Here is a 57,671-nt window from a genome sequence, read left to right on the forward strand (position 1 = left end):
GTATAGCGTAACCACAGATAGCTGACTGCCCAATCAAGAATGCAGGAGCACCAATTCCAATAGCAACCATACGAATAGTTTGAGAGGTTGTCATAAATACTTTACGCCCATATACAGCATTATATTCTTTATAGTAGGTTGTGAAAGATTATTAGAAGGCAAACGGTCAGTTCGCACACGTAGTTACCGAACTACTCCGATTCAGTTTCAAACACGAGACTAAATAACGAAATCGTGCTACTATCTACTGCTACTATTCTCGCGAATAATACTGGTACCGTCATTCAGGCCGACTGGAACTCCCACGGAGGAAACCGCGTTGTTCACCGTGGGATGGATTTTATTCGTAGTACTCTTCGCGTTCAACAACCTCGCCAAAAGCCACGTTTTCTTTCACGTCAGTGATCTCTATGGTCACGCGTTCCCCTTTCTCGGTCTCAGGAACGATGACGACGTATCCCCGTTCAACGCGGGCGATACCATCGCCTTGCTCTCCAATACTTTCGATATCCACGGTTCGCGTGTCACCTTCCCCAACAGGGGGTCCTGAGAACCCTCGCTCCTGTGTCTCTCGTTTCTGTGTCTGTTCTCTTTGCTGTGTCTGCCGCTCTTTCGTCTGTCTCTGTTCAGTGTCGGCTGATGCTGTCGTCTCGGTCGCAAGCAGCGCAACGCGATACACTTCGCCATCTTGAACGTCTCCGATTGCGACCTCACGCTCTGGAACTTCAATAACGAACGAATCGTGTTGTTCTGTCACTTCAGCACTGAAGACGCTTCGTAAATCGTCGGGAATCTCCATCAATATACCTCCTTCTCAAAGAGATGTTCCGACACCACCTTGAGTCCACCGGTGATTCTGTCGTGAAAACGGAGCGAGACGCTTTGCGAACTTAGTCTCCGCGGAGCACAAGCGGACCCATAGCAGACGTTCGCTTCGCGATCGTCGCCAAGCGGAGAATGTACGAGACGAACAGCAAAAATGGGAGTACACAGATCGTGTAGGCGGCACAGATCACCCATAGCCGGATATCAATTCCGAGGAGAAAGCCGGTGAACGTATGCGCATCGACGAGCATCACCATTCCACCGGCGACGACGAGTGCTGGCACTGCGAGATACAAAATCCCCTGTGAGAGCTTGACGAGCGACCACTGAAAGTAGAGCGTCTTGATATACTCTCGAGCGGGTCCGTACATCGTAAGCGCCGTTAGCATGCTCATCCCTGCATCGTGCTGCTCGCTCGTGAGGCTCTCCTCGTACTCGTCCAACAGCCAGCGGAGATCGTACATCTTCCGATCGTAGTTGTAGTTCAACGCCGCGTTCATGACGGCAAAGGTTCCGAACTCGGCGCCCTCCAGATCCTCTGTCGCAACCTGTGCGTTCTCGAGGAGGTCGTCGACATACTCCTCAGTCTGTGCTCGGAGATCCTCATCATCGGTGTGTTGAACCGCGTCCTCGAACGCGCGGGCCCGGTCGCTGGTCGCGTCGATCAGTTCCTTGAGGAACACGGCGGGGTTTGCAGGGCTCGGAAAGTCGAGCAAATCGTCGGTATTCTTGTAGAAATCCATCGCGAGGTCCATCCGTCGGCGCTGGCTGCCGAGTGGTCCAATCTCTTGAGAGAGGACCAGCTGGTTGATCGAGACGACGAGCGTGGTCCCAGTGATGAGCGCCCCGATCAACGCTTGAAACGACATCTTGACCCAATCCGTCGTCAACAGCACCCGCTGTGTTGATGGGAGACTCGACACACCCCAGAGCATCAACGCGAAGAAAACACCGGCAGCCAGCACGCCAGTGAGCAGCCACCGATTCATATTGAGTAGTACCCAGAGCTTGTAGCGGTTCTCGGCGGCCCGCTCCCGCATTGTATTGCCGGATGATAGATCCCTCATCGTATGACTCGTGGGTCAGTCTTCGAGCGACCGCTCGAAGATCAGAAACTTCGTCCCGCCGCCGTCGTACGAGACGGTCTCGACGAGTCGCCATCCATCGGCACCCAGTTCGTTGAGTCGCGGTTCGGGATTTGTCGATTCACGCTTCGTCAACTCTGTCGGTGGCTCGATGACTTTGTACTCCCAAGCCGTGGATGATGTACGACCCATTATCTAACAGATCCGTTCGGCCACGGGTCACTCTTTTCCCTGCACCTGATAGTACTACTTCGGTGATAGCTCTGAAGCGCACGTTTGGCTGGTGGTACTCGACTGATCACCAACTCCAAAATTCGACACACAGATCTGTTGAGTTTTTATTTTCAGATATCTGTTCACTGAAATCATTGCGCGTCAGTCTGTGGGTTGGACACGACCTAGTACGTCGAGGTGATGGGCCAAAACGGTGAGTTCACCGGCCTCGAGTTCGTTGTATCGTCGCTCGAGCCATCGTCGTCGCGCGTTTGGATCGAGTTGGTCTGCGGGATAGTCTGCGAGCGCGTCATCGATCGTCTCGAGTAGGTGTCGAATCACAGTCCGTTCGTCCCTGGCAACGGCCGCAGTACGATCGTGCGGCCGGAGAACCCAGTCTGAGCCGCCGACGGCGCACACCTCGAGCGGCCGTTTCTCGGCTTCGAGGGCTCCGACTAGCTCCCTGCCGGCTCGACTTCCACCTGGTTCGTCGCGAATGTCGTCCATATGGCGATGGTAGTATCGCTCGAGTCGGCCGTCGAAGGAGTCTGGTGGAGTGAATCCGGTTGCACCGTCGAATGTCAGTGGTGCATAGACGAGGCCATCGAGTTTGAGCACCGAGGAAACCCACGAGAGTGCCCGGTCGAGATTGACGAGGTCGAAAACGGCTGCGCCGATCACGACATCGACCGCCGTGCAGTCGTTGCGGGTAGCGAAGGCGTCGCCCGTCTCGAGGACCACCTCGAGTTCGGCCCCGTCGCTTGCATCGTCTGCCACCCCGCCCCGCCCTTCCGAACGAGCGACGAGCCCGGTCTGCGTTCGATTGACTGTGTATCCAGCATCGGCAAGCCACGTCGGCAGGCGTTCGCGGGCGTGGTCGATGGAGTCCTCGTCGAGATCAATTATTTCGTACTGAACAGCCGAAGGCAAGACAGTCCGTTCCGCGAGCCGAGCGACCATCGACCCGATTCCGCCGCCGATTTCGACAATTCGAATCGGCCCTTTGTGTGTTTCTTCGAGGTCAGCGAGACCGTCAGCAAACGCTCGAAAGACGCGATCGTTCAGCGCGCGATCGTCGACCGGCCGTTTCGCCTCGAGATATGCCTGAAACGTCGTCATGCATGGTCTCCGTCGATCTGTTCGCTCTCCGGCTTCGCTCTCGTCTCCACTCGCGTTCCAGCGTGGCGGTTTCGTCGTTGCTTCTCGGCTTGCTCGAGCAGAAACGTCCGAACGCGGGTCATCGTCTCCTCCCAGGTCGGATGTGCGGCGGCCGTCTCGAGGGCGTTTTCTCCCAGCGCCGCGAGTTCGTCCCGGTCGGTTCCGAGGCGTTCGATGACGGTTGCGATGGCATCCGGGTTCGCTGGATCCACGACAAAGCCGTTCCGTTCGTCGTCGACGAACTCGCGTGCGCCGCCGACGGCGCTTGCGACCGGGACGACGCCGTACTCCATCGCTTCGAGGTAGACCATTCCGAACCCCTCGTACGTCGATGGCACCGCGAGGATGTGACTTCGCTCGAGGAGTGACTCGAGCGCAGCGTCGGTGACCTCGCCGGCGAACGCGACGCGATCGTCCATTTCACAGTCATCCGCGAACGCGACGGTCGAGTCAGCATATGCTGGATCGGCCGTGAGGCTCCCGGCTACGGTAAGTTCCCATTCGCAGTCGACCTGTTCGAGTGCCTCGAGCAGTGTCAGCACGCCCTTTCGCGGGATCACGTTTCCAAGGAACGTGATTCGAAGCGGGTCGGCCGTTCGCGCACGCGTTGTGACTGTCTCGGTGTCGATGGCGGCCCCTTCGACCCGTCCGCCAGGCGGTGCGACGAGCGTCGGGCGGTCGGCGAGTGTAACTGTCCGGTCACGCGTATCTCGGCTCGTGCAGATTGTGGCGTCGACACTCTCGAGATAGCGGCGTTCAATGGCCGTTTCAACGAACTGCCACGGGCGGAGCTGACCGCCAGGGTGGCCCGATCGAAGCAGGTGGACGAGCGAGACGATCGCCTCGGGTTGCTCAAGTCGGTCGTTGTGCCGCCACAGTGATGGGTGACAGAGTTCGTCCTGGAGGAGGACGTCGAACGGCCGATCGAGGCGCTTGCGGACCGATTGCGAGACCCCATCAAGCAGGTGTCGCCGATACGACCGCCAGGGGAGCGCGATTATCTCGACGTCGTCGCCACGGCGCTCGAGGTGGGAGACGAGGCGTCTATCGTACCGAAAGCCACCAGAGGTCTCCTCGAGGCTGCCGTAGACGACGAGTCCAACGTGCATGTCCGTTCTGAGTTTACTCGGCTCGGGATTTGTTCCCGGAGAGATCACGCTCGTGGCCCACGCGAGCGATGTCGTCCTCGTCCATCGCGATCCGGATGCTGGTCGCGGTCTCCGTCGAGAGCTGACCGTCCTCGAGCAGGCGGTCGGCGACGATACGTGTGAAGTGCTCGAGACTTGGATTCAACCCCTCGAAAGCGGGACAGTCGTTGAGCGTTTGGTCACGATACGCCTCGACGGCGGTGTCGACGGCAGCCGACAGATCGTCGATATCGACGACGTACCCGTACTCGTCGAGTTCGGGTGCACTGACTGTCACCTCGAGCGTGTAGTGGTGAGAGTGGAGGTCGCCTTCGGGACCGGGATCGGGCACCGTGAGAAAGTGCTGTGCGACGAATGATCGCGAAACAGAAACGTCATACATGAACGCACGTACCAGCGTTCGGATTATAAACGATGGGGCTCACAGAGGTGGTCTGATACGGTCTGCTGAAGTCATTTCCGGTGCGACCACGAGCCATCCTGCGGTCGCGCCGGCAAATCGGTACAGCAGACCGTATGAAGGCTTTGTCGAAATCCCATTTTTCGGGACTCTACAGCTATAGTAGCCACTGCAAGTCAATGCGCACCTGATCGCACGACAGCTGTGCGGTCGGTGTGCAAACAGTTTCAGTTGTTAATATAGTCCACTCGATCCGGCAACCGTGTGTGCAAACTGAACAGCGGGGAAAATTTATCAGTATATATTGTCAAGTAATGATAATCACAATGAATCGACGTCGATTTTTTCTCTCTTCAGGTGTGATTGGGATCACTGGTGTTGCGGGATGTCTTGACGAAGATGTGTGCGATAAAACATCGAATCACCTCTACGTAGAAAACTATCTATCCGAACCACAAACGGTCAGGGTTCGTGTTTATCGGTTGAAAGAGCGTATGTTTGCCGACACCGAGTGGGAGCGAACATTCTCTGAAACGATTGAACTGCCCGGAGAGAGACGCTCGACGATAGAGCAGATATACGATACACATGGGACATATCGTACTGAAGCTGAACACGAAGAACGGTTGGAGCAGAATCGCTCAGAAGTGGATGACTGCGAAGATCAGGTAGTCACGATTGGTATCGGGGACGGCGCACATTCTATTATGAACGGGCGCCCAGACGAACTTCTTCCCGAGGCTGAATCTGATTCTGACGACTCTCGGTAACCAGTCTTCTACAGAAAAAGCAGGCCGAGTGCCTCGGGGCTTGACCCCGAGGCGGTTCACCTGTACTGACCGCAGAAGGCTCTGAACCTGGCACCATCTGAGAGTGGGCTTGTCCGTGAACTCCGTCTTGAACAGAGCCGGTCTTGACCATCAGTCATAGGTCAGGAGCACTTGCACCGCCTCCGACGGCCGCTCATCGAGCAGGCGGTAGGCCTCGCTCGCCTGTTCGACCGGAATTCGGTGAGTGAGCAGTGCCTCGAGGTCGAGTTGCTCGAGCCGGCGCCAGGCAATCTCGTGGCGGCGCTCGCGCGTAAAGCGCCCGCGGTGGCGGGGTGCAATCGTACTCACCTGACTCGCGCGAACGTCGATCCGGTCGCGGTGGAAGCGACCACCGAGATCGAGTGAGACGGGTTTGCGACCGTACCAGGAGCCGACGATCACCCGGCCGGCGTAGCTTGTCATCGAGATTGCGTCGTCCAGCGCGTCCGGACAGCCCGTGAGTTCGTAGGTCAGGTCCGCTCGATCGTCCATGATCGTCTCGAGCGCTGCTGCGGGTTCATCGTCTGTCGGCGCGATCGAACGATCGGCACCGAGCTGTTCTGCGAGTCGGCGACGATTCTGATGCTGATCGACGGTGACGAGCGTCTCCAAGGGCGTCCGGGCGAGCAGTCCCGTTGTCAGCAGGCCGACGACGCCTTGACCGAGGACCACTGCGCGCTCGCCGAGCAGCGGTTCGCCGTCGAGCAAGAACGTGACGGCTGTTTCCATGTTCGCGAGCAACGCAGCGTTCGACGTCGAGATACTGTCGGGAACTGGGACGAGATCAGCAGGTGTGGCGAGGAAGTGGCTCTCGTGGGGGTTGTACGCGAAGACTCGACGATCGAGCCACTCCGAGGAGACGTCCGCTCCAACGCTTTTTACGTGACCGACGGCGGCGTAGCCGTAGGCAATCGGATAGGAGAGGTCGCCATCGAGGGCGTCGATGGACTCGTCGGCTGTTAGCTCGGTCGGCGCTTCGTCGCGGTAGAGCAGGCCTTCGGTCCCGCTACTGATCGCTGAGACTGCTGTCTCGACCAGCACCTCGTCGGGACCGGGTTCGGGGATGGGGCTGCGCTCGACAGTGACGGACCGTGGGCCGGTGAACATGACCGTCCGTGCGGTCATCGATTTCCGCCTCTCGTCGGCTGTCTCCTCGTCCACGGCTGTCGGTCGTACCAGATCACGTGTCTGATCAATCGAACTGTAGATACTTGGGTATTGTGCGGCTTTCGACGGGCTGTCGGCGGGTTTCGTGCTCGCGTTCACCGGGGCACTCGAGTCGTGACCACGAGCCAGTCCCACAGGAAATTACACAGAAACGGCACCGCGACGACAGTTGTAAGCAGGATCGACTGTCCCGCGGTCGTGATCGGCACCAGCGCGAACCAGATCGAGAAGAGAACGAACCCAGATAGTGGCCCACGAACCCTGCTCGGGGGGAGGTCTCGTACTGGACGACCCCGCCGCCGTCGCCGCCAGAGACTCCCGACGTAGAGGTATCTGGCAGCTCCGACAGCCAGAAAGGCGACCGAGGCGGCCCCCATCGAGACCACGACGACCGAGCCGATGAGCGTCGTGAGACCGTCGAGTTCGACATCAAGACGAGCCCCCAGGTCGGTTACCGTCCCCATCTTCCGGGCGACTGCTCCGTCGACGGCGTCGAGCAGTCCAGCTGCCGCAAAAAGGAGTGCGGGCATCCACGCGATGAGGCCGGCGTCGGCTCCTGGCACCGAAACGGTCCCTGCGGTGGATCCCGATTCGGCTGTTCCAACCGCGAGAACGCCGACGAACGTCGCAAGCGCCGCCCCCCGAGTGAGCGTGATCCACGAGGCGAACGTGAGTGGGTCGGCTCCCGTGCTCTGGGTCGTCCGCTGAAGGGCGATGCCGGTTACGAGTAGCACGACGGCCAGCGCGACGACAACCCAGCCGACAAACTCGACTGTTCGGGCAGGTTGCCACGCGACTGCGATGCTACCGGCACCGAGGGCGGTCAACAGGACGAGTCCTGTCGCTGCCTCGAGCCACCGACTGACCGCAGTCACGACCGGTGGCAGATCCGGCTGTGCTCGAGGCTCGAGGTCGCCGTCGGCGGAACGATGGTCAGGACTCACGGCTGTAGAGCACCAGAAGGACGACGATCAACGACAGCTGTACGACTTTATCAATCGCCTCGAGCGGCCCAACGTCCCCACTGCCTGTCGGTTGGGCGATCACGTACCAGGCGACGATTTGTGCGCCGACGAACGGGACGCCGATCAGATAGAGCAGTTGGCGACGAATCCCGAGCAAAAAGAGCACGAGTGCGCCGGCAAACCCAGCGCCGGCGAGGACGAACGCGACCGCGAGTGGGTCGGGTAGAAACGCGATCCCGAGACCGAGATGAATTACGCCGGTCACGACGACGAAACCCACTGCGAGCCACTCGAGGCCCGTCAGGTTCACACTCGAGACACGGGAACTGATTGCCATCGGACAGTGGTTCGGGGGCGTGGGAAAAATCGTTTCGGGTGACGGATCTCTCTCGAGGCAGAGAGATCCGAAACCTCACTTGCGCGTCTTGGTGATCGACCGCTGGATGTGACTTCGTAGTGCATCCGTTGCGAGCGAACCGGTGATATGCCCTTTCTCCAGAACGCCCAGATCACCCCCTTCGTAAGCTGGTCGTTGTGTTTCGAACTCGATTAAGCGGTCGTAGCGAGCGAGCAGCGGGTCACAGTCGTCCGCATCGTTGCGGACAAAGGCGTCCCCGAAATCGAGGATGGTGCGAAGTGCCTCCGGATTCGTTCGTGCCGACTCAGCCGCCAGTTTCCGATAGACCGACGAGACGAACAGTTCTCCGAGTCGCGCCCCGGCAAATATCGGGACGTACCGATCGACACCCGCACAGTGGGCGCGGTGGAGATTGACGGCCCAGCCGCCAAGACTGATACCGGCTGCAAGGACCGCAGGGCAGCCCATCTCTCGCGATCGTTCGGCCAGCCCCTCCATGAGCGCAGCCGACGTGGCGAGCATTCCAACGAAGTTCTCGAGATCCCCCATCGCTCGTATGTACTCCCTGTTCGAGCGGTCGTGAAACGGCGCTCGGAGAACGATCAGGTTGATATCTTGGTCGAAGTTCGTCCCGAAGAGGCGCTGAAACGAGTTCGAACTGAACCGTCCGAAGTCAAACGGCTGCTCGCCGCTTCCGTGGTGATACAGCAGGGTCGGTGCGTCCCGCCCTCGCCACTGGGTGACGAGATACGCTGCGTGGAACTCTCCGACTGGAGTCGATGCAGAGACTTCCTGGACGTGTCCAGGTCGAATGTCTTCGATATCGATCGCAGTACCACTGACGACGTCACCGATCGGAGCGCTAGAGAGCGACCGCGAAAAGAACCTGGAATTTCGCAGGAGCAACCCACTCATCGAAATCGTCGCAACGTCGATCAGTTCGTGTCTGTTCATCGGCTTTCGAGACCACGTTCCTCGTCGGTGCTCTGACCCAGCGTACGGTTCACCGGATACTTCTTGGCTCCGGCCGTACCAAGCAGTACGAACGCGACGAGTGGCAAGACTGCTGTGACGATTCCCTGTGTCGGATTCTCGAGTCGATCTCCGAAGGCTCTCGTCACCATCATTGCGCCGACGAACACGAGCCCGGCGGCGATTTGAACCGTTCGATCCGCACCGCCGGCGTTCTTCTCCACGCTGATCACTCCGTCCGTTCCTCTCCGCGGGAGAGCAGCCACCAGAGCGTTACGAACATCACGACGAATACAGCGGCCCCTTGGAGGAACGTGGTACGTCGTGATTTCGAGTGCTCAGTTGACTCGTCCCGATCCGCTGTTTGGTCAGACGGTTCGTCCGTCGAGCGCTCGGATTTGGGCAGGAATTTCACGTTCGACGTGTGGTTCGTCGCGGGGAAAAGTAAGTCTGTGAGTTATTTCTCTGACACCGTGAGCAAATCGCTTTCTCGAGCTGACGCCGTAGCTCGGTGGATACGCGTGAGAGTAGTACGTTCGGCGTGATCAGTAGCCGCGGGAGGACCAGACCGCGCCACTTCTGGATCTCTCTTGTCTTTCGACCGGTACGATTGTGTCATGCGGTTCTCGATTGGTCAAGTGTTTCCAGAAACGAGATCAGTAGTTCGTTGATTACCGTCGGATTATCGTGGTTTGCAATGTGTCCTGCATCTGGTACCGTTGTGTACGCGCTATTGGGGAGTCGTTCGTCCCACGCTTTCGCTTTCTTTCGGAGCAGGAAATATTCGTGTTCACCGACCACGACCAATTGCGGGCACTCGGGTAGTTCGGGGATCCCTTCTTTCAGATCTTCGAGGAGCCTGCGCTCGAGGGGGACCATGTTCCCCTTCCCAGTACGTGCACTCGCCCGTCTCGCGTACTCTTGGGCGTCGGGAGTGTGAGCGACAAACCGACCAAACACGTCGTACAGCACTTGTTCGGGCATGAGCTTCAGTCCCCTCACGTGCACCCCCATCAGTTTGATCGTCCGTTCAGAAAACCCCTCGTGCAGTGGGAAGCCCCCGACGTGAACAAGGGCTCGAACACGGTCGGGGTGGTGGTACGCAATGTACTGGTTCAACAGGCTTCCCATCGACTGGCCGACCAGAACGGCGTGGTCGATCCCTTCGTCGTCCAGTACGTCGAGCAGTTTCCGAGCGGCGACGTCGAATCGCACCGGCTCACTCGTTTCGGCAGCGTCGCCACAGCCGGGAAGATCCCACGAGAGGACCCGATACGACTCGGACAGCGTAGAGACCTGTCCCCGCCACGTCTCGCGGTTGAGTGCGAACCCGTGAGTGAACACTACTGCGGTCGCGTTTTTGGGCCCGCTTGTTTCGTAATAAATGCCCCCGGACTCACGCTCGGTCGTGGACTCAGCGCTTGCTTTCGAGCGCAGGTGTCGAAGAGCGAGTGCGAGCGCTCCGGCCCCAACTGCAGGAGCGACGAGGCCGCCCCACTTCATGGACAGCTCTCCTTTTCTGTCGGGATATGGCGGTGTGTCGGGGTCGTAGTACGGGGCCAACTGGTCGATTGCGTCCGTTTCATCACCCGCCTGATCGATGAGAGAACGCAACCCGTCGAACAGATATCTCATTTCCTCTCGGCCATCTCGAGCGTGTCCTTCGACCGAAATCTTCGCGTACTCGTTTCGCATGAGCCGTCCGATGGCCCAGACGCAAACCGGCTCCGGGACGTACTCGAAGGCCCTGACGACTGGCGGACTGGGGGCATACCCTGCCCTGCGTAACCCACGCAGCGCTTCTTTCGTCGCACGGACCGACAGCACCAGCAAATCTCTGGTTTCGCCCAGCCGTTTCATACTGGTATCTGCGGCATACAGCGCGGGAACGAGGCCGGACATGAGCAACGCAACGTGGTACTTCAACCACTCCTCTATGTCCGTCCGGATATCGACGTCGTACCCTCGCATGTCCGAAAGCACCGCCGCCACTTCTCGAGTCCGGGGACGAATCGTTCCATCGACCTCTCCGATCGGGATGGTGTATTGGTTGGCCTCGCCGACCGGGAGCACGCGCATGACGTGTCCGTCTCGTTTCCCGCCAGGGTACGGAAACCCCAACATCACACGCTCGTTGCCGAGCGCCTGAACCATTTCGTCGGACCCGTTGACGTTGTTCCCCATGAAGAGAAACGTCGGGACGTGCTCGTTTTCCGCCAACGTGTCCAGAATCTGTACGGCTTGATGCTCTCCCATGACGACCAGAACGAGATCATAGTCGTCGTCGGGTTCGAACGACTCTACCACGGGAACGTGAGCGACTTCCTCCCCATGGGCCCCTTCTTCCTGAATAACGATTCCGTGTTCTCTTAAATCCGCCAGCCGTTGGCCCCTAGCGAGCAGCGAGACGTCGTGTCCCGCCTCGTGGAGTCGTGCTGCTTTCAGACTCCCTAGCGGCCCTGCACCGAATACCAGAATCTTCATTTCGATCGACCCCAACCGTCGCAGTTCCGTCGATTGACCCAGTCTATGTGGGATTTTCGTTGGCGAACTCGACGAGCCCGGAGTTCGGTTGTGGAGCCCATGGTACACGTAGCGTATCAGGTTTGAAATAGGAGTGGGTCGGCTCTCTAGGCACGGGAGGCAAGTACCAAATGAGGAGTTGGTCTCTCGATCAGACGTTCTGTCGGGGCAGTTCGGCCAGTGCTCGTCGCTGGCTGAGACGTTTCGGATACCACTATCACCGTGAGCGGTCGAATGGTGCGTTAGATGGACGGACATCTCCGAGGGAACGCTGAGATGAACGGTGTCCCTCACCCGATGTTTTACAGTTTTAGACGTGAACCGGCTAGATAGCTGACTATCATAGCCGTGAAGACGGGTATGACAGTCCAAAAGTTGTGAATCCTGATGTGGAAATACCTCACATACGTCACAGCAATTGCACTCACAATCCACGGTGTCATTCACTTTCTCGGGATTGGAGTCTACTTCGAGCTACTCGAGATGGCTGACCTCCCGTACAAAACCACCCTGCTCGGCGGTGCCGTTGACGTAGGCGATACCGGAATACGGGTCTTTGCCGTGTTGACCGCCGTGGCCGGCGTTGGGTTCGTCGCTTCGGCTGTCGCGCTGGTAATTGGCTGGCGCTACTGGCGAGAAATGCTGCTCGCAGTTACCGTGTTTTCACTGGTCCTCACGACGCTTGATTGGACTGTCGCCTCCGCGGGCGCTCTGGCGAATCTGGCGATTCTGGCTGGCCTTTTCGTGATGCAACGGTTGTGAACACCTGTTTCGAACGAGAGTGAGCGAGACCTCAGACACGCCATATTGGTCTAGTAATCTGCTGACCCGGTTCCGGAGGCGGTGAGCAATCGACGGTGAGTCGTTGTCACTCGTTGTGGTCTACTCGAGTTCAACTCGAGTTCATATTATTCTGTTTCATGAGTTCCCCTGTAGGGATCTTAGCATTTCTTCCCGCAACTGGGGGTTTATTGATTTCCTCACTGATTCTGTAATTGTGCCAACCATTACGCTAACGATACTGGCGATGGCACGCGTCAAGATCGGTAGCTGCGGACGTGCGCGCGTGTCTCCGTACGCGAGAGTGGCTGGAGCTGCCACCGTAATAGGCCGCAGTCTCAGGGGGTGGCTTGTCACAGAGCCCACTCGAGTAAGAGAAGATGTCGTCGCGCTGCCCACGGGCAACGTGAGAGCCGTTCCGGAGAAGCATCCATGAACGCGGATTTGCAAGCGTTTACTCGCTCACATCAGGTTGCGCTCTTTTTCGTCCTCACGATCGCGTTTTCGTGGACGATGTACGGTGTTGAATTCGTCGTTGGTCCCCCACCGATCGCGCTCGGTGTGTTCGGTCCGTTACTCGCTGCGGCATTCCTTACGTGGGTCACCGGCGGAAACCTTCGTCAGTGGGTAGGACAGCTGTTCATCTGGCGGGTCAACGGCCGCTGGTACCTGTTCGTACTGGTTGGATTTCCTATTATCTTCGTCGGCGGATCGACGGCCATATACGTCGCTCTGACCGGCGAAACCATTGCTCCAGGAGTCCTCCCGGAGCGAGTTTGGATTGCTCTTTTCTTCCTCGTATTTCAAATCTTGACTGCGGGCCTCGGGGAAGAACTCGGCTGGCGTGGATTTGCCCTCCCCCGGCTTCAAGACCAGTACAACGCGTTGATAGCCAGCCTCGTCATCGGCTTTTTCTGGGCACTCTGGCACCTCCCGTTGTTCTTTCAGCCCGACTCGTATCAAGCGCAGATGGGGCCGGTGATTTATTTGATAGACGGATTTACGCTCTCGATACTGTTCACCTGGGTCTACAACAGCACCGGAGGAAGCGTGCTGATAGCCGCGCTGTTACATGGTGTGTTTAACACGACACTGGTGCTCTACCCGTACGAGGGGGAACTCGATATTGCCGAGTTTCCGTACCTCATGGGTGTTTCGAGATCCGTCCTGATGCTGGTCATCGCAGTGGTCATCGTGGCCGTCTATGGCCGAACGCTGACGACTCGAGAAACGATTCCCGGCACAGAGCACGCAGGGGGTGTCCCGGCAAACCAGTCCAGTAGGTCCGAGGTGGAAACCGATGGACGTCAGTGACCGGCTCGCTACGATCGCACCGAATCCGACGAACCCCTACGTTTTCGTCATCATTTATCTCGGCTGGGCGTGGTTCTTCTGGGGACTCATCGTCCTGTCCGGGGAGAGCGTCTGGACGTTTCCGAACGTGCTGTTGTTCTACATCGGGGGACTCAGCCCAATGCTGGGCGGTATCGCACTGACCCACCGGCTGGGAGGGTGGTCGGGACTTCGAAATCTCTGGGACCGAACCGTCAACACTCGTCGGATCAGCCCCAGATGGTACGTGATTTGCATTTTCCTCCAACCTGCAATCACGGTCCTTGCAGCCGGTCTTGTAGTACTCGCCGGTGCGTCGGAGCAGCCGTTGAATCCCTCGATCGAACTGGAGTCACTGGCGCTGTTCCTGACGTTCACGGTACTTGCAGGGGTGGTCGAAGAGATCGGATTGACCGGCTACTTCGTTCATCGATTGCTCGAGTTCCGGGGCGTCGTCGCGGTCGGCGTGATTACCGGGGCCGTGTGGGCGACCTGGCACGTTCCCCTGTGGCTGATGGAGGGATACTTCGGCGCGGCCACGATTGATCCGGAGCCCTTCTACTTCTTCGGGGGAATGGTGTTCGTGCAGATACTCTACGCGTGGATATACCACAATACGGCCAAAAGTGTTCTCGCAGCGATCATCTTCCACACGATGGTGAACGCGACTGGAGAGATTCTTGGACCCGCAGACGTGGTACAACGATATACATTTTATATTACGATCGTTCTCTGTCTGCTGATACTGATAGACGAGCGGTGGATCACTGTATCGGATATCCGTGATACGATCCGTCACAGGGGCTAGTTCCCCGTAACTCTCGAACGAGAGTGGGCACTGTGTCGATGTCGCAAAAGTTTGGACTCAAATCATATCTCGATCGAATATCCGATTATTTCACAAGAAAGTAAAATATGAGGGTGGTCGAAAGAGGAGTATGGCCATCCTCGAGCGATCTGCCGCTGTACTCTCGTCATCATCGATCTCGCCACTCAGACACCCGGAAATAATGGACATACTGACTGGAAGGCCAGCGAGGGGGCACGACGGCGCACATTTCAACATACATTCGATTGACACATAAGTATTGGCAACCCCTCTCACCCAGTGCTGTACTTTTCACCCGTACTACGCCGATTCTTTCGACTCGGCTATCCAGTAGTCGTCTCGCTCCCGAATCGAATACTCGAGGCCCTCGAGTAGCTCGCGACAGGCGGCTGGTTCATCGCCGACGAGGCCGTCCTCGTGGAGCTCGAGAAACACCGTTGGACGATGACGCTCCAGCGTTTCACGGCCGCCCCGAAGGACGTCCGGGCCGGCTCCCTCGACGTCGATCTTGATGAGATCCGGCGGCAGCGACTCGGCGACGAGGTCGTCGAGTCGGTTCACCGAGACGGAGTCAACAGTCGCCACGGCTGCCTCCCAGCGAGTTGCACTCTCCCGGTCGAACCCGGAGAGCTCCGTGTACGTCGAGACGTAGAAGGGCCGCTCGCCTGACTCGGCACCGAGCCCACAGCGTCGGACGTCGATCCGTTCTTCGAAGCCGTTGACACGGACGTTTGCCTCGAGCTGGTCGGCGACCACTGGTGCGGGTTCGACGGCGACGATCCGGCGGTCCGGTTCGCCAGCGGCAAGGGCGAGCGCGTAGACGCCGACGTTTGCGCCGACGTCGAAGACGACGCTTTCAGGTCCACAGCGGGCCTCGAGTTCGGTGAGCATCTCATCACGACCGTGGCGGTTGTAGAGTTCGTAGCTACGGACCGTTCCGCCGTGAGTTCGTTTCTGGGTGGCGAGCCATTCTCGGTCGTAGTTCAGATGGACCAGTCGGTAGTAGCCCCCGAGGACCAGTCGCCGAAGTCGATAGTACAGTTTCTGACGAACCGATTCGACCGACACACCCGAGACAATGGCCGCGCTCAGATTGAGTGTTATGGGTGAAGCCCAATCTGTTCGGCGGAACCCAACGATTAGGTCAGTCGGCGGTGGGTCTGGTACACAATGGGTGCAGCCGACGAGCGGCTTCCCGAGCCCGTTCGACGAGTCGTCTCGCAGGTTTTCGGAACGACTGTCCGTTCGTGTCGACGGCCAGCTGTCGGCTCGGTGGCTGAGACGTATCTGCTCGAGCTCGAGGGCGAGCCCGAGCAAGTCGTCTGCAAGATCGGTGGGGCGAGCGTCTGGACTGGTGCTGTGATCGAGCCAGCCGTCTGTCGGCTCGTTGGCAACCGGACGTCGTTGGCAGTGCCTGATGTCCTGGCTTCGGGACGGTTTGTCGACGCCAGTCGGACAACAGCAACTGAAACGGCAGCGCCCCTTTCGCGATGGGCGCTGTACGAGTATGTCGACGGCGAATCCCCTGACCCGTGGTACAGTCAGTGTAGTCGAACAGTTCGGCGACGGCTCGTTTCCGATGCCGGATCGATACTCGGCCGCCTGCACGACTGGTCGACGACCGAATTCGCGTTCGACCGAACGGGCGGCCTCGAGCGGACTCCGAATCATCCGACCGGACTGTGCGTGTGCGATCCGACGCCGCCGTCTGTCGTCGACACGCTTGCTGCTGTCTCTCGAGTGCTCCCACGGCGTTCACCGGCGTCTCAAGCGGTGCTTTGTCACGGCGACTTCCATCCCGGGAACCTACTGGTCACCTCCTCCGGGAGGATTACCGCGGTGCTCGACTGGGGAAATGCCCATGTGGCTCCAGCGGAGTACGCTGTCGCTCGCGCCGAAGTGCGGTTCATCGACCGGTTTCGGTCGCTCCCATCTCCCGAGCGAGCGCGGCTCAGGGAGGTGTTCCGAGCCCGCTACCGGAACCACGCGTCGCTCGAGTCCGACTACCCTGCGCGGGCGCCGCTCTATAAGAGTCTGTGGCTCGCACAGTCGGCGATCAACCTCGCGTCTGTCGCCCGTTCGTCTCGCGGCCGAACACAGATTCGTCGACAGCTGCGCACGATCGTCGATCGGTGAGCTCGGATTCGAGGACGGCAAACCCTTTCAAAGCGCGACTTTTTCTCGAGCACGCGTCTAACCGGCTGTCGTGTAAAACGGCTGCAACGCTTTATTATGTCGCTCCCGTATACTGTCGCAAACAATGTGCGCCCAAACCGAAAACGCTGCACCGGAACCGGACTCCGAAACGGCGGTGCTCAGCCTGGATGGACTTACCAAACGGTATGGCGACACTGTGGCGAACGGCGACGTCACTTTCGACGTCACTGCCGGAGAGATTTTCGGCTACCTCGGCCCAAACGGGGCGGGAAAAACGACGACCATTCGTCTGTTGCTCGGGCTCATCAAGCCCACATCTGGTACCGCAGAAGTACTCGGTGCGGACATTCGCGACCGACGGGCGCTCACCGAAGCGAAAGCCAACATCGGATATCTGCCGGATACACTCGGATTCGAGGACCGGTTGACGGGTCGACAAGTGCTCGACCACTTCGCTCGGATGCGGGGTGATGAACGACGAGACGAGTTGTTGGATCTGTTTCGCCCACCGCTCGATAAGCCAGTCGAGACGTACTCCTCGGGCAACCGTCGCATGCTCGGAATCGTCCAGGCCTTCATGCACGACCCGGAGCTCGTCATCATGGATGAACCGACGTCTGGCCTGGACCCGCTCAAACAGGACCGAATGCACGCATTTCTCGAGGAAGAACGAGACGCTGGCAAGACCATTTTTCTCTCCTCACACATCCTCAGTGAGGTCCAGCGGGTGTGCGATCGAGTGGGGATCATTCGAGAGGGGAAACTGGTCGCGCTTGAGGATATCGAGGTGTTGCTCGAGCGGGGCGGCAAACAGGTGTGGGTTCACCTCGCGGAGCCGGTCGACAGGGAGCAGTTTACAACGGACGACATGATCGACGTTGAAGTAGTCGACAGCACGGTTCGGTTTACCTACACCGGCGAGTACAACGCGCTCATCGCCCACCTCGCTAGATTCGATATCGAAGACATCGATATCGGAGACCCCCAACTCGACGACATCTTCAAACACTACTACGGGGACGAGGCCACACCAGGTGCAGAATGACGGCCATCCTGCGCAATGAGTCTGGAAAACGGATCCGTGGCTCACTGCTCCTGACTGGCCTGCTCATCATCCTCTCGGCGTTTTTCCTCGTCGTCTTTCCGAGCATACAAGAAGAAGCGCAGTTGGTCGAGCAGGCGTATCCGGAGTACCTGCTCGAACTCCTGGGGATCGAAGAGCTACACACGATCGAGGGGTTCACCGGAGGCTATATTTTCCCGTTCATCTGGATACTGCTTGCGGGAATCTACTTCGCATACACCAGCGCGGGCATGATCTCGGGAGATATCCGCACACGTCGAATGGATCTCACACTCTCCAATCCGGTGTCTCGAGAGTCGGTCCTGCTCCAGAAGGTCGCTGCGCTGTGGGTTCCTCTGGTTGCATTGAGCGTTGGACTACTAGTCATGTTACTTGTCGGTGTGTCCGTTCTCGAGGAGACGATCAATCTCGGTGCACTCGTGATGGTGCACCTCCTCGGTGTTCCGTATCTGTTGGTCTGTGCCGGCATCGGTATCGTTTTCTCCGTCGTTCTCGAGCGAGTCGAAAAGGCGCAGGCTGCTGCACTGGTGTTGGTGTTTCTTCTCTGGCTGGTTGATGGCCTCTCGCAGATGAATCCCGATTTCGAGTGGGTCGGTGCCCTCACCCCGAGTCGGTACTACGATCCGTCAGCGATTCTCATCCACGAGGAGTATGCCCTCCTTGACGCCGGCCTTCTCCTCGTGATATTTTTCCTCCTGCTTGGCGTCGCCGTCTTCATCTTTACACGGAGGGACATCTGACATGCACGCTGAACACAACGCATTCGATGTACATACCGGACGAGTCGATTGTGGAACCGGTGGCCCCAGTCAGCGCTGTTGTCACGACCACGCGGACGATCTGGGGGTGACGGCATGACGGCTATTCTCCGACTCGAGTCCAGAAAGCGGCTTCGTAGCTCGCTCATTCTGGTTGTAGTGTTTGCGCTGCTGTCAGTCCTCTATTTCTCGATGTTCCCTGGTATCCAAGAGGAAATGGAAGTGTTCGAGGAGGCGTTCCCGGAGTTCATGTTCGACCTATTTGGGATCGAAGAGCTACACACGATTGAGGGATTCATCGCTGCCGAACTATACTCCTTTTTCTGGGTTCTGCTCATCGCCATCTATTTCGCATACGCCGGCGCCGGGATGATCGCGGAGGACATTTACGACCGAAAGATGGACCTCATACTTTCCAATCCAGTTTCTCGTGAGTCGGTCGTGCTACAGAAGGTCGCGTCTCTGTGGGTCCCGCTGACCGTGTTGAACGTCGGGGTTCCGGTTGTTGTCTACGTCGGTGCAATCGCTATCGGTGAGTCGTTCAACCCCGTCGCTCTCGCGATGACCCACCTACTCTCGATTCCCTATCTCTTGGTCTGTGCTGGGATCGGTCTCGTCATGTCCGTCGTTGTTGATCGAGTAAGACGGGCCAGAGCAACAGCCCTGAGCCTGGTGTTTGTCCTCTGGCTGGTCGAAGGCGTCTCCAGACTGGACCCGGATTACGAGTGGGTCGGTGCCGCGATGCCGAGCCGGTACTACGATGAAACGGCAATCCTCGTTCACGAAGAGTACGCGTTCCTCGACGCTGGTATCCTTCTGGTGGCATTTCTTGTCTTGTTGGCTGTTGCCATTTTCCTTTTCACGCGGCGAGATATCTGAGTGTTTCAGGATTCTCTCTCTGTTGATTTAACAGAAAACAATAGCAACCGAATAGCAGGCGGCTCCTTTCGATGATTTATCTGTTGGTTTCCATAAGCAGCGACGAACGAAGGTACGGGCTATATCGAACCAGAAACCGTACGGTATCTTTATGACAGTTTCTCGACGAAAACTCCTCGGACTCGCAGGCACAGCGGCTGTGGCCACTGCCGGAATCGCAGGCTGCCTGACAGTCGATGCACAGGATGCGAACGATAGCGATCTGCCTGCGTATAGCCGGTGGCTCACGATCGACGACGGTGGGCTCGAGTTTGCACACGTCGATTGGGCGACTCTCCAGGAGTACGTGGAGGGAGAACTCGAGGACGAAGATTTCGATGCAGACGTTCCAGCAGAATTCGAAGCCGACCCGATGATTGCACCCGTCTCGGAGGGGCTGATCCAGGCTTACTTCTTTGTCGGCACCAGTCTCGCCCCGTACAGACTGGGCCAACTCCTCGACGACGACGCCGAACTCGAGTCGACTGCAGAAGACCTGCTTCTGACCACCGCGGCGTTTATTGTGACCGGAGCGATGGTGCCCGACGAAATCGACGAGCAGATAACAGCTGAACCGGAACTCGACTTTTTCCGACAGATGGAACAGACAGACGAGATCGGTGGCTACGACATCTATACACCGGTTGCGGTCGAGGACAATGCCGCAATTGCCGTCGACAGTGACACACTCGTTTTTGTCGGTGGCGAGGAAATCCAAGCCGGTGGCGATCCGTTGACGGTACTCGAGACACTCATTGGCGCCTCGGAGGGTGACATCGAGCTGGCAACGGACGAATCCGAGGCACTCGAGTGGCTCGTCGAAACCGCTGGCCACGGCGATGTCACCGTCGGTCAGTACGGTGCTCGAGTCGGTGCTTCGGCTGATTCGACCGAAGACGAGGAGTTGATCGACCTGACGTTCGAGGGACTCGATGATGCTGACGGCATCGTCTCGTCGCTCACTGTCGAAGACGAGGAGACGTCTACTGGCGACTTCGCGGCGATTATCGACGATCCGGACGAGGACGCGCTCGAGGCGTTGCTCGGTGCTTCTGCGGATGAGCAATCGATTGACGTCGACGAAAATCGCGTTACTGCGACGGGCACGTGGCGAGAGCTTGAATGACCGCCCACTGCCGTTTTCTAAAATGGCAGAAAATAAAATATTTGACCCATTTGACAACCTCAGTATATGTTGTCATACACTCCGCTTTGCTCAGGATCTCGCATCGACATCACCGCCTTTCACGAGATTCTACTTTTGGCCAGTCCTCCTAAGTAGCTTTCTGCTGAGGGGGCTGTAGTCGCCGAATACAATACGCATAGTGTCTTTGTCTGCCTCTATACTGATACCAGCGTCCGATCAGTGCTGTCGATCGGCGAGTGAACTCACAAGTACGCCGAGCATACTGTGAGTTGGAACGATTTCACCGCCGAACTGGAGTGTGCGCACTCGAGAACTCAGTCGCGAACAGCGTTCTATGCGATTACAATATTTCAAAAATCTAAACAGTATATTTATTTAGTTATTACTGAAGTAGCGTCGACTGTCTCACTCCGCCAACTGATAGATAGGTAGCAGAGGCTCAAGACCAAAGTCGTGGGCTTCCTCCTTGTATCTCTGTGATCTGCATGGCAAAGCAGGGCGAGTGCCTCAGGACGTGACCGAGAGAGGCGGTCCATCAGAGGCAACCAGGAAGCGTTCTGCTACACTTTCCACGTTCGATATAACAATAGCTCTGCTGAAAAGTGAAAGAGGGCTATGTGGATCGGCGACTGCCCCTTCGAGTGGTTCACTACGGTGTCGCGTCACTACTCATCGGTTTCAACCGATAGCTCACCCAACGACTATCGCGCGTTCGACGATATCCTCACCGTACAGTTCCTCGAGGTCCTCGTGCTGATCTGGACGGTTCTCGTAGACGTCCTGGAACAGATTGATGGGCGTCTGGGCTGCCTGATAGGTCGCTTCGTCCCACATTCGGTCGTTGCTGATCTCGACTTCAACCCCATCAATGACCAGTGTCGCCGCCCGTTCCATGGCGATCGCACCTTTTCCAGCTTCCTTAGCCGCTTCGAACTCCTCCATCGAGTCAACGATGTCGTTCAGACTTGGGATATACGATGTCAGGTCCAGCAACTCTTCGGACAGCTCGTCTCCGTCGAGGTCGCGCTCGTTGCTGCCGATGCGGAGTCGATACTGGTCATCGCCTGTCTCGTCGAGTTCGATTTCATCACCCTCGTACACGAACTGACCGTCTTCCTCGTCGAGTTCGACCTCGCGGCCGTTGGCCTCGAGGAGCCAGCTGCCGGTCTTCGGCGGTAGCGGCGACTTGTTCGCTTCCACTACTTGTCCGGGGGTTAGCGACCAGATACCGAGCATGCCTTTCGCCTGATTGTCGGTCATACGCTCGTGATAGCCCTCGACGTCACGGATGTCGTCGTACGGTCCGTCGACGGCGATCAGGCCGGCCGCGCTCGCACCGCGAGAGGTGTTGTGTCGCAGCTCCGGCCACGGCGGGAGTTCTCCGGTGGGTGTGATCGCTCGCATGTTCTTGGTGTAGTCCACTTCGCCGTCCACGAGAAGGAACAGACGCTCGAGGTTGTTTGCGGGCTTGCCCATCTCCTCACGGAGGTCCCCGAGTGCCAGTTCAGCCTCGCCGCTTTCGACGATGACCGACATGGCTAGACTGCCTTCTTCCAGCCCGTGCTCGTTTTCGACGATGGTGATGAACTCGTCGGCCTTCTTCCAGTCGTCGATGTCGCCGACCTCCGGGATCACGACGCCGTCGATGTGCTCGATGGCCCCGTTTTCGGGGTCGGCGAGCTCCATGATGTGCTGGAATCCCTGATACCTGGTGGCTGGGCTATCCCTGTGCCAGACCATACGCGGGTGGATCTCACTGGGGTAGTCGGCGCCGTGCTCGGAAATCACGTCGATGATGTTCTCGATTCCCTCATCGCGCATCGAGGGAGCGGTTGCATCTTCGTTGTCCGGGACCCAGACGTCCGGGGCTTCCATTCCGCGGAGTTGGGCGGCACTGCGAAGCATCTTGGCAGAATCGTCTTCTCCTTCCACTGCTGTTGGAGTGGTAAAGAACGTCCGCACGAACTTCCGGTCGTGGAGACGGTCGGTATGCGTACTCATGAATGCAACCAATAATATTACGTTCTAATATTAAAGTTATTTGGTGACCCCACCGTCACGTCCCGACAATCATCGCCAGAACGAGCTAGACGTTGTACTTGTTCAACTCGATAACGTTCACTGCTCGACGCAGCTGACTGACAAACTCGTTTGACTCCCAGTCGTCTTCGATTCGCGCCGTTGGGCCCGAAACGCTGATCGCCCCGATAACGTCCGAATTGAATCTGATCGGTGCAGCGATACAGCGGAGTCCCTCCAGTCGCTCCTCGTCGTCGACTGCAAAGCCGCGTTCCCGCGTTTGCTCGAGTTCCTCGAGAAGCTCATCGCGAGCTGTTATCGTCTGGGGCGTCACCTGCGGGAGTCCATGCTGGTCGATGATCTCGTCAACCCGTTCAGTCGGGAGATGTGAGAGAATCGCTTTCCCGAACGCCGTACTGTGCATGTGGTGGCGACAGCCAACGTACGTATCCAGATCGACCGCGTGCTCGCCTTTTGATCGGCACAGATAGACGCCTTTTCCATCTTCTTCGACGACGAGGTGGACTAACTCTCCCGACTCTTCGGCTATCTCTTTGATCTTCGGCTCCGCAACTTTGTAGACATCTTTCTCACCCCGTATCTGGCCGCCGATATCGAGAAACTTGAGGCTGAGACGGTAGGTTTTGGTGTCAGAGTTTTTGATGACGTACCCGTGTTTCTCGAGTGTGCTGAGATGGTTGTGAACGGCACTCTTCCCCATCTCGAGTTCGTCCGACAGCGTTGTCAGCCGTGCCTCCCCGAGCCGATTGAGTTCTGCAATGAGCCGTAGCGATTTCTCGGTCGTTCGCACAGGATGTTTCGCCTGTTTTTCCATACGAAATGACAGTCCGGCGAGCATCATAAGTATTGTTCTGGTATAGAAAACTCCAGACACGTGTTGGGCAGCGCCACTACCGCGATTCTGCCTGCAAGATACTGGACGGGCGCAGCGAAAGGGAAATCGCTCGGTGGTAACACTCGCTGTTTGTTCACTCAGCGACAGTCACTTGTTCTGGCATAGAGAACAATAGGTGGTTAACAACCTCGTTTCGACCCTGCGCGTTCAAACGGTATTTACAAATTTACAGCCATACATTTGTAACACATTCTTGGCTTCTGTCGATAACTGGTCTCTATTCTGAAATAGAGAATAGCTGGTCACTAACTGAGTGTTCGAATCGTCTCTCTTGTCGTCAGATCACACTATCGGAGACGATTGGCTCGCGACCCAAACACCCATCATAGCCGCTGTGAATCAATGCACGTCCGATCGCACAGCCACCGTGCGATCGGTGTGTAACCCGTTTCAGTTGGTGCTCTCGTCCAGTGGTTCGACGAGTTCGACTTTTCGTCCGTCAGGATCGTAGACGAACGCTGTTCGAGCACCGGCTTCGGGCTGATCGCCTGGTTCTTTCACGACGCCGTAGTGATCGATGTCTTCGAAAACGGCGTCAACGTCGTCGACTCCGATTGCAAGGTGGTCCCACGCCGTTCCCTGGTCGAACTCCTCGTCACCAGTCGTATCGGAGAGTTGCAGTTCAATCCCGTTGTTATCCGCAATGTACCGATTTTTCGTTTCGCCATCCGGCGTTTCGAACTCCCAACTCTCTTCAAAGCCGAACTGCTGATAAAATTCGATCGTCTCGTCGGCGTCGGCGACGTTGATATTGATATGGATGAGTTCCATACCCTGTTTGCTCACGACTACAATCTTAAATTCATTGATTATCGCGCATTGTGGACTGCTGATCAGATACGCACCCGCTTTCAGCGTCCACGAAGAATACCTGTCTGCCGTGTTCTGTGCTTTGAGCTTCCGTCGCCAGAACTCGTGACAACTTCACTGGTTTGCTCCCCGATTGGTCTTCGTCTGTTGGCATACACCATGCTTTTCCAGACGTGTTCTCGACGGCTGTCAGCCATCAGTGGTTTCGCCCGAGCTATATTTCAACTTTAATTGTAGTCATACAACACCTCTCGGAAATGGAAATAATGGTAGAATTTATAATGATCGATATTGAAGGTGTCAAATAATGGCGGTTGAAAAGCCTCAAGACGGCCTTCGTAGTTATGAGGAGTTTCGAGAGACACTCGACCATGACTACAGCGATGTAAGCGAGTACGTCGAACTCGCAAACGATCTTCGAGCGGTTACCAAAGGCGATGTTCGCTTCGATGAATACGCACAGATACTGTACGCGACCGACGGCAGCATCTACCAGGCTCGCCCTGCGGGAGCCGTGTTCCCTCGTGATACCGAGGACGTAAAACACGCCGTTCGCGTCGCAGCTAAACACGATGTTCCGATCATCGCACGCGGGGCCGGTTCGTCACTTGGTGGACAGACGGTGGGGCCAGGCTGTGTCGTGCTCGATATGACGGTCTATATGGATGATATCCTGGCGGTCGACGCCGACCGGAAGCGGGCACGTGTCCAGCCAGGGGTTGTCCAAGACCACTTCGACGAACACGCCGCACAGTACGGACTCAAGTTCGCTCCGGATCCTGCCTCGTCGAACCGCGCGACGATCGGCGGCGGGATCGGAAACAACTCGACTGGTGCACACTCCGTTCGGTATGGCATTACCGACGCCTACACCGAGGAGTTGAAAGTCGTTCTCGCCGACGGCTCGCTTATCCATACTCGCGAGGTCGTCCTCGATTCTGATGAGTACGACGAGATCGTGTCGAAAGACGACCGCGAAGCGGCCATCTACCGGACCGTCCGCGGGCTCGTCGAGGAACACGCCGACGAAATCGAGGCCCGCTACCCTGATCTCAAACGGAACGTCTCCGGGTACAACCTCAACAAGGTGATCTACGAGAACGAGGCGGGCGAAACGGTGATCAATCTCTCGAAACTCTTCGTTGGCGCGGAATCCACTCTCGGCGTGATCGTCGAAGCCGAGATCAGCCTCGTGACACTCCCCGAAGAGACGGCGCTCGTTCTCTACTGTTTCACCGATCTGCTCGAGGCACTCGAGGCAGTCCCCGAAGCTCTCGAGTTTGGTCCCAGCGCGGTCGAACTCATGGACGACGAGATGTTCAGACTCGCTCGAGAGTCCGAACAGTTTTCTCAGTACGAGAAGCCGATTCCCGACGAGACGGAAGCGGCGCTGATGTTGGAGTACGACTCTGAACTCCACGACGATTTCGAAGCGGCGATCGGGCAGACGAACGCCCACTTCGTCGACAAAGGTGACGCTTTCGAGGCTATTGAGGCGTACACCGACGCCGATCAGGCCGACCTCTGGAAGCTTCGGAAGGCTGCGATTCCGCTGTTGATGGGCCTCAAAGGCGATCCAAAACCCTACCCCTTCATCGAAGATGCAACGGTTCCACCCGCCGAGCTCGCGGAGTACGTCGAGAAATTCATGGCCGTCCTCGACGATCACAACACCTCGGCTGCGTACTTCGCCCATGCAGGAAGTGGAACGCTTCACATCCGGCCCATTCTCAACCTGAAAGCGGACGACGGCATCCAGACGATGCAGTCGATCACCGACGACGTGACCGATCTCGTCCTCGAGCATAGCGGGTCGTTCTCGGGCGAACACGGTGATGGGCTTGCACGAACGGCGTTCAATCCGAAGATGTACGGCGAGGAGCTGTGGTCGGCGTTCCAGGAAATCAAGTCGGTCTTCGACCCCGACTGGCGGATGAACCCCGGAAAGGTCGTCTACACCGACGAGGACCCGACCGACATGCGTGAGAACCTTCGCTACGGGGCGGGCTACACCTCGATCGAGCCACAGACGAAACTGGACTTCTCCGACGAGGGTGGGTTTTCGCATCTGGTCGAACTGTGTAACGGCTGTGGAACCTGTCGGCAGACAGATGACGTGATGTGTCCGACGTACCGGGGGATGAAAGACGAAATCGCGACAACCCGTGGTCGGGCGAACATGCTTCGAGCGGCAATCTCCGGTGAGATCCCCGAAGAAGAAATGTACTCCGCGCGCTTCCAGGACGAAGTCCTCGACCTCTGTGTCGGCTGCAAAGGCTGTAAGAGCGACTGTCCAACCGGTGTCGACCTGGCGAAACTCAAAGCCGAAACCAAGTATCAGTACTACGAACGAGAGGGTATCGGACTTCGAGAGCGGTTGTTCGGCAACATCGATACCGTTTCGAAGATCGGAAGCACGCTCGCACCACTCTCGAACGTCGGTCAGAAGCTGCCGGGAAGCGACCTCGTGATGGAGAAAGTCGCCGGGATTGCTTCCGATCGAGACCTTCCCTCGTTCAAGCGAGAGTCCCTGCAAGACTGGTATGCAACACGCGGGTCGCGAGTCAGCCCGACGGAGGCCGACCGGAAGGTCGTGTTGTTCCCCGACACGTATACGAACTACTGCCATCCAAGGGCCGGTAAGGCCGCCATCCGCGTGCTCGAGTCCGCCGGTGTCCACGTCGAAATTCCCGATGACGTCGCCCCGAGCGGTCGGGCGGCGTACTCAGTGGGGATGCTCGATGCCGCTGAAGAGCGTGCCCGGACGAACATTGACCTGTTCACCGAGTACATCGAGGATGGGTACGAAATCGTCGCGATCGAACCCTCGGATGCGGTGGTCTTCCAGGACGAGTATCTCGACCTCGTGACCACGGCTGACGCGGAAACGGTCGCTACACACACGTACGGTATCAGTGAATACCTTGACACGTACCGACTCATCGAACAGCTCCCGTTCGACGAAACCAATGAAACCCTTTCGTATCACGGCCACTGCCACCAGAAGGCAACCGGAAAGGATCACCACGCCGTTGGTGTCCTGCGCCGCGCCGGCTACGCGGTTGATCCGATCGAGTCCAGTTGTTGTGGGATGGCTGGCTCGTTCGGCTACGAAGCTGAACACTATGATCTCTCGAAGGAGATCGGTGAGCAACTCTACGAAAAACTCGACGAGAGCGGCGGAGCGCCGGTCGCACCAGGCGCGTCCTGTCGGAGTCAGATTGGCGACCGCGATACACGAACGGAGAAACCGCCGCACCCGATTGAGAAGGTGAACGACCTGCTCTCGGGATCGTAACGGCTGATGGGCCTCGTTTTCGATCACGTGTCCTCGAGTTCTTCTACCCCTGCCGTTTTCGAGAGCCGATCAGTGTGACTACTGACAGCTTTCCTGTCGAATCGGCGTGGAATAGCGTGTACCGTCGGTGCCATTGACTGGCAGTTCACACTCCATCGTAGAGCCGACGTGTGCTGGGTGTGGAACTCGTTTCAGTTGTACAACCACCTCGAGCGATGCGTCGGCGTTGTCGACGCTCTCGAGGTGACGCCGGACTCGGTGCACAGCAATTGGCGAAAAAACAGATCCTGTTACAGAGCCGTGCTAGTTGCTTAAAATACGTCGAACACCGCCGGCATCACGTCGGGCATGACGTAGACGAACAGCATGGCCCAGAAGCCGACAAACACCGCGTAGTAGACCAGCGGGATCAAGTTCAGTCGAATAATCCGTCCTTCCTGACCCACGAGGCCGACGGTCGCTAGTGCCGCGATGATGTTATGGATCGCAACGAGGTTCCCGATCGCACCACCAACGGCCTGTGCGCCGACGATGATCTGTGTGGGGAAACCGAGCTCCGATGCTGCTTCGAACTGGAACGCACCGAACGTGATGTTCGACGCGGTGTTCGATCCGGTCATTGCTGCGGCGAGTGCACCGATCAACGCCGCGATAGCGGGATAGGCCGGCCCGAAGACGTTCGCGGTTGCGACCGCGAGCACCTCGATCATGCTTCCGACCTCCGGTGCACTGTCTGGCGCGCCGGAGAGGAGCATCACTTGCACCATTGCGATCACGAACACGAGCGCGATCAGAGGCGAGATGAGTTTCTCACCGGCTTCCCGCCACGCTTTGCTAACCTGATCCGTGTTCATGCCGAAGAGCGGAATCGCAACGACTGCGCTCACGAGCAACCATAGGCCAGGAGCGTGTCCCCATGCGATCGCTGCGTCGTGTGGCGTCCCTAGGATGTTCGACCACTCGATAACGAACAGCGAACTGTTGAAGAACTCCGTGACGGGCTCGATCACACGAGTAAGCACCAGTAACACGACGAGGAAGAGATACGGCGACCACGCTTTGAACAGCGACATTGCTTGCCCGCCGTTCGTCGCGGCCGTCTTCCCAGCACCGTTCTGACCTGGCTCGATCGTGCCGACCCAGTGACTGGGCCATTCCTCTCGCGGTGGGAAGTCCCACTCTTCGTCGGGAAGGAAGTATCCCGCTTTGAGCGCAGACACGACGATCGCAGTCCCGACCATCGATCCGATCAGCGACGGGAATTCGGCCGTCAGGAACCACGCCGAGAGCCAGTACGGGACTGCAAAGGCGATTCCTGCAAACAGACAGAGTGGCCAGACATCCAGTGCTGGCTTGAGCGAGCGTTCGCCTTTCGGACTGAAGAAGTAGACGACCATCCCAACCGCGAACAGTGGCATGACGAACCCGACCAGCGCGTGGTAGGTCGCTGCCCACGCTGCGACCTGGACCGAGTACTCAGCGACGGTCAGTCCCTCGGCTTGGATCGCCTCTTCTGTGAACGAAACGCTCGAGAGCGGGTCTCGAATACCGACGATGATCGGTGTCCCTACCGCTCCGTACGTTACGGCAATGATATGTCCGATCAACGCCGCAAGCACCGCTGCAAGTGCTGGGAACCCGAGTGCGAGCAACAGTGGTGCAACGACCGCGGCAGGGGTCCCGAAGCCGGCAGCACCCTCGATGAACGTCGCGAGCAAAAAGCCAAGCAGGACGATCTGAACGCGCCGGTCATCTGAGATTGCCGTGAACCCTCTGTTGATCCGATCGAACGCGCCAGCCTGCATCAGCGTGTAAAGCAAAATGAGCGCTCCGAAAACGATCCACAGGATCTCGAGGGCTGTCATCACCCCAACTATTGACGCAGCTGCGAGATACTCAGGGGGGTTATTCCACATGGTAAATCCGATACCGAGAGCAACGACCCACGCAATCGGCATCGCGTACGTCGCCGGCCACAGGAATCCGACGATCAGGACGGCGACGATTAACAATGGCAACGCTGCAGCAAGGATCTCGACTACCATCTGCAGCTGACCTCCGTTGGCCCGGTCCGACTAGTGACTTTCCGCTCTGTACACGGATTCGACTCGGATGATATGGCTGAAATAGTGGTCATTGCGAACACCTCACCCACACGTATTATAATGGTATTAATAAATATGATGGTGACTATTTCAGCACGCGATACACAAATCTATCATCTATTTGTCTAATATAATAATTTAATAAGTTGAAGAAAGTCCGAGTGTGGTGAAACTAAACTGGAATACATATCTATTGTATATATGTTGTGCAATCAGGCATATTTTGACACTAGCAATAGATACAGTTACAAATTATAGACTTTTAATATAAGTCCTCAAAATTCTATGGGGGCTGACTATCCCACACTACTCATCTTGGATGCGGTCAGTAGTATCACGCTAATCCTTCTTGCTACTGTCGACGACCTGATTCCGAAGGGTTCCAACTCCCTCGTAAGTAATCTCGACGGTGTCACCGGGTTCGATGAGACCGGGATTTGCGGGACTGCCGAACGCGACGACATCCCCTGGCTGGAACGTAAACCGTTTGGAAAGATAGGAGATAATCTCGTACGGATCGAACAGCATCAGCTCCGTGTTCGCTTCCTGTCGTCGTTCGTCGCTCACGTCGGTCCACATGTCGATATCAGTTGGGTCGACAGCTGTCTCGATCCACGGACCGAGCGGGCCTGAACCGTCGAAGGCCTTTCGTGCAGTCCGTCCCTGTTGATCGAGGGCGTCCACGTCGTTCATAATTGTGTATCCACGGACGATTTCGGGGACTTCGCTTTCCGGAACGTCGTGGCAGGTTTCGTCGATGACCGCCGCGAGTTCACCAGCGTAGGTCAGTTCACTCGTAAACTCTGGATAGGCAATCGGTGTGTCGTGGCTCACCAGCGAAGCGGGCGGTTTGATAAAAAAGTCGGGCTCTTCGGGCCGTTCATACTCCATTTGATCTAACGTTTCTGCGTAGTTGCGACCGACGCAGTACAGTGCTGTGGGCTCACAAGGCGGACGCAGATCTCCATCGACGCCGACTTCGTAGCTCTCGTCGTCCGTGTGAACGACGCCGTCCTCGTACCGTCCCGTAACCGTTCCATCCGAAGTTCTGATCCGTGCAAGTCGCATTACTGGCGGTTGTGAATCCAAGCGTGTAGGTCTACCGATTCGATTTCTGTGTCGCTCTCGAGATCCTCACGACCGCACCACGACATTGCTCAGGTGGGATCAAAATAGTGCAGTACAGGATCGTTAGAGTGAATTGCGCCAAAAATACAGTTCGGCGAAACAGACGACTGGAGCCATGATTCTGCTGTTATTGATTTTGCCCGCCAAATGGCTTGGAAGAGAAGATGTTTGTGTAGCTATTTTGTGAATTATATGTTCAAATGGAATCGATTCGAATAGATTTGACCTCGAAGAAGTTGCGGTACAGTCGGTATATATGTGATTCTGTTTTATTGAAGAGTATCGATCAACTACGTGAGCTTTTGCAATTCGATGCAGGATCGCTGCTTATCGAACCGATATAGCGAATCTACATGATACCGTTATACTATCTACAGAGTCATAGTCTACATTCTGTTAATTTTGCTCCATCTAATATGTCAGATTGGTTTTTTGTGTATGGTACTATCATTTAGCACGCCAACGCAGTGAACCACCCCCGTCAAACCTCGAGGCACACGGCCCGTGGTCTCTGTCGAACGATCTGATCACGGTCGTCTTGTATCGTGGCTGTTCGGCTTGGAACTCGAGGGCGGATCGTTTTCGACTGCAGCCTCGAGTGCCCGGCGATGGAACGCGACTGCATCGTCGTGTTCGAGTTCCGGATACTGCGGGTTGGTTACGGTGCCTGTCGAATCGACTGCACTGTCCGCGATTGCAGCCACGCGGTATACTGTCGGAACTGATGGATATGGTCTGACGCTCTCGTATCCCGTCTTGAAAGCGTCTCGAAGCGGTTCTGGCTCCGGAACGTACCAGTCTGCGATGAGATACTCGGCTTTTGCCACCGACAGTGACGCTGGGGCGGCCAGTGGAGCCTCCCAGTCCACGATCGCCGCTATACTTTTGTCAGCAACGAGTGCGTTCCCAGGTCGAAAATCCCACGGATAAAGCCGTGCAGGAGGTGCCGACTCGACGGGCGAATTGGCAACCAGCTCTCGCAGTTCGGATCGGAGCGGCTCGAACACCGGTGGTAGCCGCCTGACAGCCCGGTGTCCATACTCGCGAAACCACGTTTCCCAGTCGTCGCGTCGTGGGGTAAGCGTTTTACTCGTTGTCTTGAGCGTGCCGTACCCATCGAACTGGAACACTTCGTGAAGATGGGCGAGAGACGTCCCGAACGACTGGGCAAGTTCGCGTTGTATCGCCGAGTCGAATACAGTGAACCGCTCGTGGAGGTCAGCACCGTCGATGTACGCCGTGAGCATGTACGCCACGTTATTGTGACAACCCGAAGTGAGTACAGGCGGTACCGGAACGCTGGTTCGGTTTCGTATCTCAGCTAGCAGTGTCGCCTCGGTTTGTAACCACGTCGCCTCGTCGCACACCTGCACTACTACTGGATTTCGCTGTGCAAATCTGGCAACTGCCGTTTGTTTTCGGTTTCCACGGTGTATCGGCACTATTTCCGTGACTGACTCGGCAAGAGCTGTGAGGGCAACAGCAGCGCCAGCTCGCTGTTTGTCATCTTCGAACGCCTTTCCCAACAGCTCCTCAGTCATCGCCTTTCGCTCAGCACGTCTGGAAGGTCCGACAGTGAGTCAAGCACGTACTCCGGGTCGTACGCCCCGGCGTCGTCGTCCATCCCGCGGAGCCACGCGGCCGACAGTCCGGCGTTCTGTGCGCCTGCGACATCGTACTCGAGTGAGTTACCAACGTACAACACCTGCGCTGGCACCACGTCAAGTTCGGCGAGCGAGCGTTCGAACGGGACTGTATGTGGCTTTCTTCGCGATAGTTCCGCGCCGTAGACGATCACGTCGAATCGGTGCACTATGTTGAGTGTCTCGAGTTTCGCCTGCTGGCGGTCTTTTGGACCGTTCGTGACCATTCCCACAGGCCCAATTTCGGCCGCACTCTCAAGCGCATGCTCTGCTCCCGGCAACAGGGTCACTGCGGTATCGTCGACGAACTCATTGAGTGCCTCCGCAAGCGCAAGCGGATCGACATCCGTCCGGCCGTGCTGTGCAGCGAGACGGGCAAATCCAGCACCGATGTAGCCAAGCCAGTCGTCGTGGTCTGGCGGTCCATCGAGTGCTGCCCAGAGTGCAGTGGGTTCGCCAAACGGCTCTTCGCCCACCTGTTCGAACGCGTTCGCGTATATCGCATCAGTGTCCTGGTTTCGATGACAAAGTGTGCCATCGAGGTCGAACAGGACTGCGTCGAAAGCTGTCACGCACGCTAGTTGGCTGGATACAGCAAAAACCTCGCGGTGCCGAAACAGACGGGGAGCTGACGAATCTGTAGAATGTTTCGACATGATTGATTGTCTCTACTGTAAGTACGTGTATGAATGTAACGCTAGTATTGTTAGCACACCCCGCGGAGGGTGGTTTGTAGATCCCATCGGTTTCTGGCGCAAGCCCCGTTTTGCCGTCGCTCGAGACGAGACGCACTATTTGGCTGCACTTTGCTTTGCCGGCGAACGACGACTGAGCCCTTGCTACTCCAACCATTTTGTCACTCGAGAGCGTACCACGGACCATGCAGTACGACAGAATCGATCTGCGAGTCCACGAGCACAACGGCGAACGACGAATCGAGATTGACGGCTACTTCCGACCACATCCGGAGTCGAAGCCGCCGGAATACAGGCGAAATGTGATCGTCGATCTCACAGAAGAACAGGCACAGCAACTGCACGACGATCTCGGCGAGCAACTAGATGCATGGGAGTAACGGCTGCCGGCAGCTAGTTGCTTGACGATAAAATTCGCACGCGTTAAACATCATCGAGTTCGGACTCCAGTCGCCAGAGTGCGCGATAGAGCGTCCACATATCGCACTCGAGGCGGTCGGCCAGCGATCGACAGCGTTCGAGGTACGTTTCGTACGCCTCGAGTGAGAACGTGTCCGGATAGTCGTCAGGTAACTGTCCAGCCGCATCCAGAACTGCCAGTTCTCGTTCGCCACCGACAATAAACGACGTTGGATCGATAAACAGCAGATAGGCGGAGGCGACCGGAACGTCTACGCCCTCCAACGTTGTCAGTCGGGAGACTCGCTCGGACACGTCGGATGCCGTGGTCGCGTCACCGAGAACACGTTTGACCATCTCAAAGTCGTTCTGTCCGAACCGGTCTTCGGCCGCTCGCCGCTCTGCGTTCGGAACGTCGCCCAGAGAGCGCCGATAGTACCATCTGACGACCCACTCTGCATCACGCCACCCGAACTCGCCGCTTTCGAACGCTCCTGGTAGTCCCTCGATCTGTTCTTGCTCGACGGGGTACAGTGGCTCTTGTGTCCGGTATTCCTCAGCTTTCGTCTCGATGATGGTCCGTGTGAGCTCCACGATACTCGATTGTTCACGGGCGCTCCAATAGAATTTTTGCCACTGATTGCCCCGTTGGTGGTATCAACCGCTTTTCGAACGGGCGCGTTCGCTGGCTGGTTCATGAGCTGTGGTGGCTGAACTGAAGTGGTTCGTGCTAGAAAGAATCATGCTTCTGGAGATGGTTGGTCGTGACACCGCGGCTCGCGAACGTGGTCAAAACGTGACCTATGTCCAGTGATAATCCAGATCCCGTGAAAACTATTTGTCCGTACTGCGGTGTCGGGTGCGGAATTACGGTACAGCCCGGTGAAGAGCCCAGTGACATGCGGTTTATGCCGTGGGGTGATGCACCAGTAAACGAGGGGCGTGTCTGTATCAAAGGTGGGGCAGCGACGGAAGTCGTCGATCACGAGGACCGGTTGACCAACCCACTGATCAAAGAGGACGGTGAGTTCCGCGACGCATCGTGGGAGGAAGCCTACGAGTACGTTGTCGACGAACTTGCCCGCATTCGAGACGAACACGGGCCCGACGCGATGGGCTTTTACGGCTCATCGAAGGTGATGAACGAGGAGAACTACCTTCTCCAGAAGCTGACCCGCCGCTACGGAACGAACAACGTCGACAACTGCACGCGAATGTGTCACGCGTCGACCGTCTGGGCGCTGCGAACGAGCCTGGGCGCGGGTGCGATGACCAACAGCATGGAGGACCTTCGAGACGAGGCAGACGTCTTCTGGATCCAAGGCGCGAATCCTGGCGAGCAACATCCCATCGCCAACAGCCAGTACTTCCGGCAGGCAGTGCTCGACGGTGCGACCGTTATTCAGGTCGACCCACACGCGAACAAGACGACGCGGTCGTTCAAGATCGACGACACTGACCGCCATCAACACCTCCAGTTGAACCCGGGAACTGACATCCCGCTGTTGAACGTCGTCATCAAGACAGCACTCGAGAACGACTGGATCGACGAAGCGTTCATCGAGGAGCGAACCGAAGGCTTCGAGCATCTCGAGCGGTCGCTCAGAGACTTCGATAAAGCGGCCGCCGCCGAGGAGTGTGGCGTACCACTCGAGGAGATCGAACTGGCCGCAGAGAAGTACGCCACGGCCGACAACGCGGCCATCTTCACCGGAATGGGGATGAGCCAACATCGGTGTGGTGTCGACAACGTCCAGAACGAGATCAACCTCGCGCTGATCACGGGGAACGTCGGCCGACCCGGGACGGGTGTGAATCCACTTCGAGGCCAGAACAACGTCCAGGGGACCTGTGACGTCGGTGCGATGCCGAACGTGCTCCCGGGCTATCAGCTGGTCGACGACGATGCCGCTCGTGAGCGCGTCGAACAGGTTTGGGGGTTCGAGGTGCCCGACGAACCGGGGCTGACGAACGTCGAACTCTCCCACGAGTTCGGCGAGTCGGTCAAGGGGCTGTACGTGATGGGGGAGAACCCGGTCATGTCCGAGCCCGACGCCAATCGAGTCGCCGAACGGATCCAGCAACTCGAGTTCATCGTCGCACAGGACATCTTCATGACCGAGACGGCGGAGTACGCCGACGTCGTCCTTCCGGCGACGAGTTGGGCCGAACGCGGTGGCACTGTCACGAACACCGACCGGCGCGTCCAGCGCATGCGTGGCGTCGGGAAGGTCCACGAAAACACGAAACACGACCTCGAGATCGTCTCAGAGATCGGGCAACGGCTGTTCGACGATGGGGAAGCGCTGTTCGACTTCGAGGACCCCGAGGCGGTGTTCGAGGAGCTCCGACAGGTCTGCCCCATCTATCACGGGATGACCTACGACCTCCTCGGTGAGGAGGGGCTCCACTGGCCGTGTTATGAACCCGGCGACGAAGGAGACCTGTTCCTGTACGAAGACGAGTTCGACACTGAGAGCGGTCTCGGACACATCGAGGGGGTTCGCCACCAGCCACCAGCCGAGACGCCGGATGAGGAGTATCCACTGATCTTGACGACGGCCCGACTCGAGGAACACTACAACACCGGCACGATGAGCACCCGATCGCCGACGCTCAACCGGCAGACGCCCGAAAATTTCGTCGACGTCAACCCTGCAGATGCCGAACGCTACGGGATCGAAGACGGCGACGAAGTCACACTCAAATCACGGCGCGGCGAGATCACAGTCGAAGCACAAGTCACGGAAGACATCAAAGAAGGTGTCGTCTGGACGACGCCGCATTTCGCGGCCGCCTCCGCGAACAAACTCACCAACGACGTTCTCGACGAACGAGCGAAGATCCCCGAGTACAAGGCCGCAGCTGCCGAGATAGAGGTCTCGATCGACGCCAACACAGCCGCTGACGACTGAGCCCTCGACTCTCGGTCGGTGTACTCGAGGGCACGGCGGCGTTCATTATCACAAAGCTGACAACCTCCGTTATAAAATTAGGGCCAAACGGATCAGTCCTGATCGGATGACCGCGTCGCTCGGACAGGGTTTTGCTCGTGTGCTTGCTCGAGGTCGCTCACGGTAACAGGTGCGCTGACAACACCGTTTTTCGTATCCCCCTCTGAACGAATCCGTCCATCTGGTCCGGCAACGAGACTGTGTCCGGCATGGTTGCGCCCGTGTTGATCTCCGGTGTGATTCGAGGCAACGACGTAGAACGGACCGTCTCGAGCACGGGCACGTGAAAGGAGTCGCCAGTCGGGGAGATACGAGGTTCGCCACGCGGCGTTCACGGCGAGGATGTCACAACCAAGCTGGGCGTACTCGAGCCCGACTTCCGGAAAATTGAGATCGTAACAACAACAGAGACCGACGGTTCCAACAGGTGTCTCAACAGTCGTTGGCTCCTCACCCGAGCTGAATACCTCGGCCTCTGCACCCCAGGGATACTGTTTTCTGTATGCTGCTTCGACACCATCCCCGGAGACGACGACTGTCGTATTGAATAGATCATCGCCGTCCCGTTCGGGGAGACCAACGGCGAGCAGACACTGGATACTCCCTGCGATCTCGGCGAGTGAGTTGGTAATTGGGCCTGGGACAGACGTTGCGAGGTCGGCAACGGTCTCGAGGTCGTAGCCGGTGACACAGAGTTCGGGAAAGACGGCAAATGCGACGTCCGTCCGAAGATCACTACCCAGAGCGCGTATCGACTCGAGGTTCGCATCGATATCGCCAATAACTGGCTCGAACTGACAGGCTGCGATACGATCACTCATGGCAGCTCACCACGCAGAAGCTTTCGTCTCGGCTGTCGCGCTGGGAGATCCATACCTTCGCTTGGTCCCGACCGGGAATGAGCGTTCGGTCGGACATGTCTCGATATTAACCTTCAACTGAAATAAAAAGGGTTCCATCTGTACGACTCGAGGGTTAACCGGTGGGAGTTCCAAGCAGATGGTAATGGGTGTCACAACGAATGACCCGCGGGTACCAATCCCTCTTGAAGACGTGCTCGAGGGAGAGGTCGATTTCGGCGAGCCGACGCGGACGCTGTATGCGACCGACGCGAGTATCTACGAAGTGAAACCCGCCGGGGTCGTCTTTCCTGCGGGACAAGAGGACGTTCGCACGGTCGTCGAATACGCCCGTGAACACGGTGTGAGCATCACGCCACGGGGGGCGGGAAGCAGTCTGACCGGTAACGCTGTCGGCGAGGGGATCGTCCTCGACTGTGAACGGTATCTGGACGAGATCGTCTCGGTTGACTCCGAAGCCGAGACGGTGACGGTCCAGCCGGGCGTGGTTCTCGACCAGTTGAACGACCGCGTAGCCGACGACGGGCTCTACTTTCCACCGGACCCGAGCACCTCGAGCACCTGCACGATCGGGGGGATGGTCGCAAACGATGCTGCAGGCGCACACTCGGTTCGCCACGGAACGACCCGTGACAACGTCCGATCGGTCGAGTGTGTCCTTGCAGACGGGACGGTCGCGAGCTTCGAACATCTCAAGGGCGATCGTCTTGAGACAGTTTGTGGACGAGAGAACCGACTCGGTGAACTCGCCCGAACACTGCGCTCGATCGGACGCGACCACGCCGAAGAGATCGACGAGCGCTATCCCGATGTCGAGCGCAACTCGAGCGGCTACGATCTCGACGAAAGCGTTGCTCCCGACGGCTCGTGGCTCGATCTCTCGAAGCTGATCGTCGGCAGTGAGGGGACACTCGGTGTCATCACCGAGGTCACCCTCGAGTTGACTGAACTGCCCGAGCAGCAGGCTGCAGCGCTGGTCTTTTACGAGGACGTGATCGAGGCAGCCGCTGCCGTCGAATCGACCCTCGAGGCCGATCCAAGTGCGGTCGAACTCGTCGATGCTGACGTCCTTGGCTACGCTCGAGACGCGTGGGGATTCGACCTTGTCCCAGCCGACGCGGGGGCGGCGTTGCTCCTTGAGGTCGAAGGCGATGCGGTTGGGATCGAAGACGCCCTCGAGACGGCTCTCGAGGGTGCTGAGACGGAGGCTACTCTCGGCGTCGAACGCGCGCTCTCCGCGGAGAAACAGGAGACGCTCTGGAAGATCCGAAAGGCGTCAAATCCGCTTCTCAATCGTCGACCCGGCGACGAGCAAGCCCCGTCGTTCATCGAGGACGCCGCCGTTCCTCCCGAGCAGCTCCCGGCGTACCTCAAGCGGGTCCGTGAGATCCTCATCGAGTACGAACTGGACGCGAGCGTGTTCGGCCACGCAGGACAGGGCGTCTTGCATGTCAAGCCGTTTCTGAACCTCAAGACTGAACGAGACCGCAAGCGGCTGCAGGCGGTCAGTGAGGCGGTCCACGACGTCGTCCTCGATCTCGGTGGCTGTGTCAGCGGTGAACATGGTGATGGTCGTCTCCGGTCTGCGTATCTCGAGGCGATGTACGGCGAGACGCTGTACGCGGCGTTCTGTGAGCTAAAGCGTGCGGCGGATCCAGACGACGTCTTCAATCCGGCAAAAGTCGTTCCCGACTCGGAGGGGCGACTGGCTGGCGTTGCGGATGGACTTCGATTTGGCGGCTACGACCCTGATGCGATCGAGACGGCACTCGATTTCGACGACGAGGGTGGCCTTGGCTCGCTCATCGAACAATGTAACGGCTGTTCGAAGTGCCGAACGACCGATAGCGGTGTGATGTGTCCGTCCTATCGAGCGGAAGAAACGGAGGTGACGAGCACCCGTGGCCGGGCGAACGCGCTCCGAGCCGCTATCGATGGCCGTCTTGACGAGGATGCCATCACGAGCGACTGGTTTACAGAAGACGTCCTCGACCTGTGTCTCGCCTGCAAGGCCTGTGAGACCGAGTGCCCGACCGGTGTCGACATGGCGAAGCTCAAGACCGAACTGAAACATCAGAAACACCAGCAGGACGGGATTCCGCTTCGCTCGAGGCTGTTCGCGAACGTCCGCGCGCTCAACCGACTCGGGAGCGCACTCGCCCCCATTTCGAACCGGTTGGCTTCCATCGGTGCGGGTCGGGCCGTCCTCGAGCGCGTCGTCGGTATCGATCAACGCCGAGAGTTGCCAACGTTCGCCTCGGAGTCGTTCCTCGAGTGGGTCGACGGTCACGATCCCCATCCCGATGCGGGCGAGCGCGGACGCGTTGTGCTCTTTCCCGACTGTTATATGGCCTACAATCATCCGGCGGTCGGACGGGCAGCGGTACAGGTGCTCGAGGGCTGTGGCTATGCCGTCTCCGTTCCTGACGTATCCTGCTGTGGGCGACCAGCGCTTTCCCAGGGAATGGTTGATCACGCCCGTGAGGACGCCGCAGACAACGCGAAAATACTCGCTGACGACACGCAAAAGGACGTCCCGGTTCTCTCCGGCGAACCCTCCTGTGTCAGCGCGTTACGGGAGTACGACGACATACTCGAGAACGCCGCTGGCGTCCCGAACGCCGCTACGAGCGTCTCAGCCTTTTTGCTCGAGGAAGTCGGCGACGACCTCGTCGAACTCACATCACCCGAGGGAACCGACCACGTCGCCGTCCACACACACTGTCATTCGACGGCCAAAGGGTTCGATCGTGCGCCAGTCGCCTTGCTCGAGCGGGCGGGCTACGACGTCGACGTCGTCGATGCGACCTGCTGTGGCATGGCTGGCGCCTTTGGCTACGAGAGCGAACACTACGACCTCTCGCGGTCACTCGGCGAAGATCTAAACACGAAGATCGACGTGCTTGAACCAGATGTCGTAGCAACGACGGGTGCATCGTGTAGCCAGCAACTGGCCGATCTCGAGTGTGAGACGGTCCATCCACTGGTGCTGCTCGCGGAGGTGATCGAATGACGGGTGACTGGCTCGAGGGTGCAGTCGACGTCCACGTCCACACGGCACCGGCGATGGTCGACCGTGCCCAGGACGATCCGGCGCTCGCTCGGGACGCCCTCGAGGCCGGGATGGATGCTGTCGTGGTCAAAAGCCATGTCGTGCCGACGGTCGGGCGCGTCGATGCGGTCAACAGCGCGCTCGGCAAGGAGATCCTCTACGGTGGAATCACGCTCAACGGGAGCGTCGGCGGGCTCAATCCCGAGGCTGTTGAGACGGCCCTCGAGCTCGGGGCGAAAATCGTCTGGCTGCCGACGACGTGGGCACGGAACCACGCGGCTCGAGCGCGGGCGGCCGGCGAAGACGTGTTCGTGGGCCAGCGCGTGCCGACTGAGGTGGAAGATCTTGAGGTGACGGACGGAGAGGAACTGACGGCGGACGCCCGGCGGATCGTCGACCTCGTTGCCGAGTACGGTGCGGTCCTCGCGACGGGACACGTCTCGCCGGCCGAGATCGACGTGGTCGTCGACGCCTGTGCTGAGCACGGGGCGACCTGCCTGATCAACCATCCGTTCTTCCGAGTGACTGACCTCTCGCTCGACGAGCAAGCCGCTCTGGCCGAACGCGGAGCGGTCATGGAGTACTGTGCTTACGCCGTCGAGAGCACACCCGAACACACTGTCGACCGGGTCGCGGAGGCCATAGAGCGACTCGGCTCGGACCACTGTGTCCTGGCGACTGATTACGGCCAAGTCGGTAACCCGGCGGTTCCGGGTCTGGCGGCGTTCGCCACGGACGTTACCAAGGCGGGTGCAGCCGAGAGAGCGGTCCGTCGGTGTCTAACGGAGACGCCAGCCCGCCTGCTCGGATTGTGACAGATCCGAACCCCCACTTGAACCCTGCGACGAGTCTCAGTGAACGCTGATGGGTAGCACACCCAAAGCAGGAGGTGTAATGACGGACACACCGGTCGTCAACGCACACCATCATATCGGTAACGAGAACGAAGAGAAAGATCGCACGTTCGAGTGGAACGAAACCGTCGACTCGGTCATCGAGGCGATGGACGAGAACGGCGTCGATGCGACGATCCTTCAGCCACTGGGTGGCGACAACGACAAGTCAGTCGCCGAAACGCACGACCAGATCTACGAGGCGAGTCAGGAACACGAGGGCCGCATCTTCGGGACAGCAGCGGTCAACCCCCACCTCGGGACGGAGTTCGTCCACGAGGAAATCACTCGCTGTGTGCAGGAACTCGATTTCAAGTACGTCAAACTCCACACGCTCGCGTGGGGTGTCGACCCAACCACGGACATCGCCTACGACGTCTTCGACGCCTGTGTCGAAAACGATGTTCCAGTGATGGTCCACACCGGCCCACACGGCATGCCGTTCTCGGTCCCCGGGATGTACATGCCCGTCGCCGAGGACTACCCCGAACTCGACATTGTTTTCGCTCACATGGGCGGAGCGTACACGCTCGCACAGGAAGCCATCTTCATGGCCGAACGGTACGACAACATCTACCTCGACACCACGCTCGTGTTGAACATGTACCTCAAGCGCGCTCTCGAGGCTGTCGGCGCTGACCGAATCATGATGGCCGCCGAACACTCCTCAAACATCCCCGTGGCGCTCACCAAAGTCGACTGTATCGGCGCGACCGAAGAACAAAAGGCCAAGATTCTCGGCGGCACCGCCGCCGACTTCTACGACCTTGACGTCGCAAAGCAGTCCTTCGAAGACCAGATCGCCGCCGACGACTAAGCCGGATCGCTCGGCCAACCGACTCGTCAACCACTTTTTCGTTCCAATGTCCGATGCCTGTGAGCGTACAGCTGTTACCGACTCGGCCCGCACGGCCGACCTCGAGACGATTCCCGACCTCGACGAGCGGTTTTCCGAGACCTGTCTGGCACGAGTCTGCCTCGAGACGAACTGTGGCGTGTTCGAATGGGGACCCACTCGCGCTCGCGGTGGGCGAGAACGATCACTCTCCGAAACGGATCGCTTCGAGAAACGTCGACAGCTGTTCGCGTTCGCTGACGTCGACTTGCTGACCACATACATAGATTAATCGATAGTTCTAGCACGTCTATCCTATACCTCGTTGACACACTCGAGTCGGGCAATTACCGTGACTCGTTCTGTTCGACACCCGATAGAATATCAATCATATTTCAGTATTCTATTTATATCCCCTATGAGTTGTTAGCAGTATGCTGACTGCGGAACTAAGCGTCCGATACGAGGGCGATTGGACTGACGAACTCGCAAAGTACGACGTCTTTGGGGAGTTTTTAGCCTCGACGTTCCGCAACCGGGAATACATCGGCATCATGGCCCTTGAAACGGACGACCTCGAGGCCTCACTCGAGGTGATCCGCGACCATGCGATGACCGAATCGGTCGAGGTGGTCGAGCGGTACTCACCCGCACCCGGGGATCGGATGGCTGCGACGCTGTTTATCCGCGGTCAGCTGACCGAGTTCACCCCGTTGCAGACGTTGTTGTATGAAGGCTACCTCCCGATCGGCCCAACTACACTCAAAGATGGGAGGGAATGTTTCGATCTTCTCCTCTCCGATCGTGACGAGCTCTCGAAGGCTGTCGAACTGCTCAGGGATTTCGGCACTGTTCAGGTTGAACGGATCTCACGGGACTTCAGCCGTCAGGTGCTCCCGAGTGCTGCGGGCTGGCAAGAACTGCTCTCGTCGTTTCCCCCACGCCAGCGTGAGATCCTCAACGTCGCCTACGAGCAGGGCTACTACGAGATCCCTCGAGAGACAACGCTCGAGGAGGTCGCAGACGAGATCGGGATCACGAAAACGACGGCGTCGAATCACTTACGGAAGGCCGAGCGCCGCGTTATCGAGTTTCTCGTGACGTATCTCAATCTTGCGGCGAGCGACGGATAGCTGGCAAACACGAGGCGATCTACGTATATTTCTCCTGAGTGATTGCTACAGCTAAAACACATTTTGAGAGACAAAGCCAGAGCACAATCAAACGACATCGTTCAGTCGTGTTGTTTATACAATATGATTTCCAATCACAAGTAATGCCCTCCAGTAGACGCCGCCTTCTCGTGACCGGGTCGGTTATCGGTCTCGGAAGTGGGATCGCTGGCTATACTCAGCGACGCAGAATTTTTCGGTATTCAGATCTCCAAACGCTTCGTGATATTCAGGAACGGCCGCTTCCAGAAGGGCCAGAGCCACTCATCATCCCGGATGCGTATCTGGCGGACTCGCGAAGACGACTTGACGATCTCGTTCGACGTGCACGAGAACACGGACTTTCAGAGGATGACGATCACCTCGCGTACGCTCTTGATCTTCGCGAGCGCGCCGCCGAGGCAGCATTTTCGATCGAAGCAGCGTACGACCTTTCTGCAGCACGAGGTGCCACAGCACGCATACTCAGTTGGACCCGCTTGGAAACCGGCGATTTGACTGAAGCAGATGTCGAAGCCGAAACGGCGGATATTCACCAACGCGTTGATGACACGACGCTCGCGTACGATATCGGGCCCGAGACACACCTCATGGTCTCACACCACGGCGCAGAACTTGCGCTTCGCTCGGCAACAGGCGCGCTCACCGGTACAGAGCGTCAGCGCACCTCGAAAAGAATGGGAGCAGTCGAGCGGGCAACTGCGTACCGTGACTTGGCAGTCTCCCTGTCTGACGGCGGCGACGGTGACTCTCGGGAAGCCAGCCTGCAAGCTCTCAGCCGAGACCTCGAGGAAAGGGTCGCCGATCGAATGGCGTCTGTCACCCACGACTTCGATCCCAAGTACATCCGATGGCGCTACAAAACCATCGGTGTCGCAGGAAAGTCACGCACACTCGCCTCTAATGGGCTGTTCAGCGGTTCCCCTGCGGATTACGGTGATGAGTATCCTGCATCGGTGGCCGTGACACGGCTTCGGGATCTGGTGCTAGCGACGGTGGCAACCGACGTCGGTCCCGACTTTGCGGCCGGTTACGATACAACGGCGTCGTTCGCCGATATCGAGGAGATTGACGATATGAAACGAAACGCGACTGACGCCCTCGAGTCGGTCCCGGATGACGCGATGGCCGATCCTCTGGTGAAATTGTTTTCCGCAGCGGCAGTCCACGCGGCGGAATGCGGTGATTTGCAGTTACAGTCGGCGATCGAGAGGGTGAATCAGCTCGAAACTGGAAGCTGGAACCTCCGTCTGGAAGATGCCTTTCTGGGATATCGTACAGCTCTGGAGCTAGCCCAGGAGGCCCCAAGGATCGCTCAGGAGCTACCACAGAGTATTGATCACTATAGTAGCCACTGAACGTCACTGCACACCGTATCGCACGACTGCTGTGCGATGCGTGTGTACATCGTTTCAGTTGTTACTATAGACAATGTCGGGGTGCTAAGTTTCCGGGTGGTGGACAATGAGTACAGCGACGAGTTACAATCCCTTCCATATCTTGCCCGACTGCCTTCTTCTCGACACACTCACGCACTCGGCCCGCTTTCTCTGTCAGCCGTTCTCAGACACCGCTAACAAAAACCCTTGGAGATGTTCCCCCGTGATACTATCGCTGGCTAGCCCAGAGATACTGATATGGATACAATCCTCCTGCCAGTGACCAGTCACACAGGCTGGGCGAGAGACCTCGCTGCCGCCGCAGCCGAGACCGAAGCAGGGACGAAGACGAAAGCCATCGTCATGCACCTGTTCGAAGACGGCGAAGCGGAGACGACACGGTCGAACCTCGATTATCCGGTTGACGAACCATTGACCCTCGACGAACTTGCGACACGAAAACGAGGTGTTTCGGTTACGACCGACGTCCTCGAGGATGCAGGAATCGACGTACAGGTTCAAGGTCATAATGGCGGCGACGAACCCGCAGGAGAGGTCGTCGCCACGGCCGAACGAGAGGACGCAGACCGTATCTACTTGTACAGTCGCAAACGGAGCCCGGCGGGAAAGGCCGTCTTCGGCAGCACGATTCAGCGGGTCCTCCTCAATGCCTCGTGTCCGGTCGTTGTCTACCCGTTCAGTGCCCGGTGAACAACCGTTATAAAACCCCCGAGTGGTTGGTGCCAATCGTTAATGGTATTTCGTCCCTTTCAACGTATGTAATGACTTGGCACACTTCGAGACGGAACCTATTGCGGACGACGGGGGCCGCGGCGGGGGCGGTGGGCCTCTCGAGTCTGGCAGGGTGTATGGGAACAATCGGTGGTGGAAGCGGTGTGAAAGTGGGTTCGAAGCAGTTCTCTGAACAGCGAGTACTCGGATCCCTCGCTTACGAGACGCTCTCGGAGAACACTGACCTCGAGATTAGCGACGAGACGGGTCTCGGTGGGACCACTCAGAACTTCGAAGCACTTCGCAGCGAGGAGATTGACCTCTACTGGGAGTACACCGGTACCGCGTGGTTGACACTCCCACCGCAACACGACGACCCAATCGCTGACCCCGATGAGATTCACACAGAAGTGAAACAGGAGTTCGAAGCGGAACACGGGGTTACCGTACTCGAGTATGCGCCACTCGACAACACCTATGTGTTGACGGCGAACCCGGATTGGCACGAGGAGACTGGGGTCGATTCGTTGAGCGAACTCGCAGCACACGTCAACGATGGCAACACTGACCTCGACCAGGTGATGAACGCAGAGTTCAGCGAGCGAGACGACGGCTGGTCGGGGCTCGTCGAACACTACGACTTCGACGACGACGCCGTCGACGACCTCGCTGATAACACAAGCACTGTCGACGATGAGGTCGTCTATCAGGTTGTCGGGGAGGGAGAAGCAGACATCGGGATGGGCTTTAATACCGATCCACGGATCCTCCAGTTCGACCTTCACGTTTTCGAGGACGACGAGGATTTCTTCCCGGCATACAACGCTGTCCCACTCGTCCGCGAAGAGTTACTCGAAGAAAGTCCCGAAATTGAAGACGTCCTCAACGAACTCACACCGTTGCTGGACACCGACACTATCCGTGAAATGAACAACGAGGTCGCAAATGAGGATCGCAACCCCCAGAACGTTGCATCCGAGTTCCTCGAAGACGAAGGCCTCATTTAATCATGACCTCGCCGACACCAGTCGTACCGGGTTACCTCGCTTCCTACTGGGAGTTTATTCTCGAGAATCTCTCACAGCTCATCGTGGCGACGCTCGAGCACATAGAAATCATCACGATTTCGATCGCGCTCGCCGTGCCGATCGGCGTTGGACTCGGGATTCTCATTACATTCGATGAACGGCTTGCAACGGTTGTCATCTGGCTCGCGGGGGTGATGATGACCATCCCGAGCATCGCAATGTTCGGCCTTCTGATCCCGTTCGTCGGGATCGGTGCGGAACCGGTCATCGTCGCACTCGTCCTGTACTCGCAACTGCCGGTCATCCGCAACACGTACGTGGGACTGACCGACATCGATCCGGCGGCACTCGAGGCCGGCAGAGCGATGGGTATGACGCGGGTACAGCTCCTTCGGCAGGTCCAGATTCCAAAGGCGTTGCCAGTGATCATGGCTGGAGTGCGTAACTCGGTCGTGATCCTCATCGGAATCGCAGCCATCGGCGCGTTCATCGGCGCTGGTGGGCTCGGGACCTTCATCTTCGACGGGATCGCGCGTGCGAACGTTCCGATGATCGTTGTTGCGACGATCATTCTGTCGGTGCTCGCACTCGCATTCGACTACGCATTCAAAGTCAGTGAACAGGTGTTTCGACTCAAAAACGGTGAACAGATCGAGCCGTCCCGGCTTACACGGCTCATTCAGCGGGTGAGAGCATGATCACATTCGAAAACGTCACGAAACAGTACGAAGACGGTACCGTCGCGATTGAAGAGATCTCCTTTACGGTCGAGAGAGGGACGACGACCGTTCTCGTCGGCCCCTCCGGCTGTGGGAAGACGACGACAATGAAACTCGTCAACCGACTCGAGGACCCAACCGAAGGGACCGTCTACCGCGACGGGGATCCAATCTCCGAGTTCGACCCGATCGAACTCCGACGAGAGACTGGCTACGTGATCCAGGAGATCGGGCTGTTCGATCACATGACGGTTGCTGATAATATCGCGACCGTTCCACGGCTCAACGACTGGGACGAAGCGGATATCGACGCCCGTGTGGACGAATTGCTCGAGTTGATGGATCTGCCACCGGAAACCTATCGTGAGCAGTACCCGACGGAGCTTTCGGGTGGACAGCGACAGCGTGTCGGCGTCGCTCGTGCGTTCGCGTCGGACCCGGACGTCATCCTGATGGACGAGCCATTCGGCGCACTTGACCCAATCACGCGTGAAAACCTGCAAAACGAGTTCCTCGACGTTCAGTCGAAACTGGATACGACCATCCTGTTTGTCACACATAGCATCGACGAAGCGCTGAAGATGGGAGATCAAATCGCGATCTTTGACGTTGGCGAAATCGTCCAGTATGATACACCCCAGGCGATCTTGAACGATCCGAAGACAGCATTTGTCGAGGACTTCATTGGATCCGATCGACCACTGAAGAAGCTCAAAGTAACGAACGTCAAAGACGTGATGAGCCCGACGACCGACGGATTTGCAACCACCAGTGGAGCGAACAGTGCCGCTGAAATGGTACAGAGCGATGGTGGGGAGTCCGTGACACCGCTTGCCCCAACGGATACTGCGCTCTCGGCGCTCTCGAGATTGGTCGAAAGCGACCATGGCCGTCTGCCAGTCGTCGATGACGATCGAGTGGTTGGGACGGTGTCTGACGAAGACCTGCGACAGAGTAACAGAGGCGTGCAACAATGAGTGAGATCATTGCTGGGTTCGAGTACCTTGTCGACAACTTTGATGAGTTCCTGATGCTGCTCCAGCAACATCTCGCGCTTGTGCTCGTCTCCGAACTGGCAGCGATCGCCGTCGCAATCCCTGCCTCGATACTCGCTGTTCGCAACGCTCGAGCGCGGCGAGTCGTCCTCGGCGTCGGCAACGTCGCCCAGACGATTCCGACACTCGCGATCATCGCACTTGTGTTCCCGCTCATTGGGATTGGCTTCTGGCCCTCTGTGATCGGGCTCTGGGCATATGCGATACTCCCAATCATCACGAACACGATCAGCGGGATCGAGAACGTCAGTGACGACACCGTCGAAGCCGCACGCGGGATGGGGATGACCGATTGGGAAGTCCTTCGCAAGATTCAGGTTCCGCTCGCATTGCCCGTGATCTTTGCAGGAATCCGAACGAGCATCGTTCTCAACGTCGGGACTGCCTACCTTGCCTTCTTCATCGGTGGTGGCGGACTTGGGCTCTGGGTCGTCGGTGGCATTCAGCTGTACAACATGCCACAAGTGCTCGCAGGAGCGATTCCTGGTGCCTTGCTCGCCATCGGAGCAGACCTCGTGCTCGCTCGAATCCAACACCGCCTTGGTGGTGAGAGTGACGTCAATAATCCCACCGCGGGGGCTGCGTAACTGCTGTTTCTTTCTTGAGCGAGTACTGGGTGTCGTTCGGAAATCGGAGATTCCGCTCAGTGACGAGACGCAGTCAGTGTCTCGAGCCACTTGGCCTCGAGGCGCTTCATGCACCCAGAGCAGTCTTCTATAGTAGCCACTGACCGTCAGTGCACACCCGATTGCACGATGGCTGTGCGACCAGTGTGTAAATCGATTCAGTTGTTACCATATTGAACCGACACGGCAGTACAGCCCAGTCGTGATCGCCAAGGCGACGAGCGTCCCAACGATTGTGAAACCAGGAACCCCTTCGTCACTGTCACTTCTTTGCTCGTCGTCATCGGTGGTGGATCCTTCCAGACTCTCGTTGTCATCGGGAGGCGACTCCTGCGGACTCTCGTCGTCATCGATAATCGAGTCTTCCGAACCGTTATTAGGCCGATCGACCGCGTCTTCCGTGCCGTTACCGTCGAGGCTCTCGTCTCCCGGCTCGCCACTGGATGGTGGCTCGCCACTGATTCCACCACCCTGGTCGGCTGGTGCGGCGTTGACAGTGAGATTGACCGTCGTATGCTTGCCGGACTCCCACGCGATCGTCTGGTCTGCCAGTTCTCCGTCGATGAGGAAGGTGATCGTCTCACCCTTGTCGTCCTCGTCACCGGAGACGACGAGTTTGTTGTCCGTAATCGACGGCCCGCCGTAGCTTCCGTCGTCACTGACGACGATCGAGCCGCGTTCGTCACCGTCGACGACGGCGATGATCTCTGTCTCTTCGGGTGCCGGCTCGGAGCCGATCTGGACCTCACCATGAACCGAAACCGGAGCTGGCGGTGGTCCGCTGGCCGTGACGACGGGGAGGCAAGCGCCACACAGGACGAGCAGGCTCACGATCGCAACGACGGCGCTCGTTCGGCTGCGGGAGGCCGTTCGAGTCCGTATGGCCACGCTGTCTTTCATCCAGACGCCTGCACCTCGGTTTCAGAGTCGTTGTGGGCGCTTGCACCGGTTCGATCCACGTACGAGGCGACGTTCGTTCCGAACTCGGTTCCGATGACGACCTCGAGTGCCGTCTCGGCAGCGTTGGAGACTTCCTCGCGGTGCTCCTTGGGACTGCCCTTGACGACGTCCGCCGCGGCGATGTGGACGGTCTCGAGGGACGCGTTCGTGGTCGTGTTCTCCTCGGTGGTCGCGAGCGCTGCCCGCAGATCGTCGGCGACGATCTCGACGAGTGCATCGTGTATCCGTTCTTCGCTGGCGTTGGCGGTGAGGACTGTTTCGACGGTCGTCTCGGTCGTCTCCGTATCGACGGGCACGGAGAGGCCGAGCGACTCGTACAGCGTTTCGACGTTGGAATCGGCCGGAAGGTGGGCCGGCTGGAGCCCCGCTTCGGAGGCGAAGACAAAGTAGCCCTCGAACGGACTGACGTGCGGCGCGTCACTGTCGTCGAAGCTGTACAGTTCGTCGGTGTCGCCCGTCGGCCCGAGTTGGCCGCCGGAGTTCGCAAACGGCGACTGCAGCAACTCGGGAACGAACGTCCCGTCCTCGAACACCGAGTTAGCGTCGCCGTACTGTGGCGGTGCGATGAGGTTCCATCCCTCCTCGAGTTCGATTTGGCCGGGACCCGGCGGCGAGTCGCCGCTCCGGAACTCAAGGGTGAGTCGGACGTCGGTCTCGGCGACCACAACCAGCGCCTCAAGTGCGCTGACAGCGTCGTCGTGATCGAGACGCTTCCAAGTTTGGTTCTCAGCGTCGAAGCCGTAGACGACGCCATTCGCATCGTCGTCGATGATCTCCGAAATGGTCTGCTCCGTCGGACCGGGAATGCCGACAGCGTAGGTTTCGCCCGCTTCGAGGTGGAGATCAAGACCGATCTCGGACGTCTCCCAGCCGCTCACGTTCGCCGGTGTGTCGGTCAAGTACGGCGCGTAGTCAACGCTGTCGGTGAGAATAAGGTCGTCGCTGGTCCGTTCGCCGACGTAGTTCAATTGCGCGTCGATCTGCTGGGACGCATCGACCGCCAGGTTAGATCCTGCGAAGTCGTTGAAGTGGTAGCCGGGTGGTCCCGACCATCCCGTGTCGTCAACGCCGGTCTCTGCCTGGATCTCGTTGCCAGTCACGGTCTCGGGCATGTTCACCGATGCATCGCGGATTCCAGTCTCTGCGTTCCTGACAACGTTGTCGTCGAGCGACGCCACGCTGCCGGAAGTAGACAGCCAGAGACCTCTGTTGACGTCCTCTGCGAGGTTGCCGTCAGTGAGGCCACCTCCACCGTCTATCAGATAGCCGGTCGTGGCGTTTCTCACCTTATTGTCAAGCACGTCGACGTCATCGATCACGTGGTCTGTCTCGATCCCCGTTTCGACGGCCGAGATGTTGTTGTTCTCAATATGAGTCTCATCTGACAACCAATGAGCGAAAACCCCTCTGTCGCTGTCGGTAATCGTGTTGTTTTCGATTGTGGTGTGCTCGGCGACGAACTCTGACCAGATCGCCGTGGAGGCGTTCGCTACACTCAGGTTGGAAAACGTCGTGTGGTCTGCTTGCGTAGCGATCGCTCCCGCTTCTCTGTCGGCGTCGATTTCGAAGCCGGAAATCGTCACGTCATCGGTTCGGCGAACGTAGACGACCGGCTCCTGATCATCGATCCGGAGGTTGTATATCCACCGTTTCTCGGGCTTGTCCGGCAGGACGAGCGTCGGCGAGGCGTTCGCTGCTGCACGAACCGTGAGTCCGTCCATGCCACCATCACGTATCTTGAGTTGCTCTTCGTAGGTGCCGTTGTCAACGATGACCTCGTCGTCACCCACCGCGAGGTCGATCCCTTCCTGAATTGTCTCGACGTCGTGGGGAACCTCAAGTGGCGTCTCGTACATTGAAGTTGGACCAGTGTTACCCGACTGGCGATCGCCGTCAGCGGCGACCAGTTCGTGTTCGAGTGCAACCGTGCCGTGTACTGGCTCGTCAGGCACGACCTCGACAGTGACAGTACCGGTTTTCGACTCGTCGTAGCCGCGGTACTCGCCGAAGGCGTTGATACTACCGTCGATATACAGCGTCAGATTTTCCGCATCGACCGTCGTGTGCTTTTCATCGACGTCGACAGCAATGTTGTCGAGATTTTCGACATTGAATTCGGCGGTTATCGGTTCGTCCGGTGAGACGCGATCCGGCTGTTCCTCTTTGATCGACATCGGTGCGCCGCCGCTGACGTACTCGATGCTGTTCGCCAGAATTTGATCGGCGTCATCGCTGTAGCCGTAGATGTCGCCGAACATCAGTGTTCGTCCCATCGAGGCAGCGTAGACGTTGTCCCGGAGACTGTCGACAGCAAGGGCCTGCCCGCGGGGGTCGTCTCCCTCCCAGCCGACGTCCGCGAGCACCTGTCCGTTGAATCCCTCGAACCAAGCGTGTTCGCCCGACCCGACGCCGTCATACAGTTCAACGGTATCACCTTCCTCTCCGACGCCGTTGAAGATCGGGTGGTCATCTCGGAGGTGGTAGACTCCCATACTGAAGTCCCACTCGTCGATATCGTGGGCCCACTTCTCGTCGACCCGGGTAGGTGTCCCGGTTGCCTGCGACACTTCGTGGAGGCTATCGGCCCACTCGGCGGCCTCGTCGAGCTGGTCGAGATAGACGACGCCGGTGCTGGGGTCGTCGGTCGCCTCGAAGAACTCTGCAGCAAGTTCGTAATCATGACCTTCGCCGAACTTTTGGACGACGAATGTATCGTAGTCGTCGACCTGGTCTATAACGTTCTCAGTTGAAACGAACGAGACATCGTATCTGAGCGGCAAGAGGTCGTCAAGTTCCGCTGCGAGTGCGAAGCCGTACTCGTTTCCGGGCGTATCTACGACTCCGATATCGTAGGTATTTTCGAAGATTTCGAGTCCGCTCGTCTCGTACGTTGCCGTCTCGCCAAGGCCGCCGAAGACGAACTCGAGTGAGAAGTTACCGGATTCGCCGTCAGCGATCCACAGGTCGACGGCGATATCGTCGCTTAGGTCGTCTATTTCGGTGGGATCGCCGCTGTCGATTTCTTTGCCCTCGACGTATAGGGTGGCCCTGCTATGATCGAAGTCACCGTTGATCTCGACAGTGAGTGTCTCCGCGTGGGCGACCTCGAGTTCGAACGTCGTGTTTCCGTCCACGATCGCACCGTGTGGAATCTCGACTGGCCTCACGTCGACGTGTTCCTCGAGCGTGAAATTCTGGGTGGCGAACTCACTGGTGACGTTCACCGATGTGGCCTCGCTCTCGTACCCGAAACGCTCGACGGTGACGTTCATTACGTCTTCAGTGCCGGCGACGCTATACTCGCCGTGCTTGTTTGTTTTGGTCTCGAAGCCGGTCTCGAGTGAGACAGTCGCTCCCTCGATCGGTTCTCCGGCGGTGTCAGTCACTGTTCCAGTGACGCCCTGTTCGGCCGCAACGCGATCGGTCGCGGCCCTCGCGTCGACGATGCCGTGGCCATACCGAGTATCTGGTTCATCAGGTTCGTCTGCCGGCTTCCAGGCCGTCGACTCGAGCGCCGCTTGAACGTCCGCAGATGAGGGTGTCTTGTTAGCAGCGGCAATCATGAGCGCGGTTGTGCCAGCGACGTGCGGTGCTGCCATCGAGGTCCCCGACAGTACGTCGTACTCGCCGTCCGGAACGGCGCTTTTGATGTCGACACCGGGTGCAGCGACAGCCGGGACGACGTACGACTCCGGCCAGTCTTCGGGGGCATCCGAACCCCATGCGAGCGATGTATCGATCTCCTCGCCACCCGAGAAACTTGCGACTGCTTTGTCCTCGTTCGTGGCACCGACCGGAATCTCGTCGTAAGTGTTACCGGGCGAACTCGACGTCCCGTCACCGTCGTTGCCGGTTGAGGCGACGACGGTCGTTCCAGCCGCTTTCGCGTTCCGGTGGGCCTCAATGAAGTCGGCGATATACTCCTCAAGTCCGAGGCTCATCGTCACGACGTCAGCGTCCTCCTCAACTGCCCATTCGATTCCGGCGATGACCTGTGCCGTACTCCCGGAACCACCCGGGATCACGGCACCGTGCATTAGAGTAGTGTTCGGCGCGACGCCGATATACTCTCCTGAGGCATCGCCGCCGGTGACCGTGCCACTGACGTGTGTCCCATGGTAGTGGTCGTCGTGAGGATCGGAGTCGACGATGCCACCGTCGTCGTCGAACTCAGCCCAGTGGTCGTCGCTAATCTCGATATCCGGGTGCGTGGAGTCGACGCCTGTATCGAGGACGGCAACTTTCGCGCCGTCGCCCATCGTCTCGTAGGTCTCCCAGACATCCGGTGCACTGATCTGCTCGAGTCCGTAGATGGCCTCGCTGTCGTCGCTCTCGATCGGGTCCGGTGCTTGGACCGCGTGGTTCTTTTCTATTCGCTCGACCCCATCTTGGGAAGCGACCGCCTCGAGGTCGACCTTCTCATGGTCGACCTCCAGTACCACAGTGTTCGTGATCCAGAACTGGTTGTGGACCTCGAGCCCGTCAGTCTCGGCCGCGTACTCGACGAGCGGTTCCTGACTCGCCTCTGCGTTTGACTTGAGTTCGTCGATGACATCCGTTCGGTCCTCAAGCAACGGAATGTCGACCGCTTCAACGGACACGAGCACTTGCGTCGTCCCATTGGCTTTGGTGATGTTCTCGTCGACCGTCACGTTGGACGATGGCTCCACGTCTGTTTCCTGAGGCCCCTTGACGAGACCATTCTCGATCGATTCGTCAATCCGTTCCGTCGTCGCTCCGGTAGCTCTCTCGCCCGCGACAATCGGCATACCGAGTGAAGTGACGAGAAGAATTGAGAGCACTACCGCGAACGTCTTCGTCGGCCGATTTCGCTTCATGTCGACTCGACCTGATACAACTTTTGCTGATTACTGCAATTCGAACTAACCATGCAGAAACAATTTCATGAAAGCTAACAAAATTCGCTCTGGTACACATGTCGAATAGATTTGATAATCGAACCAAACAGTATTCTTTCCTCGTGGAGAAACAGTCCTGGTTTCAGGCTCGTCGTGGAGTGATGCCCGATTATTTTTCTTGAGCTACTGAAAACCAGTTTGCAGCACGCTGACCAACTGGTCGGCGATGCCCCCACGGCGGCTACTGTCCTCGAGCAAACGAGGGGCAGCTCGGGGCCCAGAATAACCTGGCTGTCACCCTTCCCAGTCAGTGGATCCTCTCGTCCGAGATTGGTTCCGGCCGCTCGCAGCCGTGTCAGTCGGATGCATAGTCAGGACCGATTGCGATAGAAAATTTTGCCCCGTCGGAGCCAGCGCCGACCGTCTCGACCACCAACTATTCTGAATTCAACTCGATCACCGTCACCGCTTGCGCCATCGTCCAAACCAATTTGGACCCGGTCACCACGCCCTCACTCATGCGGAAGCGGCGGAATCAGCGCAGGAGAAGCTGATTTGAACAAGTGCCCTAGTGATCCCCCGACGACGTTCAGCGTTGTATTCGCCTATGTCACAGCACGCTTGGTGTGTTCGCCATCTCTCGGCGACCGTCCCAGTCTCGCTAGGCGACCGCTTCGATCTCAATGGCCGCCGTCTCGGGCAGGTCGTCGACTAGCACCGTTGCCTCTCCCTCGATAACTCGCTCGCCGTCCGCGTTGAGGACGTCAGTCGTCAGTTCGAACTTCCGGTCGCTGATTTCGCCGACGATCTCACAGACCGCTGTGACGCGCTCTCCCAGGCCGATTGGTCCCAGGAACGCCAGATCCTGTGAGACGTAGATCGTCAACCCCGGGAGTCTGGCGAGGGCGGCGCTGATGAGCCCGCTCACGAGCGTTCCGTGGGCGATCCGCTGGCCGAAACGCGTCTCGCGAGCGTAGCTCTCGTCGAGGTGGAGACGGTTGGTGTCGCCCGATGCCGTCGCGAACGACCGCACGTCTGTCTCGGAGATGGTCTTCGAGAACTCCACTCGGTCGCCCACGCTCAGCTGGTCGCGAGAGACCGTCGAGCACTCGAACTCCCAGTCGGAGAGTTCGTACTCGGTCTCCTGTCTGGCGTGGTACTGGGCCGTTGGCTCGGACTCGCCGGCGAGTGCGCCTCGGTGGAAGACCTGTGGAGCGTACCGGATCACGTCGTCGGTGCTCACCAAGCCGACGAGACGGCTGTCCTCGACGACGACCAGCCGCGCTACTCCGTGGTCGTGCATGGTCTCGAGGGCATCCTTGAGTTCGGCGTCCGGGTCAGTCGTGGCGACCGGCGTAGACATGATGGCTTCTAACGGCTTCTCACGCGGTGACTCGTTTTGGTCGAGCGCCCGAATGAGATCCGTTCCGGTGACGATGCCGGCGGCCTCGTCGTCCTCGACGATCACAACCGAGCTGATTCCCTCCTCGAGGAAGGTCCCTGCGGCGTCGGAAACGGTCTCATCTGGCGCAGCTGTGACCACCGGCGTGCTCATGACATCTGCAACACGGATCGGATACGACATGGATCGATACGTATGCTGCCGTCAGTCATAGTATGGCGACCCGATTTTCAACGCGATAAAACCGTAGGCCACTCCGACGCGAAACAGCCGATCAGACCCTGTCGATTGAGATTCGGCCACGTGGTTCTTGGTCGACCGAAACGAGGGCGCTTGCACGAGTGATGGGGGCGACTGCACACACGTTACCAGGGATTGCACTCGGCGACCAAGAGCCGTCGATAGGAGTCGCTGGCTACGGTCTGGGGGCAGCTCACAGCTGCGGGCTGAAGGTCCGATACGGATCGCCAATCGAGATACCGGCCTCGGTGCCGTCGAGGGTCGCACGATAGACGTCTCGAGACTCCCGGGCGTCGCCGACGACGTAGATCGACGCAGGGTACGCATCGAGGTCGTCGACGAGGTCGTCGTTTGGCTCGTGTCCCACTGCAAGCACCACTCGGTCGGCCTCGTGTATCGTTTCCCCGCCGTCGGTGTCGGCGGTAGTCACAGCATCCTCCTCAATAGCCGTCACCGTCTCACCAGTAACGAGCGCGACGCGGTCGTTCGACTCGAGGGCCTGCAGCACGTCGATGCGACTGATCCGTTCTTTGTCCGGCGCGATCCGGTCTGTCTGCTCAACCACAGTGACCTCACAGCCCTGTTCGGCCAGGAAGCCGGCGGTGTCACAACCCACATCGCCCCCACCGATGACGACGACCGATTCGTCACCGACCGGCACCGATCCGTCGATGACGTCCCACGACTGGACGACGTGATCCGCGTCGGCCCCTGGTATGTCGATCCTGCGGGGTTTGGCACCGGTCGCCACGACGACGGCGTCAGGGTCGACCGCCTCGACCGTCGATCGGTCGACGCGCTCTCCCAGACGGACCTCAACCGGGTGGCGATCGAGCTGGGTCTCGAGATACTCGAGGTACCACCCGTTTTTCCCTTTTCGCGGCGGCGCGGCCGCGAGGTGGAGCTGGCCGCCCACCTCCTCGGCTGCGTCGTACAGCGTGACGTCGTGTCCCCGGTCGGCGCTTCGGATGGCTGACTGGATCCCAGCCGGGCCTGCGCCGACGACGAGCACTCGCTGGCGCTCCGGTGCGGGCTCGAGGGTGGCGAACTCCCGTTCGCGGCCCACCGTTGGGTTGACTGTACAGCCCATCTCCCTGTCTGCGAAGATCCCCTCGCCGATACAGCCGATGTTACAGCCGATACACCGGTTAATCTCTTCTACACGTCCTTCCCGGGCCTTGCGCGCGAAGTGGGGGTCCGCGATGTGACCGCGGCCGAGGGCGACGAAGTCGGCGTCACCCTCGGCGAGCACCGCTTCGGCCGT

Annotated in this window: 49 protein-coding genes (1 of these 49 running past the window's edge); 23 read left to right on the plus strand and 26 right to left on the minus strand. The window is 58.3% G+C overall.

Going from position 1 to position 57,671, the window contains the following annotated elements:
- Window positions 1–340: 340 nt before the first annotated feature.
- The 6 genes from ACERJA_RS18785 to ACERJA_RS18810 all read right to left on the minus strand — a co-directional run bounded on the left by ACERJA_RS18785 (window position 341) and on the right by ACERJA_RS18810 (window position 4,811).
- Window positions 341–799, minus strand: a complete 459-nt coding sequence (locus ACERJA_RS18785; RefSeq protein ID WP_373609745.1) for a TRAM domain-containing protein — start codon at window positions 797–799, stop codon at window positions 341–343.
- A 91-nt stretch (window positions 800–890) separates the two neighbouring features.
- Complete coding sequence (locus tag ACERJA_RS18790; protein ID WP_373609746.1) at window positions 891–1,892, minus strand: hypothetical protein; 1,002 nt, start codon at window positions 1,890–1,892, stop codon at window positions 891–893.
- A gap of 15 nt (window positions 1,893–1,907) precedes the next feature.
- Window positions 1,908–2,102 carry a DUF4177 domain-containing protein gene (locus ACERJA_RS18795; RefSeq protein WP_373609747.1) on the minus strand — a complete coding sequence of 65 codons (195 nt, stop codon included), beginning with the start codon at window positions 2,100–2,102 and terminating at the stop codon, window positions 1,908–1,910.
- A gap of 183 nt (window positions 2,103–2,285) precedes the next feature.
- Window positions 2,286–3,242: a class I SAM-dependent methyltransferase gene (locus ACERJA_RS18800; RefSeq protein WP_373609748.1), complete on the minus strand. Its 957-nt coding sequence runs from the start codon at window positions 3,240–3,242 to the stop codon at window positions 2,286–2,288.
- Entirely contained in the window at window positions 3,239–4,390 is a 1,152-nt protein-coding gene (locus ACERJA_RS18805; RefSeq protein ID WP_373609749.1) for a glycosyltransferase family 4 protein, read from the minus strand. The genes ACERJA_RS18800 and ACERJA_RS18805 overlap by 4 nt, the downstream gene beginning before the upstream one ends.
- 13 nt (window positions 4,391–4,403) lie before the next feature.
- Window positions 4,404–4,811, minus strand: a complete 408-nt coding sequence (locus ACERJA_RS18810) for a 6-pyruvoyl tetrahydropterin synthase family protein (protein WP_373609750.1) — start codon at window positions 4,809–4,811, stop codon at window positions 4,404–4,406.
- Window positions 4,812–5,155: 344 nt separating this feature from the next.
- Between ACERJA_RS18810 and ACERJA_RS18815 the strand changes: the two genes are divergently transcribed.
- A complete protein-coding gene (locus tag ACERJA_RS18815; RefSeq protein WP_373609751.1) occupies window positions 5,156–5,599 on the plus strand; it encodes a hypothetical protein in 444 nt (147 codons plus the stop codon).
- 150 nt (window positions 5,600–5,749) lie between these two features.
- Here the strand turns inward: ACERJA_RS18815 and ACERJA_RS18820 are convergent, their stop codons facing one another.
- From ACERJA_RS18820 to ACERJA_RS18845, 6 genes are all read right to left on the minus strand, one after another.
- Window positions 5,750–6,763 (minus strand): zinc-binding dehydrogenase, encoded by a 1,014-nt coding sequence (locus ACERJA_RS18820; protein ID WP_373609752.1) that lies wholly within the window; start codon window positions 6,761–6,763, stop codon window positions 5,750–5,752.
- A 137-nt stretch (window positions 6,764–6,900) separates the two neighbouring features.
- Entirely contained in the window at window positions 6,901–7,749 is an 849-nt protein-coding gene (locus ACERJA_RS18825) for a CDP-alcohol phosphatidyltransferase family protein (protein WP_373609753.1), read from the minus strand.
- Complete coding sequence (locus tag ACERJA_RS18830) at window positions 7,739–8,107, minus strand: hypothetical protein (protein WP_373609754.1); 369 nt, start codon at window positions 8,105–8,107, stop codon at window positions 7,739–7,741. Before ACERJA_RS18830 ends, ACERJA_RS18825 begins: the two co-directional genes overlap by 11 nt.
- Before the next feature lie 75 nt (window positions 8,108–8,182).
- A complete protein-coding gene (locus ACERJA_RS18835) occupies window positions 8,183–9,082 on the minus strand; it encodes a hypothetical protein (protein WP_373609755.1) in 900 nt (299 codons plus the stop codon).
- On the minus strand, window positions 9,079–9,324 hold the full coding sequence (locus tag ACERJA_RS18840; protein ID WP_373609756.1) for a DUF2892 domain-containing protein: 246 nt from the start codon (window positions 9,322–9,324) through the stop codon (window positions 9,079–9,081). Before ACERJA_RS18840 ends, ACERJA_RS18835 begins: the two co-directional genes overlap by 4 nt.
- Window positions 9,325–9,715: 391 nt before the next feature.
- Window positions 9,716–11,584, minus strand: a complete 1,869-nt coding sequence (locus ACERJA_RS18845) for an alpha/beta fold hydrolase (protein ID WP_373609757.1) — start codon at window positions 11,582–11,584, stop codon at window positions 9,716–9,718.
- 426 nt (window positions 11,585–12,010) lie between these two features.
- Between ACERJA_RS18845 and ACERJA_RS18850 the strand changes: the two genes are divergently transcribed.
- From ACERJA_RS18850 to ACERJA_RS18860, 3 genes are all read left to right on the plus strand, one after another.
- Window positions 12,011–12,385, plus strand: coding sequence for an ABC transporter permease (locus ACERJA_RS18850; protein ID WP_373609758.1), 375 nt, complete (start codon window positions 12,011–12,013; stop codon window positions 12,383–12,385).
- A 531-nt stretch (window positions 12,386–12,916) separates the two neighbouring features.
- A complete protein-coding gene (locus tag ACERJA_RS18855; RefSeq protein ID WP_373609759.1) occupies window positions 12,917–13,717 on the plus strand; it encodes a type II CAAX prenyl endopeptidase Rce1 family protein in 801 nt (266 codons plus the stop codon).
- Complete coding sequence (locus tag ACERJA_RS18860) at window positions 13,704–14,543, plus strand: CPBP family intramembrane glutamic endopeptidase (protein ID WP_373609760.1); 840 nt, start codon at window positions 13,704–13,706, stop codon at window positions 14,541–14,543. The genes ACERJA_RS18855 and ACERJA_RS18860 overlap by 14 nt, the downstream gene beginning before the upstream one ends.
- Before the next feature lie 321 nt (window positions 14,544–14,864).
- Here the strand turns inward: ACERJA_RS18860 and ACERJA_RS18865 are convergent, their stop codons facing one another.
- A complete protein-coding gene (locus ACERJA_RS18865; protein ID WP_373609761.1) occupies window positions 14,865–15,632 on the minus strand; it encodes an FkbM family methyltransferase in 768 nt (255 codons plus the stop codon).
- 102 nt (window positions 15,633–15,734) lie between these two features.
- On the opposite strand from ACERJA_RS18865, the gene ACERJA_RS18870 reads away from it, so the two are divergent.
- The 5 genes from ACERJA_RS18870 to ACERJA_RS18890 all read left to right on the plus strand — a co-directional run bounded on the left by ACERJA_RS18870 (window position 15,735) and on the right by ACERJA_RS18890 (window position 20,607).
- Window positions 15,735–16,700 (plus strand): phosphotransferase family protein, encoded by a 966-nt coding sequence (locus ACERJA_RS18870; protein ID WP_373609762.1) that lies wholly within the window; start codon window positions 15,735–15,737, stop codon window positions 16,698–16,700.
- 124 nt (window positions 16,701–16,824) lie between these two features.
- On the plus strand, window positions 16,825–17,766 hold the full coding sequence (locus tag ACERJA_RS18875; protein ID WP_373609763.1) for an ABC transporter ATP-binding protein: 942 nt from the start codon (window positions 16,825–16,827) through the stop codon (window positions 17,764–17,766).
- Window positions 17,763–18,545 (plus strand): ABC transporter permease subunit, encoded by a 783-nt coding sequence (locus ACERJA_RS18880; RefSeq protein WP_373609764.1) that lies wholly within the window; start codon window positions 17,763–17,765, stop codon window positions 18,543–18,545. Before ACERJA_RS18875 ends, ACERJA_RS18880 begins: the two co-directional genes overlap by 4 nt.
- 114 nt (window positions 18,546–18,659) lie before the next feature.
- Entirely contained in the window at window positions 18,660–19,442 is a 783-nt protein-coding gene (locus ACERJA_RS18885) for an ABC transporter permease subunit (RefSeq protein ID WP_373609765.1), read from the plus strand.
- Window positions 19,443–19,593: 151 nt separating this feature from the next.
- Window positions 19,594–20,607 (plus strand): hypothetical protein, encoded by a 1,014-nt coding sequence (locus tag ACERJA_RS18890; protein ID WP_373609766.1) that lies wholly within the window; start codon window positions 19,594–19,596, stop codon window positions 20,605–20,607.
- Between the two features lie 711 nt (window positions 20,608–21,318).
- Here ACERJA_RS18890 and aceB read toward each other — a convergent pair.
- The 3 genes from aceB to ACERJA_RS18905 form a co-directional block, all read right to left on the minus strand.
- Window positions 21,319–22,629 carry a malate synthase AceB gene (gene aceB, locus ACERJA_RS18895; protein ID WP_373609767.1) on the minus strand — a complete coding sequence of 437 codons (1,311 nt, stop codon included), beginning with the start codon at window positions 22,627–22,629 and terminating at the stop codon, window positions 21,319–21,321.
- Window positions 22,630–22,714: 85 nt separating this feature from the next.
- On the minus strand, window positions 22,715–23,482 hold the full coding sequence (locus ACERJA_RS18900; protein WP_049889876.1) for an IclR family transcriptional regulator: 768 nt from the start codon (window positions 23,480–23,482) through the stop codon (window positions 22,715–22,717).
- Between the two features lie 471 nt (window positions 23,483–23,953).
- A complete protein-coding gene (locus tag ACERJA_RS18905; RefSeq protein ID WP_373609768.1) occupies window positions 23,954–24,334 on the minus strand; it encodes a VOC family protein in 381 nt (126 codons plus the stop codon).
- 346 nt (window positions 24,335–24,680) lie between these two features.
- Here ACERJA_RS18905 and ACERJA_RS18910 point away from each other — a divergent pair, with 346 nt between their 5' ends.
- Window positions 24,681–27,671 carry an FAD-binding and (Fe-S)-binding domain-containing protein gene (locus ACERJA_RS18910; RefSeq protein WP_373609769.1) on the plus strand — a complete coding sequence of 997 codons (2,991 nt, stop codon included), beginning with the start codon at window positions 24,681–24,683 and terminating at the stop codon, window positions 27,669–27,671.
- A 311-nt stretch (window positions 27,672–27,982) separates the two neighbouring features.
- Here the strand turns inward: ACERJA_RS18910 and ACERJA_RS18915 are convergent, their stop codons facing one another.
- The 4 genes from ACERJA_RS18915 to ACERJA_RS18930 form a co-directional block, all read right to left on the minus strand.
- On the minus strand, window positions 27,983–29,716 hold the full coding sequence (locus ACERJA_RS18915; protein ID WP_373609770.1) for an L-lactate permease: 1,734 nt from the start codon (window positions 29,714–29,716) through the stop codon (window positions 27,983–27,985).
- A 399-nt stretch (window positions 29,717–30,115) separates the two neighbouring features.
- Window positions 30,116–30,844: a fumarylacetoacetate hydrolase family protein gene (locus ACERJA_RS18920; RefSeq protein WP_373609771.1), complete on the minus strand. Its 729-nt coding sequence runs from the start codon at window positions 30,842–30,844 to the stop codon at window positions 30,116–30,118.
- Window positions 30,845–31,431: 587 nt separating this feature from the next.
- Window positions 31,432–32,445, minus strand: coding sequence for a phosphotransferase family protein (locus ACERJA_RS18925; RefSeq protein ID WP_373609772.1), 1,014 nt, complete (start codon window positions 32,443–32,445; stop codon window positions 31,432–31,434).
- Window positions 32,442–33,119, minus strand: a complete 678-nt coding sequence (locus tag ACERJA_RS18930; protein ID WP_373609773.1) for an HAD family hydrolase — start codon at window positions 33,117–33,119, stop codon at window positions 32,442–32,444. The genes ACERJA_RS18925 and ACERJA_RS18930 overlap by 4 nt, the downstream gene beginning before the upstream one ends.
- A 308-nt stretch (window positions 33,120–33,427) precedes the next feature.
- Between ACERJA_RS18930 and ACERJA_RS18935 the strand changes: the two genes are divergently transcribed.
- Window positions 33,428–33,622 carry a hypothetical protein gene (locus tag ACERJA_RS18935; RefSeq protein WP_373609774.1) on the plus strand — a complete coding sequence of 65 codons (195 nt, stop codon included), beginning with the start codon at window positions 33,428–33,430 and terminating at the stop codon, window positions 33,620–33,622.
- Window positions 33,623–33,665: 43 nt separating this feature from the next.
- Here the strand turns inward: ACERJA_RS18935 and ACERJA_RS18940 are convergent, their stop codons facing one another.
- Window positions 33,666–34,235 (minus strand): hypothetical protein, encoded by a 570-nt coding sequence (locus tag ACERJA_RS18940; protein ID WP_373609775.1) that lies wholly within the window; start codon window positions 34,233–34,235, stop codon window positions 33,666–33,668.
- A gap of 209 nt (window positions 34,236–34,444) precedes the next feature.
- On the opposite strand from ACERJA_RS18940, the gene fdhF reads away from it, so the two are divergent.
- On the plus strand, window positions 34,445–36,556 hold the full coding sequence (fdhF, locus tag ACERJA_RS18945; protein ID WP_373609776.1) for a formate dehydrogenase subunit alpha: 2,112 nt from the start codon (window positions 34,445–34,447) through the stop codon (window positions 36,554–36,556).
- Window positions 36,557–36,648: 92 nt separating this feature from the next.
- On the opposite strand, the gene ACERJA_RS18950 is transcribed toward fdhF, so the two are convergent.
- On the minus strand, window positions 36,649–37,416 hold the full coding sequence (locus tag ACERJA_RS18950) for a carbon-nitrogen hydrolase family protein (protein ID WP_373609777.1): 768 nt from the start codon (window positions 37,414–37,416) through the stop codon (window positions 36,649–36,651).
- Window positions 37,417–37,600: 184 nt separating this feature from the next.
- Here ACERJA_RS18950 and ACERJA_RS18955 point away from each other — a divergent pair, with 184 nt between their 5' ends.
- From ACERJA_RS18955 to ACERJA_RS19005, 11 genes are all read left to right on the plus strand, one after another.
- Entirely contained in the window at window positions 37,601–40,468 is a 2,868-nt protein-coding gene (locus ACERJA_RS18955; protein ID WP_373609778.1) for an FAD-binding and (Fe-S)-binding domain-containing protein, read from the plus strand.
- Entirely contained in the window at window positions 40,465–41,322 is an 858-nt protein-coding gene (locus tag ACERJA_RS18960) for a DUF6282 family protein (protein WP_373609779.1), read from the plus strand. The genes ACERJA_RS18955 and ACERJA_RS18960 overlap by 4 nt, the downstream gene beginning before the upstream one ends.
- 79 nt (window positions 41,323–41,401) lie before the next feature.
- Window positions 41,402–42,217, plus strand: coding sequence for an amidohydrolase family protein (locus ACERJA_RS18965; protein WP_373609780.1), 816 nt, complete (start codon window positions 41,402–41,404; stop codon window positions 42,215–42,217).
- A gap of 46 nt (window positions 42,218–42,263) precedes the next feature.
- Complete coding sequence (locus tag ACERJA_RS18970; protein ID WP_373609781.1) at window positions 42,264–42,527, plus strand: hypothetical protein; 264 nt, start codon at window positions 42,264–42,266, stop codon at window positions 42,525–42,527.
- A gap of 142 nt (window positions 42,528–42,669) precedes the next feature.
- Entirely contained in the window at window positions 42,670–43,368 is a 699-nt protein-coding gene (locus tag ACERJA_RS18975; protein ID WP_373609782.1) for a helix-turn-helix domain-containing protein, read from the plus strand.
- 143 nt (window positions 43,369–43,511) lie between these two features.
- Window positions 43,512–44,765 (plus strand): hypothetical protein, encoded by a 1,254-nt coding sequence (locus tag ACERJA_RS18980; protein ID WP_373609783.1) that lies wholly within the window; start codon window positions 43,512–43,514, stop codon window positions 44,763–44,765.
- Window positions 44,766–45,044: 279 nt separating this feature from the next.
- Window positions 45,045–45,497, plus strand: coding sequence for a universal stress protein (locus tag ACERJA_RS18985; protein ID WP_373609784.1), 453 nt, complete (start codon window positions 45,045–45,047; stop codon window positions 45,495–45,497).
- Between the two features lie 71 nt (window positions 45,498–45,568).
- A complete protein-coding gene (locus ACERJA_RS18990) occupies window positions 45,569–46,525 on the plus strand; it encodes a glycine betaine ABC transporter substrate-binding protein (protein ID WP_373609785.1) in 957 nt (318 codons plus the stop codon).
- 2 nt (window positions 46,526–46,527) lie between these two features.
- Window positions 46,528–47,244: an ABC transporter permease gene (locus tag ACERJA_RS18995; RefSeq protein WP_373609786.1), complete on the plus strand. Its 717-nt coding sequence runs from the start codon at window positions 46,528–46,530 to the stop codon at window positions 47,242–47,244.
- Window positions 47,241–48,242 carry an ABC transporter ATP-binding protein gene (locus tag ACERJA_RS19000; RefSeq protein ID WP_373609787.1) on the plus strand — a complete coding sequence of 334 codons (1,002 nt, stop codon included), beginning with the start codon at window positions 47,241–47,243 and terminating at the stop codon, window positions 48,240–48,242. Before ACERJA_RS18995 ends, ACERJA_RS19000 begins: the two co-directional genes overlap by 4 nt.
- Window positions 48,239–48,907, plus strand: coding sequence for an ABC transporter permease (locus tag ACERJA_RS19005; RefSeq protein WP_006066917.1), 669 nt, complete (start codon window positions 48,239–48,241; stop codon window positions 48,905–48,907). The genes ACERJA_RS19000 and ACERJA_RS19005 overlap by 4 nt, the downstream gene beginning before the upstream one ends.
- Window positions 48,908–49,111: 204 nt before the next feature.
- Here ACERJA_RS19005 and ACERJA_RS19010 read toward each other — a convergent pair whose 3' ends face one another.
- The 4 genes from ACERJA_RS19010 to ACERJA_RS19025 form a co-directional block, all read right to left on the minus strand.
- Window positions 49,112–49,846, minus strand: coding sequence for a hypothetical protein (locus ACERJA_RS19010; RefSeq protein WP_373609788.1), 735 nt, complete (start codon window positions 49,844–49,846; stop codon window positions 49,112–49,114).
- Window positions 49,843–54,744, minus strand: a complete 4,902-nt coding sequence (locus ACERJA_RS19015; RefSeq protein WP_373609789.1) for a S8 family serine peptidase — start codon at window positions 54,742–54,744, stop codon at window positions 49,843–49,845. Before ACERJA_RS19015 ends, ACERJA_RS19010 begins: the two co-directional genes overlap by 4 nt.
- 682 nt (window positions 54,745–55,426) lie before the next feature.
- Window positions 55,427–56,320, minus strand: a complete 894-nt coding sequence (locus tag ACERJA_RS19020) for a CBS domain-containing protein (RefSeq protein WP_373609790.1) — start codon at window positions 56,318–56,320, stop codon at window positions 55,427–55,429.
- A gap of 280 nt (window positions 56,321–56,600) precedes the next feature.
- Window positions 56,601–57,671 carry the 3' portion of an FAD-dependent oxidoreductase gene (locus ACERJA_RS19025; RefSeq protein WP_373609791.1) on the minus strand. The gene runs 912 nt beyond the window's last position, so the window shows 1,071 of its 1,983 coding nt (coding positions 913–1,983); the start codon falls outside the window, past its right edge; the stop codon is at window positions 56,601–56,603.

It is taken from the genome of Natronorubrum sp. A-ect3, from assembly GCF_041821125.1.
GTDB classification, from domain to species: domain Archaea; phylum Halobacteriota; class Halobacteria; order Halobacteriales; family Natrialbaceae; genus Natronorubrum; species Natronorubrum bangense.

What these genes read in the sequence shown, in the direction of transcription:
- ACERJA_RS18805 (WP_373609749.1), bottom strand. Translation starts at nt 4,390, where the DNA reads ATGCACGTTGGACTCGTCGTCTACGGCAGCCTCGAGGAGACCTCTGGT.
- ACERJA_RS18800 (WP_373609748.1), bottom strand. Translation starts at nt 3,242, where the DNA reads ATGACGACGTTTCAGGCATATCTCGAGGCGAAACGGCCGGTCGACGAT.
- ACERJA_RS19015 (WP_373609789.1), bottom strand. Translation starts at nt 54,744, where the DNA reads ATGAAGCGAAATCGGCCGACGAAGACGTTCGCGGTAGTGCTCTCAATT.
- ACERJA_RS18985 (WP_373609784.1), top strand. Translation starts at nt 45,045, where the DNA reads ATGGATACAATCCTCCTGCCAGTGACCAGTCACACAGGCTGGGCGAGA.
- ACERJA_RS18935 (WP_373609774.1), top strand. Translation starts at nt 33,428, where the DNA reads ATGCAGTACGACAGAATCGATCTGCGAGTCCACGAGCACAACGGCGAA.
- ACERJA_RS18880 (WP_373609764.1), top strand. Translation starts at nt 17,763, where the DNA reads ATGACGGCCATCCTGCGCAATGAGTCTGGAAAACGGATCCGTGGCTCA.
- ACERJA_RS18815 (WP_373609751.1), top strand. Translation starts at nt 5,156, where the DNA reads ATGAATCGACGTCGATTTTTTCTCTCTTCAGGTGTGATTGGGATCACT.
- ACERJA_RS18925 (WP_373609772.1), bottom strand. Translation starts at nt 32,445, where the DNA reads ATGACTGAGGAGCTGTTGGGAAAGGCGTTCGAAGATGACAAACAGCGA.
- ACERJA_RS18905 (WP_373609768.1), bottom strand. Translation starts at nt 24,334, where the DNA reads ATGGAACTCATCCATATCAATATCAACGTCGCCGACGCCGACGAGACG.
- fdhF (WP_373609776.1), top strand. Translation starts at nt 34,445, where the DNA reads ATGTCCAGTGATAATCCAGATCCCGTGAAAACTATTTGTCCGTACTGC.
- ACERJA_RS18885 (WP_373609765.1), top strand. Translation starts at nt 18,660, where the DNA reads ATGACGGCTATTCTCCGACTCGAGTCCAGAAAGCGGCTTCGTAGCTCG.
- ACERJA_RS18955 (WP_373609778.1), top strand. Translation starts at nt 37,601, where the DNA reads ATGGGTGTCACAACGAATGACCCGCGGGTACCAATCCCTCTTGAAGAC.
- ACERJA_RS18900 (WP_049889876.1), bottom strand. Translation starts at nt 23,482, where the DNA reads ATGGAAAAACAGGCGAAACATCCTGTGCGAACGACCGAGAAATCGCTA.
- ACERJA_RS18980 (WP_373609783.1), top strand. Translation starts at nt 43,512, where the DNA reads ATGCCCTCCAGTAGACGCCGCCTTCTCGTGACCGGGTCGGTTATCGGT.
- ACERJA_RS19020 (WP_373609790.1), bottom strand. Translation starts at nt 56,320, where the DNA reads ATGAGCACGCCGGTGGTCACAGCTGCGCCAGATGAGACCGTTTCCGAC.
- ACERJA_RS18890 (WP_373609766.1), top strand. Translation starts at nt 19,594, where the DNA reads ATGACAGTTTCTCGACGAAAACTCCTCGGACTCGCAGGCACAGCGGCT.
- ACERJA_RS18990 (WP_373609785.1), top strand. Translation starts at nt 45,569, where the DNA reads ATGACTTGGCACACTTCGAGACGGAACCTATTGCGGACGACGGGGGCC.
- ACERJA_RS18950 (WP_373609777.1), bottom strand. Translation starts at nt 37,416, where the DNA reads ATGAGTGATCGTATCGCAGCCTGTCAGTTCGAGCCAGTTATTGGCGAT.
- ACERJA_RS19000 (WP_373609787.1), top strand. Translation starts at nt 47,241, where the DNA reads ATGATCACATTCGAAAACGTCACGAAACAGTACGAAGACGGTACCGTC.
- ACERJA_RS18915 (WP_373609770.1), bottom strand. Translation starts at nt 29,716, where the DNA reads ATGGTAGTCGAGATCCTTGCTGCAGCGTTGCCATTGTTAATCGTCGCC.
- ACERJA_RS18875 (WP_373609763.1), top strand. Translation starts at nt 16,825, where the DNA reads ATGTGCGCCCAAACCGAAAACGCTGCACCGGAACCGGACTCCGAAACG.
- ACERJA_RS18995 (WP_373609786.1), top strand. Translation starts at nt 46,528, where the DNA reads ATGACCTCGCCGACACCAGTCGTACCGGGTTACCTCGCTTCCTACTGG.
- ACERJA_RS18795 (WP_373609747.1), bottom strand. Translation starts at nt 2,102, where the DNA reads ATGGGTCGTACATCATCCACGGCTTGGGAGTACAAAGTCATCGAGCCA.
- ACERJA_RS18835 (WP_373609755.1), bottom strand. Translation starts at nt 9,082, where the DNA reads ATGAACAGACACGAACTGATCGACGTTGCGACGATTTCGATGAGTGGG.
- ACERJA_RS18820 (WP_373609752.1), bottom strand. Translation starts at nt 6,763, where the DNA reads ATGACCGCACGGACGGTCATGTTCACCGGCCCACGGTCCGTCACTGTC.
- ACERJA_RS18975 (WP_373609782.1), top strand. Translation starts at nt 42,670, where the DNA reads ATGCTGACTGCGGAACTAAGCGTCCGATACGAGGGCGATTGGACTGAC.
- ACERJA_RS19005 (WP_006066917.1), top strand. Translation starts at nt 48,239, where the DNA reads ATGAGTGAGATCATTGCTGGGTTCGAGTACCTTGTCGACAACTTTGAT.
- ACERJA_RS18970 (WP_373609781.1), top strand. Translation starts at nt 42,264, where the DNA reads ATGTCCGATGCCTGTGAGCGTACAGCTGTTACCGACTCGGCCCGCACG.
- ACERJA_RS18965 (WP_373609780.1), top strand. Translation starts at nt 41,402, where the DNA reads ATGACGGACACACCGGTCGTCAACGCACACCATCATATCGGTAACGAG.
- ACERJA_RS18870 (WP_373609762.1), top strand. Translation starts at nt 15,735, where the DNA reads ATGGGTGCAGCCGACGAGCGGCTTCCCGAGCCCGTTCGACGAGTCGTC.
- ACERJA_RS18860 (WP_373609760.1), top strand. Translation starts at nt 13,704, where the DNA reads ATGGACGTCAGTGACCGGCTCGCTACGATCGCACCGAATCCGACGAAC.
- ACERJA_RS18845 (WP_373609757.1), bottom strand. Translation starts at nt 11,584, where the DNA reads ATGAAGATTCTGGTATTCGGTGCAGGGCCGCTAGGGAGTCTGAAAGCA.
- ACERJA_RS18810 (WP_373609750.1), bottom strand. Translation starts at nt 4,811, where the DNA reads ATGTATGACGTTTCTGTTTCGCGATCATTCGTCGCACAGCACTTTCTC.
- ACERJA_RS18830 (WP_373609754.1), bottom strand. Translation starts at nt 8,107, where the DNA reads ATGGCAATCAGTTCCCGTGTCTCGAGTGTGAACCTGACGGGCCTCGAG.
- ACERJA_RS18855 (WP_373609759.1), top strand. Translation starts at nt 12,917, where the DNA reads ATGTACGGTGTTGAATTCGTCGTTGGTCCCCCACCGATCGCGCTCGGT.
- ACERJA_RS18920 (WP_373609771.1), bottom strand. Translation starts at nt 30,844, where the DNA reads ATGCGACTTGCACGGATCAGAACTTCGGATGGAACGGTTACGGGACGG.
- ACERJA_RS19010 (WP_373609788.1), bottom strand. Translation starts at nt 49,846, where the DNA reads ATGAAAGACAGCGTGGCCATACGGACTCGAACGGCCTCCCGCAGCCGA.
- ACERJA_RS18960 (WP_373609779.1), top strand. Translation starts at nt 40,465, where the DNA reads ATGACGGGTGACTGGCTCGAGGGTGCAGTCGACGTCCACGTCCACACG.
- ACERJA_RS18850 (WP_373609758.1), top strand. Translation starts at nt 12,011, where the DNA reads ATGTGGAAATACCTCACATACGTCACAGCAATTGCACTCACAATCCAC.
- ACERJA_RS18910 (WP_373609769.1), top strand. Translation starts at nt 24,681, where the DNA reads ATGGCGGTTGAAAAGCCTCAAGACGGCCTTCGTAGTTATGAGGAGTTT.
- ACERJA_RS18785 (WP_373609745.1), bottom strand. Translation starts at nt 799, where the DNA reads ATGGAGATTCCCGACGATTTACGAAGCGTCTTCAGTGCTGAAGTGACA.
- ACERJA_RS18790 (WP_373609746.1), bottom strand. Translation starts at nt 1,892, where the DNA reads ATGAGGGATCTATCATCCGGCAATACAATGCGGGAGCGGGCCGCCGAG.
- aceB (WP_373609767.1), bottom strand. Translation starts at nt 22,629, where the DNA reads ATGAGTACGCATACCGACCGTCTCCACGACCGGAAGTTCGTGCGGACG.